This is a genomic window from Clostridium sp. Cult3, from assembly GCF_021655115.1.
GTDB lineage: Bacteria > Bacillota > Clostridia > Tissierellales > Tepidimicrobiaceae > PPXY01.
The window spans coordinates 1-48,651 of the sequence record NZ_PPXY01000029.1; the positions used below are offsets into that span (position 1 = coordinate 1).

Genomic DNA, 48,651 nt, shown 5'->3' on the forward strand with positions numbered 1-48,651 from the left:
AGAAAGATTCCTAAAGGAAGGACCAAAGGAAGAAGATATTTTGGAAAATCTAAGCATCAAAAAAGATAATAGAAAAGCCACCTTTTTATCCATGCGAAATTGTAAAGGAGACTATGCCATACTAAATGTAGCCCTATCCAATCTAGATGGAAAGTTTAGAATCGCAGTAGGAGCAAGGCCTAATAGAGCTACCCTAGCCTATGAAGCCATGAAACACTTAGATAGATTAGACAATCAAATAACAAAAGAAGACATTCACAAAGCAGCAAAGATAGCATCAGAAGAGCTAGTATTTGGCACCAACACTAGGGGAAGTAGTTTCTACAGAAAGCAAATATGCAATGTACTGGTAAAACAAGGGTTAATGGAGGTATTAGGCTATGAAGATTGAAATAAAAGTAAATGGACAAAACAAACAATTTGATATATCACCAGATGAATACCTAGTAGACACCTTGAGAAACAATGGCTATACCAGTGTAAAAAAAGGATGTGACACTGGAGTCTGTGGATGCTGTACCGTTCACATGGATGGAAAAGCCATACTATCCTGTGCAATACTATCAGCAAAAGCAGCAGGCCATGAAATAACCACCATCGAAGGAGTAAAAGAAGAAGCTAAAAAAGTAGGAGAATATTTAGTAGAAGAAGGAGTAGAACAATGTGGCTACTGTAGCACAGGACTAATAATGAATATATTACACATGGAAAAACACATAAAAGAACCAACCGACGAAGAAATACTCCATTATCTAAGCGGCAATCTATGTAGATGTACAGGATACACAGGACAGCTAAGGGCTATTAAGAAATACCTGGAGGCGAGGAAAAATGAAAATAGTAAATAAATCATACTCAAAAATAGACGGCAAAGGACTAGTAGAGGGAAAACCCGTATACACCGATGACCTAGCACCCAAAGACGCCCTAATAGTCAAAATACTAAGAAGCCCCCATGCCTTTGCAAGAATAAAAGACATAAACACAAAAGTTGCAGAAAAAATTCCTGGAGTAGAATGTATCCTAACCTACAAGGACATAAAAAGAACACCCTTTACCAGAGCAGGCCAGTGCTATCCAGAACTTTCACCCTACGACAAATTCATACTAGATGAATACGTAAGACATGTAGGAGACGAAGTAGCCATAATAGCAGCAACAGATGAAAAAGCAGCAATGAAAGCAATGAAAATCATAAAAGTAGACTATGAAATATTAGAACCAGTACTAGACTATGAAGAAGCCGATGGACATCCATCCCTAGTCCATCCAGAAGAAGACAGCTTCGCCATGGTAGATATAGGATTTGACAAGAGTAGAAACATAGCCTGTCAAGTAGAACTAGAACTAGGAGAAGTAGACAAAGCCCTAAAAGAATCTGACGTAATAATCAAAAGAACCTACAGCTCCCAAGCCCAGGCACAAGCCATGATGGAAACTCAAAGGGCCTACACCTATATAGACATGTATGGAAGACTAATAGTAGTCACATCCACCCAAATACCCTTCCACGTAAGGAGGATACTATCAACAGCCCTAGGAATACCAGAAAGCAAAATAAGAGTCATAAAACCAAGAATAGGAGGAGGATTTGGAGCCAAACAAACAGCCAACGCAGAATTTTATCCAGCCCTAGTAACACTAAAAACAGGCAAACCGGCAAAAATAGTATATACCAGAAAAGAAGTATTCAGAGGCACCAACTCCCGACATGCAATGAAATTTGACATAACCCTAGGAGCCACAAAAGATGGGAAAATAAAAGCCATAGACATGGTAGGAATATCCGACACAGGAGCCTATGGAGAACATAGTCAGACCACCATAGCTGCAGCAGGACAAAAAGTACTGCCCCTATACAACAAAGTAGAAGCCTGTAGATACCATGGAAAAGCCATGTACACCAACAAAGTACCAGGAGCAGCCCTAAGGGGATTTGGAGTAACCCAAGGAACCTTCGCCATAGAATCCGCCATAAACGAACTAGCCATAGAATTAAACATGGATCCAACAGAAATAAGAGATATAAACATGATAAAACAAGGCGAAACCACAAAACTACTAAACATGACCACCAAGGGCTGGGGCGACAGACCAATGTACATGGACAGCTGTATGCTAGAGCACTGTGTTACAAAGGGCAAAGAACTAATCAAATGGGATGAAAAATATCCAAAAGTTCAAATAAGCGAAACAAAAGTAAGAGGAGTAGGCATGGCCATAGCCCAGCAAGGCTCAGGACTACCCAAAATAGACATGGCCTCCGTCACACTAAAACTAAACACCGATGGATTCTTCAGCCTATTAATGGGAGCAACAGACCTAGGCACTGGAAGTGACACCATATTAGCCCAAATAGCAGCAGAAACCCTAGGAGTTTCATTAGACAAAATAGTAGTCTACTCATCCGACACAGACTTAACACCCTTTGACGCAGGAGCCTATGCATCCAGCACCACTTACACCACAGGCAATGCAGTAATAGACGCAGCAGAAAAAATGGTAGATTTAATAAAACATCACGGAGCCATACACTTTAACACCACCATAGACAATATACAATTTGATGGCAACACCATTAAAAACATAGAAACAGAAGAATATATAACTCTATCAGATTTTTCAAAGAGGATAACCTACAACCATCAATTCATTCAACTATCTACCACCGGATCCTTCGTACCAGAAAAAAATGTACCACCCTATATGGCAGGCTTTGCAGAAGTAGAAGTAGACTTAGAAACAGGAAAGGTAGATGTAGTAGAATTCGTAGGAGTAGTAGACTGTGGCACCCCTATCAATCCAAAACTATCAAAAGTCCAGATAGAAGGTGGAATAACAACAGGCATAGGCCTAGCCCTATACGAAGAAGTAAAATACGACGAAAATGGAAGACTAATGACCGACACCTTCATGGAATACAAAGTGCCCACTAGAAAGGATATCGGAAAAGTAGTAGTAGAACTAGCAGAAGGCTATGAAAAAACCGGTCCCTATGGAGCCAAATCCATAGGCGAAGTAGTAGTAAACCCAGTAGCACCAGCCATAACCGATGCAATCTACAATGCTACCGGTGTTAGAATTAGAGAACTACCAGCTATACCGGAGAAGGTATACATGGAATTGTTGAAAATAAATGAATAGAAGATTATCAGCAAAAAGAAGGAGTTAATCAACGCTTAAAGAATTATCAATAGGAGGAATGAAAATGTCAAAATTATTTGATTCAATCAAAAATCCTAAAAGCACTAGCAAATACGATGTTAATGGGGTGCCGCCTTTTAAGGAAGCGCTTCCGCTAGGTTTACAACACGTATTTGCAATGTTCCTTAGTAATATAGCCGTGGCAATGATAGTAGGTGGACTAATAGGTATAGAAGGACAAGATATGGTAATATTAGTTCAAAGTGCCATGGTAGTAGCGGGCGTAGGTACTTTAATGCAGACTCATCCTATTGGCAGCACAGGAGCAAAATTGCCTGTAATGATGGGAACTAGCTTCGGTTTTCTACCTACCAATATAATAATAGCTAAAAATTTTGGTATGCCTGGCTTATTAGGGGCTACTTTAGTAGGAGGACTTTTTTGTGCGGTATTAGGATGCTTCTTGAAACCATTAAGAAAGTTCTTCCCAAATATTGTTACAGGAACAGTTGTGCTTACTATTGGATTATCCTTACTTCCAACAGGAATAACTTCTTTAGCTGGTGGAAATGGTGCCCCAGACTTTGGATCTCCTAAGAATTGGCTAGTAGGTTTAGTGGTACTATTTGTTGTATTGGCATTGAATCAATTTGCTAAAGGTTTTGCAAAAACATCGTCTATATTAATAGGTATGGTAGTTGGGTATTTAATAGCATTACCTTTAGGCATGATAGATTTTACACCAATTAAAGAAGCAGGGTGGTTTGCTATACCTAAACCTTTTTATTTTGGAATGGAATTCAAAGCAGGAGCAATCATACCTATGATTATAATGTTCATTGTAACTGCTGTTGAAACTGTTGGTGATGTATCAGCTATTACCATAGGTGGAGCAGGAAGAGAAGCTACAGATAAGGAATTGTCCGGTTCTGTTATAGCTAATGGACTAGGCAGTGTATTTGCATCTATATTCAATGGGCTACCAACCACTTCCTTTAGTCAAAACGTTGGTATGGTAGCTTTTACGAAGATAATGAGCAGATATGTAGTGGCTGTAGGTGCAGTATTTCTTATATTAGCTGGATTAATTCCTAAGCTTGGGGCAGTAGTTGCTACTATTCCTCAATCTGTAATTGGAGGAGCATCTCTCATTATATTCTCCCAAATAACCCTTACGGGAATAGACATACTAACCCAAGAACCGTTAACTGATAGATCTAAAGTAATAATAGGTCTATCCCTAGTATTTGGTATAGGATTATCCTCTGTACCAGCTGCGATGGAACACTTCCCAGAAGTTATAAAATTGATATTTGGAGGTTCTGGCATAGTAATAGCATGTTTAGTTGCAATACTGTTAAACATAATAATTCCTGAAGATAAGAAACAAATAGAGGAGGATGAAAAACCCACAGGAGAAGAAGTACTTAGTTAATTGCATTAATTAATAAGAAATAGATTTTACTAGACATATAAATTCCAATTAAAACGAAGATGTCCAACTTTTATTTAAGTGAAGACATCTTTGTTTTAATTTGTCTAAGATTGTTAAATAATAACGTATTGTGATATAATGGTAATATATGAAAAAAGAAAGGGGTATTCGATGAATCTCCTAAGCATAATCCCTGGGTTTCGCAGTAGCACACTTTGGAAATCTGTCGTTGCGGTTTTATATTATTTAATATCTATATATTATTTCATACATAGCTTGGGAATGTTATTGTTTCTTATGTCAACACCTTTTGCACTTTTTTCCTTCATGGATATAGCTGGTTGGTACCAAGTAGGCTATAGCTATAGTATTAGTAAAAACACCCTTATAATATCCACCATACTTGTAATAATAAGTGCTATAGCAGTATTTCATTCTTTTTTTAATATAAGAACACTTAAGATGAAAGCTAATAGCAAAACCCATAGTATAAAACCTAAAAGGTTCAAGGATTTAAGGGTTCATTTTTTAAGCATTGGACAGGCTGACTCCATATTAGTCCAACAAGGAAATACGAATATTTTGATAGATGGCGGATATTGGATGAGTGGCAAGCCTATTTTACGATATCTAAGGGATATTGGTATAGACAAGTTGGATTATCTTATAGTAACCCACCCTCACAATGACCACATTGGGGGCCTGCCCAGAATAATAAATAACATGCCCATAGATAATATAATAATAAACAATAAAAATCCTTACGAAACGAAGAGGCATCATAAGAAACATGTTCAATTATTAGAACTGATAAAGAAAAAAGATATAAATTTGATCAATCCAGTGGCAGGCAAATCCCTTAAGGTAGGGGATTTAAATTTAAAAATTCTCGCACCTAATGGAGAGGGATATGAAAGAATAAATGACTATTCCATAGTTACAAGACTTGTGTATAAAGATACCTCCTTTTTATTTGCAGCTGATGCAGAACAGCATTCTGAAAAGGAAATGTTGAACCACAATAGAAGTGTAAGGTCCGATGTATTAAAAGTGGGTCATCATGGAAGCTGCACCTCGTCTAGTGAAGAATTTTTAAAAGCAGTCTCTCCCAAATATGCAGTAATTAGCGTAGGATATAATAGTTTTTATGGACAACCTGATAAATGTGTTCTAGATAGACTTAACAGTATAGGTGCCACCTTATATCGTACTGATAAAAGAGGGACTATCATAGCTACGTCTGATGGATATAATATTAAATTTAATAGAAAAAGTTGCTCTTATCCAAAGATTAAAATTCCATATACTTCTGTAAGGTTGAAATATAGAGCATTACATAGCAGTAAAGGTTCTGACTAGACCTAAAAGCCTCTATATTAATTTTTCTTTATGTTACAGAAAAATGCACTAATTTGTTAAAATTTATATAATTTAAAGGAGATGAGCGTTGTGAAGGTGGTTTTTATAACACCAGCAGCAGATATAAGAAGAAACTGGGTATATAGATTAGGGGGTTCTTTTTATGGACGCAGCAATTCGATAACAGGACCATTGATTCTAGGGAGCATATTGAAGAGAGAAGGCCATGAAGTAGAGGTATATGAAGAACTTTATAAGGATTTAGAACCAGAAAATATTGATGATGCAGATGTAATATGTATATATACCATGACTTCCAATGCACCTAGAGCCTATGAACTGGCAAATATATTTAAAAGAGAGTATAAAAAAAGGGTAATAATAGGGGGTATGCACGCATCAGCTTTACCTGAAGAAGCCCTAAGGTATGCAGACCAAGTAGTAGTAGGCGAAGCAGAAACTGTTATTGTTGACTTAATCGAAGGAAATATAAAAGAAAAAATAGTATATGCTCCACCAGTAGAAGATTTAGATAGTATTCCTTTTCCTGATTACAGTGTATTAAAAACCCCATGTCAAGTAGCTAATTTAATGACATCAAGAGGTTGTCCCTTTAGCTGTATATTCTGTACTACTTCTAGGATGTTTTATCCATATAGGTACCGTAGCCCAGACAATGTAATAGAGGAATTAGAAATGTACAAGGAAATGGGATTTGAATATGTAAACTTTGAAGATGACAATTTTACTGCAAACAGGGAGAGAGCAAAGAAAATACTAACCAAGATGATTCAAAACGATCTGGTGTTTAATGAGACTTTCTTCTTTGGTAGAACCGATTTAGCAAAAGATGAAGAACTTTTAGCACTACTAAGAGATGCCCATTTAAACCGGGTATTAATAGGAATCGAATCCTTAAATCAAGAATCTCTAGATTATATTGACAAAAAGCAGAAAAAAGAAGATATTGAATACTGTGGAGAAATGTTAGAAAAATATAAGATACGGTTAATTGCAAGTATAGTATTAGGTTTAGATTATGATACCAAGGAGGATATTAGAAAGGCTGTTAAGTTTTCAAAAAAGATCAATGCATACCAATTGCAACCAGCCATCTTAACGCCTTATCCAGGTACTCCTCTATATGAGCAGTTTGAAAAGGAGGATAGGCTATTAATTAAGGATTGGCAATATTACGATATGATGAATGTTGTATTTGAGCCCAAAAACATGTCACCTTGGGAATTGGAATTTGAATTTTTTAAAGCTGTAAATGAGTTCTATAACTTTTCAGGAGCCATGAAAATATTCAAGATATTTGGGTTTGAGGCAGGTATGAGGAGATTAGGACTTTGGATTGCTAGTAAATTTGGTAAGACCTTCTTTAAGAAAAAATCAGAAAAAGAAGATGGTAATATATATAATCAACTATATGAGCTAAGTACAGAATTTTCTTCTTGACTATTGATAAATGCCAGTACTTTCCTAGGAAGGTACTGGCATTTATTAATTATTAGTAATTGCTTTTTTATCTATATTAATATCATATTTTCCATCTACAAATTTAATAACACTAGTTCCTATATAACCACCTACAACCCCACATATGGCAGCTAAACCCAAAACAGCCAACACTTTTAGCGGGGGATTAAAACCGAAGGGGGCTAAAAAACCAGGTATAGGTGCAGCAGTACCAGGAGCATTGTTAATTATTCCAAAATATGCAGCTACAACACCTGCTAATCCTCCACCAATAAAGTCAGAGAAAAATATAGGTATTGGGTTTTTAGTAATTATATGAGCCTGTGTTAAGGGTTCTAACATTACACCTATAATATTGCTTTTATCGCCAAGTTCCATCCTTTTAAATACGACCCCATTGGTGAAAGCACCACCAAAGCTTGCAACGGAAGCAATGCCCATAGCCAAACCTTGAAGACCGAGCATGGCAGTCACAGACATAGAGCTTAAAGGTGATGTACAAATTATTTTCATCATACCTCCTAGTAAAAAGCCCATGACTAAAGGCGATTGATTTGCAGCAACTGTTACTGCTTCACCAACACTAATTAAGGTTGCATCAACAATAGGAGTTACTCCAATAGCTACTAATCTTGCTAATGGGGCTATGGTTAGTGCACCTACAACAATATTTAGTCCTTCTGGTAGTTTCTTCTCAAACAAGGGAGCAATCATACCAACGACATACCCCGCCATGAACCCAGGAAGTATACCTACTCCTGACAAGGCTACTCCAGCTACTAAAGCAAATACAGGATTAACCCCCATATTTATGGCTACTAATGAACAAGCAGCTGTTCCAGCTAGACTGCCAGCAGAAGATCCAACTTCACTGAGAAAAACAATGTTAAGGAAATCGCCACTAATGTATTTGTGAATTGCTTCAACTAAAAAGCTTGCAATGGCGGCTCCAGCAAGACCGGACATGGCCTTGTCCCCTTTAGGAGCTTTGAGACTAAATAGTGAGAATAATACTAAGGTTAATAGTAATAACCCCATTCCTTTGACAATTGTTAACATGAAATCCCTCCATAGTATTAAAATTACTTGTCCTTTTTTTGGATACGGATAAATTCCAAAAACAAAAAGACACGGAGGTACAATAGCATGAAAATTATTGCTACTCTACCACCCTGTCCTTGAATCTGAAAGTTTCTCCGTACATCAAAAGTACAGATTGCTTCTTCGATGTCCTTCTAAAGGACTCTCCAGGGGTGTGTCAAATTGCTGTCCATAACCTGAGAGTTTCAAGACAAGACGAGCGCATACCTTATCCCTTGCTCCTTCGGTTATCTACAATTTAGATATTTCCAACAATTATCATCCACTTATTAAATTAATGTCAACATTATAACATAAAAAATAATGAGCTACAAATAATAAAATATTTATTAGATTATGAAAATATAGAAGCTATATAATATACTTGAAATATGTTTGTATATGGTATATACTATAGCTGACTAGCAATATAAGGTCACTAAAAAATAATAATGACAGAGTAGATAGTTTGCGTAAAGTGTCAGAGGATGGGACGTTGCCTCTGAACGAAGAGCTAGTCATAAGCTTGCGTTAAACTGTCGCGTTCGCTGGCACATCGTAGAGGAAGTCTCTTTCTAGATGTGACGGTTCTGTCATATCAACTGTGAAAGGAGGCTTTTTTGTATGCAGAAAATTAGCACAAAGAACATTGCTTATTTTGGTCTTTTAATTGCACTTAATGTCGTATTAACGCGTGTAGGTAGTATTAGGATAGGTGGTGGAGGAGTCGAACTTGTTAGAATAGGCTTCGGTGGCTATCCTGTAATATTCGCAGGCATAGTATTTGGACCTTTAGCAGGGGGAGTAGTTGGTGCAGTAGGAGATGTTATTGGGCACTTTATGAGCCCTATGGGTCCATATATGCCACATTTTACTATATCTGCAGCTTTAACAGGGATAATACCAGGTGTTGTTATGATGTTATTTAAAGACCAGAAAGCTAAAAGTTCCTTTTGGAAATTGACATTGGCAATAGCATTAGGTCAGATTACCACGTCCATATTTTTAGTACCATATTTTATGCAAACACTATTCAGCGTCCCGATGGTAACTACGGTTCCAGGAAGGGTAATCGCCCAAGCAGTTCATATACCACTATATGCCTATGTAACGAAGGTTTTAGTTAGTCGATTATCTCTAGCATGGGATACCAACTAGGGTAAGAGCCACTGCCTATATATGCAGTGGCTTTTTTGATATTATCAATTTAAATCTATATAATATAAATAGGGGATAACCTGGGGGGAAGGTATGTCTCTTTTTGCCTATGGATTAAATTATTAATAAAATAAAGGAGATGTATATTTGTGAAAGTAGCTATAATCACTGACAAGCCAAGAGTCAAGTATTTACCTACAGAAGAAGGGTTATTGGAGGATAAACAAAAGAGAAATACCATAAAGGGTATAAAAAGGGTGCTTTCCGAAAGATTTGATTGTATAGATATGGTATTTGACGACAACACGGTTGGAAAACTGAAAAAGGAAAAGATAGACCTGGTTTTTAATCTATGCAATGGAATCCGTGGCGATGCAAGATTATCTCAGTTACCAGCAGTACTAGAGTATGCAGGCATACCTTACACTGGTTCATCACCTTTAGGTCATGGTCTAGCATATAACAAGATATATTCCTGCAGGATTTTCAAGGAATCAGGAGTGCCAACACCAAACTTTATCTATGTATATGATATAAAGGAAATAGAAAATGTGAATATCAATTATCCGGTTTTAGTAAAACCTAAAGATGAGGGTTCTAGCAGAGGAATCCATGAAAATAGTTTGGTGTTTAATAAGGAAGAGTTAATTCAAAGGATTCAAAAAGACTTAGAAATATATAATCCACCTATGATGATAAACGAATTCATAGAAGGCAGAGAATTCACCGTAGGGGTTCTAGGCAATAATGATAATATAGACGTACTCCCTATATTGGAAGTAGACTTTTCAAACTTACCCGATCATTTAAACAATATCTATAGTTTTGAAGTCAAGGTTCATTATGGAGATAAGACCCTATTCCATGTACCAGCTAGATTAAAAGAAGAGACAAAGAAAAAAATAGAAAATACAGCAGTAAAAGCTTATAAGGCCTTAGAAATGCGGGATTATGCAAGAGTTGACATTAGATTAAAAGATGGGATTCCCTATGTATTAGAAATAAACTCTTTGCCAGGATTAATGAAAGGTCATAGCGATATAACTAAAATGGCAGAAGCAGCTGGCATAGGTTATAAAGGCTTAATCATGAAAATAGTTAAAAATGCAATAGATAGATATGGTTTATACGACAAATTAGAGTATAAAACTGTGTAGAACCACTGCCCAAAGTAGGGCAGGGCTTCTATTCATAAGCTAAAAAAGATCTTTTCATCTGATCATAAGGTCTTATCCCTACCATTTTATGTTTATCATTAATAATAAAAGTAGGGGTACCCTCTACCTCAAATTTCATTATTAATTCTTTAGCTTCCTCAAGCTTTGAATCAAACTTACCTGTATCAATTAATTGGTTCATTTCATCGATATTAAGTCCTGCTTCTTTTGCTACTTGATCGAGGATTTCATTTTTACCAATATTTTTTAGGTCTACAAAATACGCTTTAAATACCCCTTTAGAAAATTCATCGTATTTGCCCACAGTTTTTGCATATTCTCCAACTAAAAGGGCTCTGTGGGTATTAAAGTCCATTTCTTGCTTATTATATTTGATTCCATATTCGGCTCCCATATTGTTTTGCATCTCAAACATTTTATCTGCGTAAGCCTTTGGGTGCTTGGATTCAACACTCCTGCCTTCTACAGGTATATCGGGATGCATCTCATAGGGAATCCACTCCACTGTAAATTTCACTTTATCCTTTTTAAGCCTGTCAAATATCCTTGTAGCTAGATAACAGAAAGGACAAGCAAAATCTGAAAACACCTTAATATTTAACACGATCTTCCCTCCTAAACTAATAGTTGAACTATATATACCCAAAATGTTAGTGGCAGGCACTAACTTATGTATTTATTCCAAATTTAAGGAATGGCTAAATAGGTGATATAATAAAAATAGAATTTTAATAGGAGGTAATATACATGAAAATATTGGTCACAGGTTTTGAACCCTTTGGAGGGGAGAACATAAATCCAGCATTGGAAGCCATAAACAGATTGGAAGATCAGATATTAGGGGCAAATATAATCAAATTGGAACTACCTACTGTATTTAACAAATCCATAGAAAGATTAGAAAAAGCCTTGGAAGAGGAAAGGCCAGATGTGGTCTTATCCATTGGCCAGGCAGGAGGAAGGAACAGAATAACCATCGAAAGAGTAGCTATTAATATAAACGATGCAAGAATTCCTGACAATGAAGGGAATCAACCTATAGACGAACCTATATTTGTGGATGGCGATACAGCCTATTTCTCCAACCTTCCCATTAAAAGGATGGTAAAAGCTATGAAAGAAAACCATATACCAGCAGAAATATCCAATACTGCTGGTACCTATGTATGCAATCATGTAATGTATGGTATTTTATACAATATAGAAAAGAAATATCCCCACATGAAAGGGGGGTTTATACATATACCTTATCTTCCTAGCCAAGCCATAGCCAAACCTGCTGCACCAAGTATGGCTTTAGAGGATATCGTTAAGGGGTTGACCGTTGGGATACAAGCTATTGTTGGGGAGTAGCAGATGTCTATTCCTCGCTCCGTCAACCAATATTTATTTCTAACACTACAATCTTTGAAATAGATACCTTATCATCAATATTGATAATGCCTTTCTTTGCCTATAATGAAACAAAGGCCATTATCGAGTTAAGATAATGGCCTTTGTCGTTAATATTTACCAAAATGGCAATTAGGGAATGTGCAGGTTTCACAGCCTAAACATTGGCCACCATAGCCCATTCTTGTTATATCCTTACGGTCAATTTTCTCTCCCGCAAGCACTCTAGGTAACAACAAATCAAAGGCAGTGGTACGTGCAAACATTACACATCCTGGTAATCCAAATAGGGGTATTCCATCTAGGTAAGAAAATAGCAACATGGCTCCAGGTAAAATTGGTGTTCCATAGGTTATGATATCAGCTCCTGTAGATTTAATAGCTCCAGGGGTTTTATCATCTGGATCTATGGACATTCCGCCTGTTACTATGATAAGCTCTGCTCCCATATCTTTAGATTTCAAAATCTCTTCCCTTATTATATCTATTTCATCTGGAACTATGGTTTTATGAAACACCTTAGAACCATATGTTTTAAGTTTATTTTCTATAACTGGACCAAATTTATCATCAATTCTACCCTTATAAACTTCAGATCCGGTAATGATCACAGAAGATTTAAGACTATCAAAAGGTTTTATTTTGAAAATTGGGCCTTTGTTATTTACTATTCTTTCTACTTCTAACATTTTTTCTTTTTCAATGGTGAGAGGGATTATTCTACATCCACCTATTAGATGGTCTTTTTCTATAGGTATATTTCCATGTATAGTTGCCAGACATATATTTTCGAGATCATTTATTGAATCTAATAGTTCTCTATCTATTTTTAACAATCCCCTATACTTAGGCATTATATTGATTTTACCTTCTTTAGGGGCTGTATAATAGACCCCCTCTCCGCAGATCAAATCTCCTAAGGCTATAGCTGCATCATCCTCATGTAGCTCATTTTCACTTAATTCATAAATATATACATGCTCTTTACCTATTCGCAGCAACCTTTCTATATCTTCTTCCTGAATAATGTGACCCTTTCTGAAAGCTGTTCCTTTAAATTCGCCAGGTATTATTTCCGTAATATCATGGGCTAGTACTGTGCCTATAGCATCCTCTACTCTCATGACTTTCATTAAAAATTCCCCCTTATATGTTTTAAAGAAAAGATATTTAATAATTAGAATGGACTTATAGAAATCAATAATTTTTTTATTATAGCATATCTAGTTTAAATTTGCTTTAATATTTACACAAATTTATTTGCATTTATTATTTACTTATAATATAATACTTTTAGTTAGAGTGATTAGATGCAAGGGATGAGAAGATAATATTATGACTTTTGAAACTGATAGAGAGTTAAATTATGATATAAAGACGAGGATTATTTCTGACGACGCTGCTTTTGGTCCAGGGGTTGCTAGGATTATGACTCTTGTAAAGGAGACCAATAGTTTATCAAGAGCATATGAGAGCATGGGACTTTCTTCTAGTAAGGGGTGGAGAATCATTAAAGAAGCTGAAGAATGCTTAGGCTTTCCGTTATTTCTTACTACTATTGGTGGAAAAGACGGTGGTAGTACTAAATTAACTAAGGAAGGAGAACAGCTGTTAGCGAAGTATCAATCCTTTGTAGATGAATTAAATAAGGAAGCTGAGAAGTTATTTAACAAATATTTTTAATAGGAATCGTCCATTAGATAGGACGATTTTAAAACAATACCGATAATCTCAAAAAAGATGAACGCCTTATAATTATTCTATCTACTCATTAATAAAACTGTCCGATGAAATAGGCTAAAAAAAGGAGGAAAATGAATATGAAAAAACTTTAACTTTGCTGTTTGTGTGTATTTTAGCGAGTACATATATGGTAGGGTGTAGCAAAAAACAACAAGATAGTTGGGGAACTAACGTTAATGAAATCGAAGAAGGAGAAATAGAGTTATTAGTATCTGCTGCTGCTAGTTTAACGGATGTACTAGAAGAAATAAAAGAGGTTTATAAAAACCATGAACCTAATACAAAAATAACATTTACTTTTGGCGGTTCAGGTGCATTGCAAACTCAAATAGAAGAAGGAGCTCCCGTAGATATATTCATATCAGCCGCTCAAAAACAAATGGATACACTAGAAAAAGGTGGGGAAATATTAGAAGATAGTAGAAAGACATTATTAATAAATAAAGTTGTGTTGATTACCCCTAAAGGTGATGATAAAAACATTTCCTCCTTTGATGATCTAATCAATGAAAATATTGAAAGAATTGCTATAGGAGATCCTTCCAATGTTCCAGTAGGCCAATATAGCGAGGAAATATTCTCTAATTTAAATATTAAAGATACTATTAACTCAAAACTTATACTAGCTAATGATGTTCGAACTGTACTAGCTTGGGTTGAAAGTGGGGAAGTAGATTGTGGTATTGTTTATGCGACCGATGCTTTTACATCGGACAAGGTAAAGATTATTACTGAGGCTCCAGCAGGAAGTCATAAGGAAGTGAGTTATCCAGCAGCTGTAGTTAAGTCTAGTAAACATGTAGATAGTGCGAAAGCCTTTATCGATTTTCTAGCTACAGATGAGGCCAAAAATATATTTGAAAAATACGGTTTTGCTATGAAGTAGAAATGGATGAATGATAATATGAATTATTCACCATTGTTAATATCATTAAAAGCTGCATTATTTGCGACTGTTATTACTTTCTTTTTAGGAATTTATATAGCGTTTTTAATTACAAAGCTAAAAAGATTTAAGGGGCTAGTGGATGGATTTTTAACCCTTCCACTAGTTTTACCTCCTACTGTTGTTGGATTCTTTCTATTGATCATATTTGGTAAGAATAGTTTTATAGGAAATGTATTGGGAAGGTTTAATATCTCTATTGTATTTAGTAATGCTGCAACTGTTATAGCATCTACAGTAGTGGCTTTTCCCTTGATGTATAGAACTGTAAGAGGGGCATTTGAACAATTAGATAGAAATATGATCTATGTAGCTAGAACTTTAGGTTTATCTGAACACCAAATATTTATTAAAATAATGCTTCCCAATAGTTTTTCTAGTATAATGGCCGGCACAATATTAACCTTTGCTAGAGCTTTAGGTGAATTTGGGGCAACTATTATGCTGGCAGGAAATATCCCAGGCAAGACTCAGACCATGTCTGTTGCTATATATAGTGCAGTTCAAGCTGGGAACAGAGCTCTAGCTTATAGATGGGTAGCAATAATGGCTACTATGTCTTTTATAACCATACTATTAATGGATAAGTTTGAGACTGTACAGATAAATAGGATTGGGAAAGGGGGCAATTAACTATCCTATATGTTAAGATCAAAAAGAACTTCGGGGATTTTATATTAGATATAGAATTTGAAACTTGTGATGAAACATTAGCTTTTCTGGGGGCTTCTGGCTGTGGCAAGAGTATGACTTTAAAATGTATTGCAGGAATTGAAAAACCTGATGAAGGTCAAATTGTATTAAACAATAGAGTGTTGTTTGATAGCCAAGAAAAGATAAATTTATTACCTCAAGAGAGAAAAGTAGGATTGTTGTTTCAAAACTATGCTCTTTTTCCTAATATGACTTTAGAGGAAAATATAGCTATTGGTGTTCCTAAAAACTGCAAGAACAAACAGAAAGTTATTGAAGAGAAGATAAATACCTTTTCTCTAAAAGGTCTAGAGAATAATTATCCCCATCAATTGTCAGGTGGACAGCAGCAAAGGGTGGCTTTAGCAAGAATGTTAGTAAATGAGCCAGAGATTTTGATGTTAGATGAACCTTTTTCAGCATTAGATGAACATTTGAGATGGAAAATGGAACAAGAGCTTATTGATATATTAAGAGAAAATCAGGGAAGTGCTATATATGTTTCTCATAATAAAGACGAGGTCTATAGGATATGCGATAGAATTGCAATACTACACGATGGGAAGATAGAGGAAATAAAAGATAAGGAGAGTTTGTTTAACAATCCTAAGACCTATAATTCGGCTATTTTAACAGGGTGTGAAAATATATCAAAGGTGGAACAAATATCAGAGAACAAGGTTTATGCAATAGATTGGGGAGTTGAGTTAATATGTAAGGAAATAATTGATGAGGATATAAAATATGTTGGTATACACAAACATGAAATCAATTTGTATCCTAAAATTGGATTGGAAAATTCTTTCGAGTTAAAATTGATAGATGTAATCCGTAATAGGAGCTCTTATACTTTGGTTTTAAGCAGTATAGCAAGGGATAGCAGGGATGCTAGTTCTCATATATATGCAGAACTTTCCCAGGATGAATTTAACAAACACTCTTTTGACTCTATGGGGTTAGTATATGTAAATATTAATCCAGAAAGTTTGCTACTACTGAGATGATTTTAGAGACTATTATATAATAGCTACAACAGAAAAATAAATTGAATAATAAACTGTGCAAACTTTCTTAGCTTTGCACAGTTTATTATACTAAGATTATTATCAAAAGAAGTGGACACCTATTCAGCTTCTAATATGGCCTTTTTTATCCTATTGTAATTTCTTACATTTCCCACTTTTATCTTATCCTTAATTACAAAGGTAGGTACTTCTTCTATGTTGTGTATAGTGCCTAATTGCTTAGCCCTTTTAATATTATCATCAAATTTTCCTAGATCTATTAACTTATTCATTTCATTTACGGCTAATCCTGCATTTTGGGCTATTTGATTTAAAACTTCTTCCTCGCCTACATTATTTACATCTAAAAATATAGCTTTAAATATTTCCTTTGAAAATTCATCGTATTTCCCTACGGTTTTAGCATACTCACCAGCCAATAGGGCCCTCTTGGTGTTTACAATTATATCCACATCTCCATATTGAATTTCATAGGGTTTGCCTATTCTATTTAACATTAAGAACATCTTATCTACTTGTTCTTTTGGAAAGTTCTTGTATAGAGTTTCGCCTTCTATGGGAACGTCAGGATGTATTTCGTAGGGTATCCATTCCACATCCAAGGGGATGCCTTCTTCTTTAAGCTTATCCACTATTCCTGTAGCTATATAGCAAAAAGGACAACCAAAATCTGAAAATACTTTTACATTTATCATTTTTTGCCTCCTATATAAAATCTAATTATTTTCATGCATATGTATATATACCCCAATTAATCCATTTAAACAGATCTACAAGATAGGCCAATAATCAGTATGAAATTATAGTATAATGTATTCAGTTATTTAATTAGAGGGGAGGATTTTAATGGATTTGCTTTTAGTAAATGGGGTCATAGCAACTCAGGATGAAAAGGATTCCTTTGTTGAAGCTTTAGCAATTAAAGATGATAAAATTGCTAAAGTTGGTACTACAGCTGAGATATTGGATTTAAAAAAAGAGGGGACAGAGATAATAGATTTAGGAGGGAAGCTAGTACTACCAGGATTTAACGATAGCCATATGCATCTATTGAATTATGGAAACTTCCTTAAGAATATAGATTTAACTGGTACCACATCTTTAGATGAAATAATACAAAAGGTGAAAAGCATACTAGATAAAAATAGTTTAAAAAAGGATCAATGGATAAAGGGAAGGGGTTGGAATGACGATTATTTTCAAGGAGACAATCGATTTCCAAATAGATATGATTTAGATAAAATATCTACCGAGTATCCGATTATTTTAACTAGGGCTTGTGGTCATATAGCTATTACAAATAGTAAAGCATTGGAATTAGCCTATATAACCAAGGATACAAAACAGCCAGTAGGTGGAGAATTCGACATAGATGAAAATGGTGAACCCTTAGGGATATTTAGAGAAAATGCTATCGAACTAATTAATAATGCAATACCAGAGCCCTCCGTTGAAGAGTTAAAGGATATGCTTCTTGTAGCTATAAAAAAGGCCAATGCCTATGGTATTACTTCGGTACAAACTGATGATTTTGGGGTAATATCCTATGCTAATTACGAAAAGATTATTACAGCTTATGAGGAATTAAAAGAAGAGGGAAAGCTAAGCCTAAGAGTATATGAACAATGTTTAGTTCAAGATTCAAGTAGACTAGAAGGATTTTTAGACAAAGGGTATAACACAGGATATGGAGATGAGTTTTTCAAAATTGGTCCACTTAAGCTGGTAGCAGATGGCTCTTTAGGGGCAAGAACAGCTGCTTTAACTAGTCCTTATAAGGATGCACCCCATACATATGGAATACCAGTATTCAGTCAAGAAGGAATAGATCATCTAGTAGATATAGCTCATAGTAGGGGTATGCAAATAGCCATCCATGCCATTGGGGATAAGGCTATGTATATGGCTTTTGAATCCATAGAAAAGGCATTAAACAATAGCCCTAAGAATGATCATCGTCATGGAATAGTGCATTGTCAAATAACTGATAGATATCTATTAAATAAGTTTAAAGAGCTAGATATGACAGCTTACATACAACCAATATTTTTGGACTATGACTGGCAGATAGCTGAATCTAGGGTAGGTCCTGAACTGATAAAGACCAGTTATAATTGGAAAACCTTAGTAGATGGTAAGGTTAACATAGCTTGTGGTTCTGATTGCCCTGTGGAAGATTTAAATGTTTTGAAGGGAATATATGAAGCTGTGACAAGAAAGGACCTAAAAGGGAAACCGGACGGAGGTTGGATGCCAGAGCAAAGGCTAACTGTTCAAGAAGCAGTGCATGGTTATACTGTTGGAGGTGCTTATACTTCCTTTGAAGAAGATATAAAGGGTACTATAGAAGAAGGAAAATTAGCTGATATAGTAGTATTATCTAGAAACATATATGAAATACCTGAGGATGAGATAAAAGATGCAAAGGTAAAGATGACTATTTTAGATGGACAGATAGTATATAGAGATGAATAGATAAACAAAGCCCTAAACTGTAAAGTTAGGGCTTTGTTTTATCTATATTTGGCATCCACGGCCTCTTTAGTTGGTAAAATGGTTTCATAGCAATAATCAAAGTCTACATACCTTCCATCTTTTCTCATAACAGGGTGAAAATCTTTTGATTTGATGGCTTCTATAAAATCCTTGTGATCCCTTATGGTATTATAAAACTTAGTTGCATACATGCCAATTCTGTCAATGACATGAGCATCACTAGCTCCTAAGGATGGCAATCCCAATTCTGTAGCTGTAGCATATGCATATAGGTTGTGGTAGGTATAGGTGCTGCCATTAAAGGATTCCACTCCGGACAATAAATGACCTACCTCGTGTAAATGATTCTCCAAACCTCTATTATTATTTCTAAATGGATGGGCAGCTATGGCTACACCATTGTGTTTTCTTACCAAGTCCAATAACTCTTCAGCATGGAGCATTTCTTTAGGAATATCCTTCAATCCAAATACTAGAATATCTCCTTGATAGGTTAGTACCTCTGTTCCTACTATTACAAGTACTCCATTTATCTTTGCAGAATCTCCTATATCTTTTCTTAGGTAGTTGTTGTCGTGATTGGTTATACATATAGCATCTAGTTCTGTAATCTTGGCCATGTCAATAGCTTTTTCTAGGTCAATAAAGCTATCAGGTGAATACTTATTCTCATGTATATGGGTGTCAATTATCATATTTATTCCTCCATTATCAATACTATATTAATAATAACACAATTATTTTTGTATAGGGATGATATAGATAAATACAATAGTAAACATAGTTGTTATAAAAAGTACTAATAGATAATAATTCATATATATATATTGGGGTAAGTGAAAGGGTTTATTAAGAATTTCTTTAATAGATAAATATTAATTAATTTGGGAGAACATACTGAAGAGATCCTAAAAGAATTGCTAGATTATGGAAAAGATCAGATTGAAGAATTAAAAAAAGAAAATATTTTTTAAAACTTTAGGCTTTTAAGCCTAAAGTTTTATTTGTACATAGTATAATGGATATTGTTAGTAGATAATACTTAATAGTGGAGGTGGATAGAATTGAAGAAGGTCGTAGTTGCATTAGGTGGCAATGCTTTACAAGATGGAAATAAAGGGGCTACTGCTGATGCTCAATTAAGAGTAGTAAGAAAAACTGTTGAACATTTGGTGGATATAGTGGAAGAAGAGCATATTTTAACTATAACCCATGGCAATGGTCCTCAGGTAGGTAGAATAGTTATTCAAAATGAGATAGCAAGCGAGATTACTCCAGCTATGCCATTTGATGTATGTGGAGCCATGAGCCAAGGGATGATTGGATATCATATGCAGCAGGCTTTAGGAGATGAACTTAGAAAAAGAAAAATAGATAAACCAGTGGCGACAGTAGTAACTCAAGTAGTAGTAGACAAAGAGGATATAGCTTTTAGTAAACCCACTAAACCTATAGGACCCTTTTATTCAGAGGAAGAATCAAATAAATTAATAGATGAAAAAGGGTATGACATGATAGAAGATTCAGGTAGGGGATATAGACGGGTAGTAGCGTCACCAGAACCTAAGAGAATAGTTGAAATTGAAACTATAAGGACTTTAATAGACAATGATAATATTGTGATAACCGTTGGTGGTGGCGGAGTACCTGTTATAGAAGATGAGAACAGGCTTAAAGGTATTGCAGCAGTAATTGATAAAGACTTAGCTTCCCAACGACTAGCAGAGGATATAGATGCAGATACTTTAGTAATGTTAACAGCAGTAGATAAGGTAGCTATTAACTTTGGAAAGCCTAACCAAAAGAATTTGAGTAGAGTAAAGGCTGAAGATATGAAAAAGTATGTAGCAGAAGGTCATTTTGCGCCTGGAAGTATGTTACCTAAAGTATTAGCAGGGATTAGATTTGTACAATCAAAACCTGGAAGAAAGGCTATAATTACATCCTTAGACAAAGCTAAGGATGCGTTAAAGGGTCTAGAAGGTACCATTGTTGAGTAGATAATTATTAAGCTAAAAACCATATGGTAAAGTTTTACCATATGGTTTTATTATTTCATAATAGGTGGTTTGTGATACTTAGTTGCTTGTTCAAAAGCATATGCAATTTCTAGTAGAATTGGCTCGTTCCATTTTTTGCTTATAAATTCAATTCCTATAGGCACTCCTATAGGTGCAGTGTTTGAAGGTTTAGTAAATCCTGCGGGAACTACGATCGATGGAAAACCTGTTACAGATCCTAAAACACCATTTCTATCAACCTGTGCTTCTCCGACTTTTACAACAGGGCGTTTTTGATGAGGATATACTATGGCATCTAAGTCATATTTAGCCATGATTTCCATTACCATATCTTGGGTTTCCAATCGTTTAATTAAACGTTTATTATATGTATTTGTGTTAATGTCAAGAGTTTGAGCATATTTGATGTTTTCTTCTATTCCGTCGTGGTAATTACCTGATTCTATTATATCTTGAAGAGAATGTACTTTAGATTTATCTGCTAAACTTTTCAGATATCGGTTTAAATGTGTTTTAAGGTCATAAAGGTGTACGCTAACTTCTTCAACGAGTTTATCTGAATTTATATTTTCTTCAATGTCTATTAGAGTGGCTCCATTTTCTTTTACTTTTTCAAGGCTGTTGAAAATAACGGTATTTACTTCTTTATGGATATCCTCTGTTCCGAAAAAACTATGGAGAATTCCAATTCGTTTTCCCTGTAAACCATCTTGAATTAAATAAGAAGTGTAGGATTCAGGGATATGTCCAATAGACCAGGATGTTATCGTATGGAGTTAATAGTATCTGTACCTATGCCAATAATGCCAAAGTCGGCAGCTATTTATACCACTATATTCAATGTAATTTATAACGAATAATGAGGGTAATTTTTTAATGAGTTTGTATAAACCTGATAAGTTAGTTATATTCATAATCATTATCAATTGATAATGAATTCTATTTAGGGAAAATAGTGGATATTTTGATTAAATGGGTATATAATAAAAGTCATACTTATTATCAATTAATAGAATTGTTATGATAATTGATTGGTTTTAAGCATATAATATCGTCATGGAGGGAAAGGAATGGGAGAGTATAGATTAGGGGTAAAAGCATCTTGGATTACCATATTAGCTAATATAATATTGTCTGCAATAAAAATTGTTGCTGGAATAATAGGTAAAAGTAGTGCTATGTTAGCAGATGGTATTCACACATTATCTGATGTACTGACAACCTTCGTTGTTTTAATGGGGCTAAAGATATCTTCAAAGGAAGCTGACGAAAAACATCCCTATGGCCATGAAAAATATGAGCCGGTGTTTGCGAAGTTATTAAGTATATTATTAGGAGCTACAGGATTATATATAGGCTACGAAGGTATAAAAGTATTGAGAAGTGGGGATATTCAAATTCCTGGGCGTGTTGCTTTAATAGCAGCAATAATATCTATTGCAACTAAAGAAGTTATGTATAGGTACACCATCAAGGTTGCTAGAAAGATAAAAAGCTTGTCTATGGAGGCAGATGCTTGGCATCATAGATCTGATGCTTTGTCGTCGGTAGGCACTTTTGTAGGGATTTTAGGAGCACGGTTGGGTTTAAAGATATTAGATCCTATTGCCGCTATTATAGTAAGCGTTTTTATTATTAAAGTTGGCATAGACCTATACATTGAATCTGTTAGAGGACTGGTAGATGAGGCTGCAGATGATGAAACAATTTCCAAAATAGAAGAACTAATATATTCAGTGGAGGATGTGAAGGGAATTAAAAATTTAAAGACTCGAATCTTTGGAAACAAAATATATGTAGATATAGATATACAGGTTAAGGGAGATATTACGGTAACAGAAGGTCATGATATTGCAGAAAAAGTACATGATCTAATAGAGGAAAATATTGAAGATGTAAAACATTGTATGGTTCATGTGGAGCCGGAATTGAACGATGAACAAAATAATCAAGTATAGGCAATAATTATTTTAAAATTTATTTGCTGGGTATACTTATATTAAACAAATTTAATCATAGGAGGTCGTTAGGATGAAAGCTGTGGTTGATAAGGACGCTTGTATAGGCTGTGGTCTATGTACTAGCATCTGTCCAGAAGTATTTAGTATGGATGATGATGGTCTAGCTGTAGCCATAGATGAAAAATTAGATGATAGTGTTATAGACTCAGCTAAAGAAGCTGAAGACTCTTGCCCAACAGATGCTATTACTGTAGAGTAGTAGAGAAGGCTATGCAAAATACTGCATAGCCTTTTTATATTATAATGTTATTATATGAACATTCAATTATGGTCTATCGAATAAATTCGACATTATTTTTGTAATAAAGAAGGATTTTATGCTTGGATAAAGAATACCATACAGTGGGATATTTTATAATTTGGAGGGATATTCTATGGAGTTTAAAAGGATATTTTATTTATTATTAGTAGTAATAGTTATTAGTCCTATATATGTATTATCAGTTCCAATTGAAGATAAGGATATTATCGTTATAGGCGGTGATAGAAATCTTCCTCCCTATGAGTTTATAGACGAGGATGGGGAATATAGAGGTTTTAATATAGATTTAATGAGAGCATTATCGATAGAAATAGGGAGGGAAATAAAGCTAATACCCATGGATTGGGTTGACGCTCATGTTGCTCTTCAAAATGGAGAAATTGATGCCATACAGGGTATGAATTTTAATGAAAACAGAAAGGAAATATATGATTTTTCTCAAGAGTATTTGAGAAATTCTTTGATAACCTTTGTATTAAAAGATAATACATATATTTCAAATATTAAAGATTTAAAGGGTAGAAGAGTAGGGGTATTAAGAAATGATAGTTCACCTTATGCTTTGGCAGAAGTAGGAGAAATAGAATTGGTATTTTTTTCTGACTTAGATAAAGCTTTTGATGAAGTATTATTAGGTAAAATAGACGCAGTGGTTTGTAATAAATTAACCGGTTTATATATTATACAGAAGAATAGGACTGTTGATAGGATAAAGATCGTTGGAGATGAGATCAACATTACCCCTTATGGTATGGCATTTAAAAAAGGTAACGAAGAATTGATAGAAACTTTTAATAAAGGATTGGACAAGCTTAAAAGAGATGGAACCTATAAGAAGATTATTGAAAAATGGTTTGGAAAAGAAATTCAACCAGCTTGGAGAAAACTTAAGTATTCCCTCTATATTACATTATTTGTACTTTTCATAAGCCTGATAGCAACTTTAGTGTCTTTTAAATGGAATCAAGTTTTAAAAAGAGAGGTAGAAAAACAAACAACAGAACTAATCGAAAAACAAAGCTATATAGAGTTGCAAGATAAATTTAAAGAGCAAATATTGGATAATTTAAACAATGGTATAATAACACTTGATGATAGCCTTAATATTACTTCCTTGAATAGATATAGTGAAGAAAAACTATTGTTACATAGAAATGAGGCCTTGGGAAATCATTTGGAAGATTTAAATTTAGATACATATTTTGATACAAATATTATTGAAAGTTGCTTACAAAAAGGCAAATATTATATTGACGTAGAAAAGGAAATTCTCTTTAAAGGTAGAAAGACTATTTTTTCCTATAGTTTATCCCCATTAACCAATGAACTAGGAATTCATGAAGGTGTCATTATATCTTTAAAAGATGTGACCAATGAAAAACTATTGAAGCAAAAGTTAGCTGAGAAGGATAAGATGCAATCGTTAGGGCGGTTGGTTTTAGGTATTGCCCATGAGATACGAAATCCTCTTACTTCTATAAAAACTTATGTAGAGCTATTACCAGAAAAATATGAAAGTGAAAAATTTAGAAGTAAAATATCTACTCAAGTTCCAGAGGAAATAAATAGATTAAATGCGTTATTGACAGACCTCTTATCTTATGCAAAGCCAAGTACTATGTGTAAAGAGAAAATACTATTGGGTGATTTGTTGTTACAAACTGTAGAACTTTTTAATGCAGATATTAAGGAAGAAAATATAGATTTACAATTAAGTATAGAGGATAAAACCCCAATAACAATAGATAAATACCAGATTAAGCAAGTAATAATTAATCTAATATTAAATAGCATTGAGGCTGTTAATAATAACGGAGTAATAAGAGCCCAGGTTTATGAAGAGGAAGATATGGTGATTTTAATTATTGAGGATAATGGTATTGGGATATCAGAGGAGAATTCAAAATATCTATTTGAGCCATTTTTTACTACAAAGACCACTGGAACTGGGTTGGGACTGGCTATATCCTATCAATATATAAAGGAGAATAAAGGTGATATACAGGTTAAAAGTGAAAAGGATAAGGGAACTGTATTTAAATTATCTTTTGAAAAACATGGAGGGAATCTAAATGTATAAGATATTAATATTAGATGATGAAAGGGCTATTTGTGATTCTTTAGAATTTGCGCTAGAAGATGAATATAAAATCTATACTGCTTTAAACCCAGAAGAAGCCTATAAAATATTATCGGAAATAGATATAGATATATTGTTGCTGGATTTAAAAATAGGGGATGTAGATGGACTTGATGTTTTAAGAAAGGTTAAGGAAACCTATAAGGATGTAAAAGTTATAATAATGACAGCATATGGTAGCATTAAATCATCTGTAGAAGCAATTAAATCGGGCGCTCTTCACTATATCACTAAACCATTGGATATAGAAGAGTTAAAGGTATATATTCAAAAAGCTATTAAATACAAACAGATAACTAGTTCCTTATCTAATTTACAGGAAATAGTCAACAATACATATAGTTTTTCAGGTATTATTGGAGAGTCACATGAAATAAAAGAAGTTATTAGAGATATAAAAAAGGTGAAGGATATTGACTCTACGGTTTTAGTTTTAGGCGAAAGTGGAACAGGAAAGGATTTGGTATCAAAAGCTATACATTTCCAAGGGAATAGAAAGAGCATGCCTTTTCAAGTAGTAAATTGTGCAGCAATACCTAATACTCTATTAGAAAGTGAACTTTTTGGCTATGAAAAAGGAGCTTTCACGGGTGCTGATAAAAGAAAATTGGGAAAGATACAGCTAGCCGATGGAGGAACTTTATTTCTAGATGAAATAGGGGAAATGGATATGTATCTTCAGGCGAAAATATTAAGGATAGTTGAAGATAAAAAAGTGACTCCTTTAGGAGGTGAAAAAGAAAAAGAAGTTGATGTTAGAATTATTGCAGCTACCAATAAAAATTTAGAGGAAGAAATAAGAAAAGGAAATTTTAGAGAGGATCTTTATTATAGATTAAATGTTTTAACTATAGAGATACCCCCATTAAGGGAGAGAAAAGAGGATATTTTGTTATTGGCAAATCATTTCTTGTTAAAATACAAAAAGAATTTTAATAAGGATGTAAGAGGCTTTACTAAGGAAGCTAAAATAGCCTTGGAAGCTTATCATTATCCTGGAAATGTGAGAGAACTAGAAAACATCATTGAAAGAGCAGTTGTTCTCACAGAAAGTGAGCTGATATCTTTAGATGATTTACCTAAACATATTAGCGGTGGCAAAAGAGAGCCTTTAAAGAAAAATGGTATATTTATTGAATATGGTACTAGTATGCAAGAGGTAGAAAAAGCTCTAATTATTAAAACGCTAAAATATTTTGATGGAGACAAAAAGAAAACAGCTGAGGTTTTAGGCATTAGCGAAAGAAACTTATATTATAAATTAAAAGAGTATAATAAGTAAAGACGACTGCAATTTTTGCATCTGTTTTGCAAAAAATGCAGTCGTTTAATTAAAGAAGCTGTATAAATAGGTATCTTTGGTTGGCATCAAAAATGCATCTACTATAATAGCGTAGGCAATATAATAATAAAAAATATTATGGGAGGGAATGTAAAATGAAAAAATCACTATCATTATTACTTATCGTTGTAATGGCAATGACTTTATTAGTTGGTTGTAACAAAGATGCAAATGAAGGTTCAAAAGAAGGTGTGGCATCAGATGATGTCATCGAAATAAGCTTTGGGCATGGATTTATGCCTGATACTCCGCATCATAAGGCTGCACTGAAATTCAAGGAAGAAGTTGAAGGAAAAACAGATGGTAGAGTTGTAGTCGAGGTATTCCCATCTGGGCAGTTAGGTAGTGCTAGAGAGATGTTTGAAGGGTTACAAATGGGTACACAAGAGATAGCTTTAGTACCAACTGCTAGGATTAGTGGTTTTGTACCAGAATTGCAGATATTTGATCTACCATTCTTATTTCCAGAAAGAGAAATTGCCTATGAAATTATGGATGGTGAAATAGGACAGGAATTATTAGATTTATTTGAAGAGCAGAGTATAAAAGGTGTTGCTTTTTATGAAGATGGTTTTAAACACTTTACTGCTAATAAGGAGTTAAGAACTGCAGATGATTTTAAGGGTTTAAAGTTCAGGACTATGGAAAGCCCAATAATAATGAGTCAATTTAAATCCCTTGGTGCTAATCCAGTGCCTATTGATTTTTCAGAGCTATATAATTCATTACAATTAGGAGTTGTTGAAGGACAGGAGAATCCACTAGTTACCATTCATTCTATGAAGTTTTATGAGGTTCAAGACTATTTAATTTTGAGTGAGCATGCATATTTAGGACATGTTTTATTGTTTGCCGATAATTGGTTTAATGGTCTACCAGAAGATATACAGCAAATATTGATTTCTACGTCTAGGGATGTAGCTAAATGGCAAAGAGAAGAAGTACAAAAAGAAGAACAAAAATATTTGAAGGAAATTGAGGAATCTGGGACAAACATTATTAGACTAACGGATGAAGAAAAGGAAGCTTTAAGAGAGACTACATTACCTGTGCACGAGGAATACAAAAATATGTTTGGTGATGAAATATTAAATAAAATATATGATGAAATAGGTAGATAGAATAATAGATAGGTATAGAAGGCGGTGAAGGAAATTGAAAAGTGGTTCTAATAAAGAATCTGTTGTGAGTAAAATTGAAAAGTATTTTACTGGTATATTGTTATTAGTAATTACATTTTTACTTTTTATAAATGTAATTTTGAGAAGGATGGGTATGTCTATTGAATGGGCTGAGGAGTTTGCGAGGTATGGAATAGTTTGGGTAACGTTTATTGGTTCTAGTATATGTATTTATAAAGGATCCCATATAGCAGTAGATGCTATATTGATGCTATTAAATGATAAAAACAAAAAGATACTAAATATTATAACATTGGTAATATCTATAATATTTATTGCATTTTTTACTATATATGCAACAAAATTAACCCATAAAGTTTATGTCACGAAGCAGGTCAGTGCAACTTTAGAGGTATCTATGGCATACATATATGGTGCAATGCCTGTGGGAGGAGTTTTGATGCTTATAAGGTATCTACAACAATTGTGCCAGTTAATTAACGAAATGAGAGGTGAAAGCCAATGATTGCAGCACTATTTATCATATTAGCAGTATTACTTGTTTTTGGAGTTCCTATATATGTATCTCTTGCTTTTTCATCCTTATTAACTATGGTAATATTTACCCCGTTATCATTGGAAATAATACCTCAAAGGATGTTTGCAGGAATTGATAAGTTTTCATTAATGGCAGTGCCTTTCTTTATATTGGCAGCAAATGTAATGAAAACTGGTGGATTATCATCAAAAATACTAAAATTTGCCAATGCCTTAGTGGGAAAACTAACCGGCGGTTTAGCTATGACAGTGGTTTTATCATGTATGTTTTTTGGAGCAGTATCGGGTTCTAGTCCAGCAACGGTTGTCGCAATAGGTGCTCTTATGCTTCCTGCTTTAGTTGAAATGGGCTATGACGAAAAATTCAGTTTAGGACTTATTACCTCAAGTTCTGCTGTAGCAGTTATTATACCTCCTAGTATAGGTATGATAGTATACGGTTCTGTTACGGGGGTATCAGTGGGAGAGCTATTCATGGCAGGAATAGGGCCTGGGATTTTATATGGTCTTACTTTTATGCTTTACTGTTACTACTATGCTAAGAAGAACAATATAAAACAAATAGAAGATCCAAGTGAAAGAACAGGTCTGTGGGAAGCTTTTAAAGATGCAGGCTGGGCTTTAGGAATTCCTGTGGTGATAATAGTCGGGATATATGGTGGATTCTTTACTCCGACAGAAGCTGCAGCAGTGGCAGCTGTTTATGCCATAATTGTATCCATGTTTATTTACAAAGAGCTGACTTGGAAGGATTTAATAGATGAATCAATAGAGTCTGCAATTGGTACAGCACAGGTGATGATATTACTAGCTGCTGCTTCAGTTTTTTCATGGATATTGACTAGACAACAAGCACCTCAGGCTTTAGCTCAAGCTTTGGTGGGTGCTGGTAGATCAAAAGTCACTATATTGTTACTGATAAATTTAATATTATTGATCGTTGGGATGTTCATAGATCCAGCTTCGGCTAGTATGATTTTATCGCCATTATTTATGCCTCTAGCTGTACAATATGGAATAGATCCAATTCATTTAGGTATTATTATTGTAGTTAATGGTGCTATAGGCATGTATACACCACCTTTTGGTTTGAATCTATTCGTGGCTAAAGGTATAACTGATCGTACCCTTTATGACATAATGAAAGGTGCTATGCCTTTTATTATTATAAGTTTAATAACCTTAATGTTGATAACCTTTATACCACAAATATCCCTTTGGCTACCAGGGTTAATGAAGTAATCATTAATTTAGGCTATGCAAAATACTGCATAGCCTTTTTATATTTTGTCATAATTTTGTAACTTTTAATTGATACTGAAATAAATATGTACTATAATAATAACAAGTAGATTCAAAAACAAAAAAGGGAGTGTTTATCTTGTTTAAAAAAAGAAAGTCCTCTCTAAAAACTCTAGTAATTATTACAGCAATTGCCTTCTTAACCTTTAGGGATACTGGAATACTTGTAGCAAATTTTACAGCTAAGGGAGATGACGGATCTCAGGTTAGTTTCAAAGAAGGAGAAACGGTGACTATTCTAAGGGAGAAAGATAGAGACTTCTTTGTGGAAAAGGACCTTAAAAAGTATCAAGTTCCTAAAGATATAGTCCTTTTAAAGGAAAAAAATACAAGCCAATATCTAGTAAAGGTACAAAACACACCACTTATGGACGAACCCGATGGAAAGTCTATTAAATTATTGAATACTGGCGAAGAAGTTAGGTTAAATAGCATTCATGGGGAATATGGGTTATTTACTACATCAGATAATATGAAAGGATATATTTTACTAACAAATTTAAACGAAGGTAAAAAAGAAAAGGTTATGACAATAGGAACTGTAAATACTAATAGGATTTTAAAAGGACCGAAAGGTACATATTACGTATTGGTTAAAGGAGAACCCGTATTAGTTAAAGATTTTAAAAATGGTCAATTTATTATTGTAGATGAAAATGGACAAGAATTTACTGCAGCTAAAAAAGATATTAATCTAAGAGACGGTAGACATACCACATCTAGATCTAATATATCAAGACGAGCATCAAAACTTAGTTCGGTTATAGATCATGCTCATAAAGCTATTGGCAAACCGTATGTATCAGGAGATACGGGGAAAAGGGGTTATGATTGCTCTGGGTTGACTTATTCAACCTATTTAAAGGGAGCAGATATAAAGTTAGGCAGGAGTTCAAGAGATCAAGCTAAAAATGGTGTAGAGGTAAAAAAATCTGAATTGATACCGGGAGATTTGATATTCTTTCGGACATGGGGAAGACATATTGGTCATGTAGGTATATATATAGGTGATGGGAATATGATACATGCTTCTTCAGGATCAAAAAAGGTAATAGTTACTCCTATAGATCAAAAATGGTATAAACAAAGATATGTAACAGCTAGAAGGATTATTAGATAGATAATGTTTAGGCATAAGGGGATGGTAGTAATATGAAATATAAGGTTGCTAAAATCATTAGTCTTGTGACGGTAGTACCAGTAATAGCTTTTTTTACTATACTACTGTCATTTCTTTGTAGGACCAGATGTTTTGGTGGAATTGGTTGGTTCATATATTCTATTGTGTTTTTAACGATAATGCCAATACTTGCTTATCCTGTCCATAGGATAATACCAGCCTCTAGAGAACAAGGGAGAAAAGGCGAGAGAAGATTGGCCTTTATATTTGCTGTTATTAGTTATGTACTAGGTACACTTTTTACCTTTTTGTTCGGGGCACCTATAATAGTCAAGAAGATATTTATGGCGTATCTACTATCAGGGGTATTTCTGTCTTTTGTAAATAAGGTGTTAAAAATCAAAGCTAGTGGACATGCTTGTGGTATATCAGGTCCTATTACTATATTGGTTAATATAATTGGAGGAAATATGCTATGGCTTTTCCTATTGATGCCTGTTGTATATTGGTCAAGAATCAATTTAGGTAGGCACAATATAGTAGAGTTGATTTTAGGCACGATTGTAGGAATTGTATCTACATTGGTTGCGGTAAGCATCTTATAAGAAACATATTAATTATTATTAAATTATAGTCTAAAGATTTATTGTTATAGTGACAGTCTATGATACAATTATATTGTGAATCAAATAGCAATCCTGTTAATAGTCTGAAGATATGAAATACTAATAAATAGTTTATGCTTTTTATATAATTGAGTAAAACTCCCTATATTCTACAAAAGGGAGGTAGTTGATAAATATAAAAACTTAGAGGAGGAGTATGGATGACAGACATATTAAAAGGTAAGGCTGTAGCCCAAAAGATTAAGGACCAGATGAAAAAAGATATTGATGAGCTAAGAAAAGCAAACAAAAGGCCTAGATTAGGTATTGTTAGATTAGGAAATAACCCAGGGGATATTTCCTACGAAAAGAGTATTATCAAAAATTGTGATAATGTTGGTATTGAATCCAAGGTATATGAAAGAGATACTGATATTAAAACAGAGGATTTAGTAGAGCTAATAGAAGAACTTAATCAGGATGCTGAAATTTCAGGTATTCTAGTGTTCAGACCATTGCCAGAGCATATTGATGAGGAGATAATCAGGAATACTATAAGTCCATTAAAAGATGTAGATTGTATGCACCCACTAAATCTTGAAAAGATATTTGAAGGTAACATGGATGGATTTGCTCCTTGTACTCCTAAGGCTGCTATGGAAATACTTAAACATTATGATATACCCCTAGAAGGGAAGAACGTAGTCGTTGTAAACAGATCTATGGTTGTAGGGAAGCCTTTAGCTATGATGTTATTAAATGAAAATGCTACTGTTACTATTTGCCACTCAAGAACACAAGACTTAAATCAAGTTACACAAAACGCCGATGTTGTAGTAGTGGCTTTAGGAAAAGCGAAATTTTTTGATGAAAGCTATTTCACTGAAGAATCTGTTGTAATAGATGTGGGAGTGAGTTTAGATGAGGATGGAAAATTAAGTGGAGATGCAGATTACGATAAGGTTTCATCACAGGTGAATAAAATCACTCCTGTACCAGGGGGAGTAGGCAGTGTTACTACCTCCATATTATTAAGTCAAGTGGTGTTAGCATGTAAGAATATGTAAAAAGAGTCTGTTTAGACTCTTTTTTTCTTTTTACAACAAAAGTAGTTATATTTCTATGAAGGATTATCCCTCTCCTAAATAGAAATATATATGGAATATATTTAGGGAGGGGATATTTTGAAACTTTCAACGGATATAGTGGAGGATTATTTAATAGTTACGTTAAAAGGCGAATTGGATCATCATACTTCTGAAGATGTAAGAAAAAAGATCGATAGCCTTTATTATGACAATAATTTATCCAATATGGTACTGGATTTAAGAGGATTAAATTTCATGGATAGTTCAGGTATTGGTCTTATAATGGGCAGATATAAAAATTGCAGAGAACGACATGGGAAAATATCTATTGTTAGCACCAATCCCTATATAGAGAGAATACTGAAGATGTCAGGATTATTTAAGATAATCAATGTATATCCTAGTGTCGATGAAGCAATGGATGCTTAAGGGAGGAGGAATTGATTTGGTTGAGAAAAATTGTATGAGGTTGGAATTTTTAAGCAAGTCTACTAATGAGTCCTTTGCACGCGTTGTAGTGGCAGCCTTTGCTTCACAGTTAGATCCCACTATAGAAGAGTTGTCAGATATTAAAACTGCTGTTTCAGAAGCCGTTACCAATGCAATTATTCATGGCTATGAATATAGTGAAGGTATTGTAATAGTAGAATCTACGATTCAAGGAAATAGAATTGAAATAATTGTTGAAGATAAGGGGAAAGGTATTGATGATGTACAAAAAGCCATGGAGCCTTTTTATACCTCTAAGCCAGATTTAGAAAGATCGGGTATGGGTTTTACAGTTATGGAGACTTTCATGGATGAATTAATGGTTGAAAGTCAGCTAGGTAATGGCACTAAGGTGAAGATGGCGAAAATATTTGAATCCTTAGTCGATGAGGAGTAGATATTATGGGCATAGGGAATAGGGACAATACTTTACTATCTCATGAGGAAACCATCCACTTAATTTTAAGAGCACAACAGGGAGATAGAGATGCAAAGGAAAAACTAGTAAAACATAATATTGGGCTTATAAAATCTGTATTAAGGGGATTTACAAACAGGGGATATGACATGGATGATTTGTTTCAGATAGGAAGTATAGGGCTCATTAAAGCTATAGATAAATTCGACACATCTTTTGATGTAAAATTTTCTACTTATGCTGTACCTATGATTGCAGGTGAGATCAAACGGTTTCTAAGGGATGATGGTATTATTAAGGTGAGCAGATCTTTGAAACAGACTGCTAATAGGGTTAGGTATACTCAAGAGAATCTCACTAAGGTACTGGGGAGAGAGCCAACTATACAAGAGATTTCAGAAGAATTGAATATAGATAAGGAAGAAATAGCAATGGCGTTAGAATCAACTTACCAACCAGATTATCTTTATGATGTAATACATCATGACGAAGGGAGCCCACTACATGTAATTGATAAGATAAGTTTGGAAGAGGATAGTGATGAGGACATTATAGATAGTATATTGCTCAAAGAAATGTTATCCCAATTAAAGGAAAGGGACAGACAGGTAATCATATTACGATATTTTAAGGATAAAACTCAGGTTGAAGTGGCAAAGTTATTGGGTATATCTCAGGTTCAAGTATCTCGGATAGAAAAAAGGATAATAGAAGATATGAAAGAAATGTTAGCTAAGGCATGAATTCATGCCTTATTTTTTTTGAATGAAAAAAGATTATAGGAGAATAATAAATATAGATTGGGGTGATTATATGAAAACAAATAGAAATATCATAATCATTTTGATTATTATTTTAGCCATAGTTGGTTCTATCCTCTGGTATGGAGAATTAGGAACTAATAGGGAAGTACCAAAGAAAGCTAAATATGTTGAGCATTTATTATTAAGGGGTGACGAAGATGGATAATGAGCAGGTATACATAAGTCTTGAAACCAAATATTCCGTAGATTTAAATACTCATGTATATGTGAAGGATGTAGGAGAAGTATATTGTGGTGATGGAGCTATTAAGCAAAAGGTTGAAAATATAAGAATATACAATGGGACGGATAAAGAACAATATGATTATGTCTCTGGTACAGAGATTACTACAAAAATTTTAGATAAGGTTGAAGACATCAATATCAATATAATAGGAGGGCCTGATGTTTTATTAGAAATCAAAGGTCAGGAGGAACCTAAGATAATCTTTAATGTGCTTAAAATAGCTTTTGTAGTAATAATTTTATTTTTGGGGGCAGCAATGGCTATCATAAATTTTCATGAGGATGTAAATATGAAGAGCTCTCTTGAAAAAATATACTATATAGTTACTGGACAAAAAAAAGAAAATCCACTGATATTAACAATCCCATTTTCCATAGGTATAGGATTAGGCATGTTTTCATTTTTTAGTAGGATATTTAGTTTTAGCAAAAGGAGAAGACAGGAACCAGGGCCTATGGAAGTTGAACTATATCTATATGACAAGGATTTAGAAGATCACATACTTAATGAATTAAAGCAGAAGGATAAATTATGATGCTTGGCGGTGAATATAGTGATAAAGAGTATTTTTATGGTATTGATTGGAGTTTCTGCAGGCATTACTGTTGGTAGTGCGGCAGCAGCTTTTGTCACTTTGCTTCAGTTTATCCCTAGATTGGCCCAAGTTACTGAAACCAACGATTATATAAAATTATATGAATATGTATTAATAACTGGTGGCACAATTTTTAGCTTTATCTACTTCTCTACTTTTAGTTTTAAATTGAACAGTTTTTTTAATATATTTGTAGGATTAGTTATAGGCATGTTTTTAGGCTTATTTGCATCAGCATTAGCAGAGGTTTTGAATGTAATTCCTGTATTTGCAAAGAAATTTAAAGTTAAACATGAGCTTAAATATATAATAGGAGCATTAATATTCGGCAAAGTAGCGGGTTCCTTATTATATTGGCTAGTATTTATAAAACATTAGGAGTGTGAGAACATTGGATAAGATGAACAATAAAGAATATCAAAAATACGCAGAGAGAAAAATACCAAAGCCAACATATTTTAAAAACATAGTATATGCTTTTATAGTGGGAGGACTTATATGTGTATTTGGGCAAATAGTAAGAAATATGCTATTTAAAATTGGCTTAGACGAACAAGCGGTAGCTACGGGCACTTCCATCATATTAGTGTTTACAGGTGCTTTTTTAACTGGAATCGGGGTATATGACAAAATTGGGAAAATAGGCGGAGCCGGAGCAGCTGTTCCCATTACTGGTTTTGCAAACTCCATAGTATCGCCAGCAATGGAGTTCAAACGGGAAGGATTTATATTTGGAGTAGCAGCTAGAATGTTTAGTATTGCTGGGCCTGTTCTAGTATATGGAGTTGGAAGTTCTGTTATTGTAGGAATTTTATATTTAATATTCACTAAAGGAAGGTGATTAGCATGTCTCAGAAAAGAGTGGGTTTGCAGACGGTAAAACTATCAAATCCTCCTTCTATATTGGGTACTGCTACAATAGTTGGACCAAAGGAAGGAGAGGGACCTTTGAAGGATTATTTTGATACTATATTAGAAGACGATATGTGGGGGCAGGAATCCTTTGAAAAGTCTGAGGCAAAAATACAGGAAGAAGCAATAAAACAAGCTATTGCCAATGCAAATCTATCTCCTAATGATATAGAATATTTATTTTCAGGAGATCTTCTCAACCAAATTACAACATCTTCATATACAGCAAGGCAGTTGAGTATACCTTATTTTGGATTATATGGTGCATGCTCTACTATGACGGAGTCTTTGAGTTTAGGAGCTATGATCATCGATGGAGGGTTTGCTGACAAGGTGGTTTGTGCTACTTCTAGCCATTTTAGTTCAGCAGAGCGACAATTTAGATTTCCTTTAGAATATGGTAGCCAAAGACCCTTTTCTTCTCAATGGACTGTCACAGGAGCTGGGGCTACTGTATTGGCTTCTTCGGGCAATGGACCCTATATTACTTATATAACTACTGGAAAGATAATGGATTTTGGAATAAAGGATGCCAATAATATGGGGGGAGCTATGGCACCAGCAGCTATAGATACTATTTCTCAGCATTTTAAAGATACAGGCTATGGGCCGGATGACTATGATCTAATAATTACTGGAGATTTAGGTTTGGTTGGTAAGAAGATAGTATTGGATTTATTAAGAAAAGAGGGGTACGATTTATCTGAGAATTATTCAGACTGTGGAATAAAGATATTTGATGGTGTTGAGCAGGATACCCATGCTGGTGGCAGTGGATGTGGTTGCGCTGCTGTTGTATTTAATGGTTATATATATAAAGAGATGTTGAACAACAATTTAAACAGGGTTTTGTTAATTGCAACTGGAGCTTTACACTCTCCTATTACAACACTACAGGGAGAATCTATTCCAGGGATTGCTCATGCAGTAACTATAGATAATTTAGTAAGTTAGGGAGGGATGGTATGGAATATTTAAAAGTATTTATAGTAGGAGGCCTGATTTGTGTTGTTGGTCAAATTCTGTTAGATACAACCAAGCTTACCCCTGCTCACATATTGGTAGTATTTTTAACATCGGGGGTATTGTTAGGTGCTGTAGGTTTGTATGAACCATTAGCTAAATTTGGTGAAGCAGGAGCCACCGTACCCATATCGGGTTTTGGATATGCTCTAAGTAAAGGAGCCATTGAAGGGGCAAAATCTAAAGGCGTAATAGGTGCTTTTGTTGGGGGGCTGGAAGCTACTGCAGGAGGGATCGCTGCTGCTATATTATTTGGATATATTATAGCTATAGTTTCCGATCCTAAAACAAAAAGCTAAGGGGAGATCTCCCCTTAGCTATCATTACCATTGTTGATATCGTCATCCACATCTTCGTTATTATCATTATCGTTGGCATCATTTTGTTCATCATCTGTGTTATCTGTATCTTCATCCTCAGGTTCTTCATCCTCATCTTCATCTAAGAAATCTTCTATAGCATTTTGTTGATTATGAACATCACATATTCCTGTTGGTGCAGTATATTGATAGTCAATAGGCACGACTCCGTTATGTTCACTTGGATTGTAGGGTGGATTTCTTTTAATAAATACTCTAGTTTCAACATTTTCTTCTGGACAGTATTCGTTAGCAATTTTTCCTGTTGTAGTATCAATCCTTAGTTCTACGTGAGTGTCACAGAATTCCGTAGGTTGAGTCCCCTGTGCGAATATTTCAGTTATTATAGTATTGCCTCTGGGATCGTGGCTACATAGTTCTGTTGGCAATTTTCCTGATTGTGAACAGACACTTAAGGAAACAATATTGGCAGGCCGTTCAAAATTTTTAGCCTCCAGTCCATCATGGACTCTAGTCATTATAATCTTCCATAGCTGTGCTGCCATTGAGCTCCCTTGATTTAATTTTATTTGTGGTGAATCATTACCTATCCATACTCCAGTTACATAGTAGGGAGTATATCCTACAAACCATGCATCTGCTTTGTCTTGGGTAGTACCAGTTTTACCTGCTGTGGGCATATTAGGAATTTGCGCCCTTCCAGCTATACCATTGGTTACAGTTGTTCTCAATATATCAGACATTACAAAGGCTACTTCTGGCGATACGACGGCATTTTTCTTTGGAGAATTATCTATCAGAATATTTCCGTCATTATCTAATATTTTTGTAAAGGTAATAGGTTTAATATAGGTTCCCGAATTAGCAATAGAACCGTAAGCTCCAGTAACTTCCAAGGGTGTTAAACCTCTTGTCATGCCACCTAATCCTAAAGCAGATAAGTTTTCATCATTATTTACGTTGTTTTCTGCGGCAGTTACAAAATTATCCTTTGTTGGGTTGTCTTTATCGATGATTCCCATTCTACTTAAATATTCCATAGAGGTTTTTACTCCTATGGCCTCTACTACCTTTACAGAGTTTACGTTTACCGACTGCTCTACAGACTTTCTAAGGGTATGGATTCCTTTATAACCGGTATACCAGTTGTTTGGCCACAATTGGCCTTCATTATTATAAAAAGGTACGTCATCTATGGTAGATGCTGCAGTAAAACCATTGTCTAAAGCTGGTAAATATGCAGATATAGGCTTAATAGTAGAACCTGGTTGTCTAGGAGAGGAAGTAGCACGATTTAGTATTCGTGATCCTTCTACATCCCTACCTCCAACTAATGCTTTTATTTCTCCCGTTTTATAATCTATTATTACAGTTGCTGATTGAGGTTGCACTACGCCTTCTTTATGTCTATAGAAATATTTTTCATTAATAGTTAAATTACCATTTTCGTTTATGGAATAGAAATCGGGATTGTTTTTTAGAAAACTACTTGAAATCACAACAGCTTTATCTTCGGTAACTGAAAACTCCTTTTCAGGTAAGGACAACGTCCCTACTCTATGGGTTACTAAGTTTTTACGATCATCCAAGCTATAATAATCAGATATTTCTATATTGCTTTTATAAGGAGTTAACTTTTTATTTCTTAAGACCAACTGTCCATCGATTAGTTCAAAGGTATCTTTTTCGATTATTAAATTGAAGTTTTCATCTAATAGATGTTCTTGCTTATAAAATATGACATTATTCCTTTCGTCAATTATATTTTGTGCATTGTTTAATCGCCATGAAACAAAGGCTGGCCCTTTGATATTCTCTGGATTACCTAGCAATACTTCGGTAAAATTATTATATACATCTTCTAGGTCCCGTTGTAGTTCTATGTCCATAGTAGAGTATATTTTTAGTCCGCCAGTATATAATTCTTTCTCAGCTTCTTCCCTTGAATAGCCTAATTGTTCCATTAATGCATCAATTACTTGTACTTTAGTGTAATCGTTAAAGTAGGAAGAAATTCCTTTAAGTTTTTTTTGTCCTGGTTTTAAGCTAGCTTGGATATCTTGAGCCAGGGCAGCATTATATTCTTCTTCGGTAATCTTGCCTAGCTCTAACATTTTAGCTAATACTATTTTTTGTCTGCTTACAGCCTCAGGATTATATATGGCGATATATTTTTCACCTAGAGTATCTATTTGACTAATCTCAATATGCTTTTCTGCATTAAAGTCTTCAGGTTTTATGGTTTTATATAATGCATATTTACTGGGCCCTTTTACAATACCTGCTAGAGCTGCCGATTCTGCAATAGTTAATTCATCTACATTTTTAGAAAAATAGGTCTGTGCTGCTTCTTGCACCCCATAGGCCCCTTGCCCTAAATGTATTCTATTTAGATATGCTTCTAGAATTTGATCCTTAGTCAAAGCCTTTTCAATCTGCAGTGCTAAATAAGCTTCTTTTATTTTTCTATCTAGTTTTTTCTCATTACTTAGATAAAGATTTCTAGCTAATTGTTGTGTAATAGTACTGGCACCTCTGACGGTATGTCCAGCTTTTATATTGTCCCAAAGAGAACTGGCAATTCCTCTTGGATCCACACCTATATGGGTGTAAAATCTTTCATCTTCTACCGCTATGAAAGCGTCTTGTAGATGCTTTGGTATTTTACTCAAACTGACAATAGTTCTATACTCATATTCCTCTGTTTGAATTTTTTCTATAACCTTTCCATTTTGGTCGAGTATAAAAGAAGTTTGATTCAATAAAGAGCTAATATTTGTTGGATCTATTTCAGGAGCGTCCTTAGCAATGGCAATAACCATACCTGTAACTGCACCTGCTGCAACGATTATTGCCATAATTAGCACTAATAAAAAAATCTTTAATCCTTTTCTCTTCTTTTTATTGTGTTTCCTTTTATCCTGCTTATTTTTGTTATCCTCTGACATACAAATACCTCCTTAATTAAGAAAAGGTAGTAAACAAATTAATTATACCATACAAAGATAATAATGTTAACAATTACATATTTAAAGTATTATTCAAAAATAAAAATCTAATATACATATCCAACATATTATATATAGGGAGGTAATATTTGTGAGATATTATATTTATTTAGTTAGGAAAAAGCGTACTATTATATGGATTATTGCCCTATTGGCCCTAGGTATATACATATTTAGGTATACAGACAAAAATATTAAACCTACTGTTATTGCTATATCTGAGATAAGGGCTAGGGCTGTTACTACTCAAGCTATCAATGATACCATAAAGAACAAGATAAAAAGGGATATTAATTATAATGACCTCATATTTGTTAAATATGATAATGAAGGAAAAGTAACATTAATGCAGGCCAATACCATATTAATGAATAGCATTGCTTCAGAAGTAGCTATTGAAGTTCAAGAACAACTAATGGAAATGTCCAAATCCAATATAAAGGTACCTTTAAGTAATGCTTTTGATACTCAGATAATAACTCTACCGAGTGTAAATGTACGTATTGTTCCCCAGGGCTCTGTAGCAGTAGATTTTGCAACGGAATTTGAGTCATCTGGAATAAATCAAACTAGACATAGAATATATATTATAGTGGTTACCGATATTAAGATGATAGTACCTTTGGTATCGGAGAACTTAAGGATTACTACCAATATTCCAATTGCAGAGACTATTATAGTTGGGGATGTACCAGAACAATATGTAAATGTGCCTAAGGAGAATTTATTGAACATAATTAGATAAAATACAGAGAAGATGGTATAATATACTAAAGGATAAAATCGCTTTGATAATGAAAGGGTGATAGATTGATAGAAAAAACTATTAATAGGGAAAAGGCTTTAATCGTAGGAGTTGAATTAGTAACGGACACTATCGATATAGATAATTCCATGGACGAATTACAGGAATTAGTAAATGCTGCTGGAGGTGTGGTTATATCACGAATCACTCAGAGAAGAGATGCAATAGATCCAGCTTATTTCATAGGGAAGGGTAAGGCTGAGGAGATAAAAAACTATTGTGATGAATTGGATATTAACCTAGTAGTATTTAATGACGAACTATCTGGTGCCCAAATTAGAAACTTAGAGAATATCATTGATAGAAAAATAGTTGATAGAACTAATTTGATATTAGATATATTTGCCAATAGGGCTAGCTCTAGAGAAGGAAAATTACAGGTAAAACTGGCTCAGTTAAATTACAGATTACCTAGACTAGTAGGCTTTAGGGATTATCTATCTAGAGAAGGTGGAGGTATTGGCACAAGGGGTCCTGGTGAGCAAAAGTTGGAAACCGATAGGCGACATATATTGAGGGAGATTGACAATATTGAAAGAGCGCTAAAGGATGCAGAAAAGGCAAGAAATATTAAACGAAAGAGAAGGGAAAATTCAAATCTTCCTATAGTTGCGCTAGTAGGGTATACTAATGCGGGAAAATCCACATTACTCAATAGGATAATTGAGATGGCTGGTGAGAAAAAAGAAATCAAAAAAGTATTTGTATATGATATGCTATTTGCAACTCTAGATACTTCACTAAGGCGTGCAAAGTTGCCTAATGGACAGCCTTTTTTGATTACCGATACTGTAGGTTTTGTAAGCAAACTTCCAACTCATCTAGTGGAAGCTTTTAAGGGAACTTTAGAAGAAGTGAAATATGCAGATTTACTTCTACATGTTGTAGATGCATCTAACTCAGATTTGGATATACAAATTAAGACTACCTATAATATTTTAAAAGAATTGGAAGTATTGGAGAAACCTATTATTACCGTATTTAATAAGATAGATAAAGCTAATGTTAGTGATTTAGTATACGATTCTAGATATGTGGATAAGAAGGTGTTTATATCTAGCAAGGATCGCACTAATTTGGGAAAATTATTGGAGCTAGTTGAAGAAAATTTACCTCAAGAATACAAAAAAGTTAAATTGATGATCCCCTATGATAGACAGAATTTAGTTAACTATTTTTTAGATAATTATGAAGTAGATCATATAGAATACTTAGTCGAAGGCACTAGATTGAATTTAAGTATCAATCAGATAGACTATGAAAGGTATTCCGAGTATATTCTATGTTAATATATATTTAATTATTAAAATTCATTGAATAATTAGGTAAATTTGGGTATGATAATAATAAGAATAAAAAGGAGGCTGGTTCCAATGATTGTAAGAAATTGTGCAGGTGGTGTGGTTTTCAATGGGAATAAGGTATTTATCCTAAAAAATGATAAAGATCAATGGGTATTGCCCAAAGGGAAAATTCGTAATGGTTCTCTTCCAACAGAAACGGCTATAAGTCGTGTAAAGTATGAAACGGGTGTTAGTGCCAATATCGTTTCTACTGCTGGAGAAACTAGTTACGAATTTTTTTCTTTGTCAAGAAAACAAGAGGTGTACAATAAGATTATTTGGTATGTAATGGAAGCTTCTGGACCCAATTATAAGATAAATAAGGAAGAAGGGTTTAAAGATGGTGGCTTCTACTCGATAGATAAAGCCATAGATATGATTACTCATAATCAAGATAAATCCCTAGTAAGTCTATCTTATAAAAGATATTTGGAGATAAAGGATATTGAAATAGATGAGATATATGCCTAAATAAATTGAAATGCAAAAGGGAAAGGGTATATCCCCCAGGATATTATCCTTTCTTTTTTGTGTCTAATCTTTATGTTATAATCTATTTAGTAGATTTATGAAAGGGGATATATATGGATAATGTATATAGAACTATACATAAATATGGTCAGGAGGAAATTATAATAAACAAATCTAGATTTATAGGGTATGCAAAGCCTATTGAATCAGAACAGGAAGCCTTGGACTTCATTGAATGTATAAAATCGAAACACAGAGATGCTACTCATAATGTATATGCTTATGTTTATGGAGAAAATAGCAATATTCAAAGATTTAGTGATGATGGGGAGCCATCTGGAACTGCAGGAATTCCTACTTTGGAGGTAATTAAGAAAGAGGATCTTCGTAATGTGGTAGTAGTAGTTACCAGGTATTTTGGAGGCATAAAATTAGGTACTGGTGGACTAATTAGGGCCTATACTAAAGGTGCAAAGATTGGATTGGAGTCAGGAATCATAATAGAAAAGGTTCTTCACCATAAATTAAAGATAAGAATAGAATACACCTTATATGGAATGATTGAAAACCATCTGATGACTAAGGGATATATAATAGACGACATAGTATATGATGACGGGGTAAATATATATGTATATATTAATTATTCTGAGGTTGAATCCTTTAAGAAGAATATAACCGATTTAACCAGTGGTAGTGCAATTATTGAATATATAGATGATGAGCATATTTCTATGAAGAATGGAAAGAGAATTAAATAGTTAGAGATAATATACATAATAGGGGTATAATAATATAGAGGTGATACTATGATAAAGCAGGAGATGTTAGATAAAAAAATTTGGGCTGTAGTAGGGGTGACAGCTAACGAGAGAAAGTATGGGTATAAGATATGGCGAAAATTAATGGAACATGGTTATGAAACCTATGGCGTAAATCCAAACTATGATGAAATTCAAGGGCATAGGATATATGATTCTTTAAGAGAATTACCTAAGAAAATAGACGTAATAGATATAGTGGTTCCTCCTAAAATCAGTTTAAATACTTTAGATGATGCTAAAGAATTAGGCATAGAGTATATTTGGTTTCAACCAGGTACCTTCAACGATGAAGTAATTGAAAAAGCTAAGGCTTTGGATTTTAGATTTTTATACGATGACTGTATTTTGGCTACTTTAATAAAAATGGAGAAAGAGGCATAACTTAATAGACCTATAGGTCTATTCTTTTTTTATCAATTCATATGCTCCGATAAATAGGAGAAAAAAACCAAAGTACTTTTTTAAAGAAGAGGAATCAATATTAAGAGCAATTAATGAACCAATAATAGACCCAATAGTCCCCCCCAATATTATCCACTTAATATAATTGAATTCAATATTATTTTCTTTATAATGGATTATTAACGCTACTAAGGCCACTGGTATAAATACAATAAGGTTTATTCCTTGAGCTTGTTGCTGAGTTAATGTTGTAAAAAAAATTAAGGAAGGTATGAGTATAGTACCGCCACCTATCCCCATTCCACCGATAATACCCGATAGAAATCCAATCATAAATAGTTTCATTTGAATATCATCCTTATAGCAGTGATAATTATTACAGTGCCAAATATTTTTCTAAGTACGGGAGTAGGAATTTTTTTCAATAGCTTGGCGCCTAAAAAGCTACCTAAAATTCCGCCTAAAGCTACTACCATTGCTACTTCATATTCAATTACATTTTTTTTAATATATATAAAGGTACTGATGATGGATAAAGGCAATATAATAGAAATAGCAGTAGCATGAGCCTTATAATTTTCAAATCCTAAAAAAAAGACCAGAGCAGGTACTACTAGGGTTCCACCACCAGAACCAAACAATCCGTTTGTTATCCCGGTTATCAACCCAATTCCGATTAGTTTAAATACCTTTGTATCCATAGACTCCTCCTTTATGGTATAATGATTAGGGAAAAGTTTATTAGCACTGATTATTAATTTTACCAAAAGGGCATAAGATATACCTAATATATATTATTGTGGAGGTCTGAATATGGATAATATAGAAAAAGTCTGTAATGATATTGTTCAATGGCTAAAATTAAAAGTTGATGAAGCCAGTGGAGAGGGATTGGTGTTTGGCTTAAGTGGCGGAGTAGATTCGGCAGTAGTAGCAGGATTAGCTAAAAGGGCTTTTCCTGAAACTTCCTTAGGAATAATTATGCCTTGTCATAGTGATCCCATAGATGAAGAACATGCATTGTTGGTTGCAGATAGCATAGGCTTAAAGACAGAAAAGGCAGATTTAACGCATATTTATGATGAACTTATTAAAATGATCTATATTGAAGATGGAAATGATTTAGCTAAAGCTAATATTAAACCAAGGCTTAGGATGACAACACTCTATTATTATGCTGGATCCTACAACTATTTGGTTTTAGGTTCTAGCAATAGGTCTGAGTTTACCGTAGGCTATTTTACCAAACATGGAGATAGTGGGGTAGATTTACTTCCAATTGCTTCCTTTGTTAAAAGGGATATTTGGGAAATGGCAAGATTTTTAAATATTCCTGAGGTAGTAATTGAAAAACCACCAACGGCAGGATTGTGGCAAGATCAAACAGATGAAGAGGAAATGGGATTTGGTTATGGTGTTTTAGATGACTATATATTGAATAAAACAGGGCCTAAGGACGTAGTGAAAAAAATCCAAAGAATGCATAGTATAAGTGAACATAAGAGGAATTTTCCACCGATTTTTGTTCCACAAAATGAATAATTATGATGTTTCACATTAGATATTGTGATAAAATATATGAGAATAAATTAAGGAGGTTGAATTTCGTGGCAGGTCATTCGAAATGGAATAATATTAAAAATAAAAAAGGTAAGGAAGATGCTAGAAGAGGTAAGGAATTTACTAAACTGGCAAGATATATTATGGTGGCAGCAAAAGAGGGAGGCAAAGATCCAGAGTATAATCCTCAATTAAAGGCTGCTATTGAAAAAGCTAAAGCAGCAAATATGCCTAATGATAATATAGAAAGAGCAATCAAAAAAGGAGCAGGAGAATTAGGGGCTGAGACCTATGAAGAGATAACTTATGAAGGATATGGTCCAAATGGAGTGGCTGTATATGTATCATGTCTAACGGATAATCGAAACAGAACTGCTTCTGATGTAAGACATGCCTTTGATAAATTTGGCGGAAATTTAGGTCAGACTGGTTGTGTTTCATTTATGTTTGATAGAAAAGGTGTACTAGCTATTGAAAAGAAAGATAATATCGATGAAGATGAGTTAATGCTACGAGCCATTGACTTAGGTGCTTTGGATTTTGAAAGCGATGAATTTGGATATGAGATAATAACTAGCACAGAGGATTTTAACAACATTAGGGATTCATTAAGCCAACAAGGGTACGAGTTTACCATGGCCGAACTAGCCTTTTTACCTCAAAACACAACAGAATTAACTTCTGACGAAGATATAAAAAATATGGTAAAATTAATAGAAGCTTTAGAAGATAATGATGATATTCAAGAAATATATCATTCTTGGGAGATACCGGATGATTTAGAGATATAATAGATTTTTGACACCTTTATTTTTAATAAGGGTGTTTTTTATCGTATAAAAGATTATTTTTTTTAACATAATAAAAACATGGTGTATAAAAGATGATGAAGGAGTGAGGAAATGGAAAACAATCAAAATTTTGAAGAAATAAAAGAGCGATTCAATTCAGCTAATGTAGATGAGAAAATTGAAATATATACTACTGTACGAGGATTAACTGTAGAACAGTATAAGGAATTGTTGAGGATGTTTCCAATTAAATATCTAGACAGATTGGAGAAGGCTATGGGATAAAGCTGAAGGATATTTCTTTCAGCTTTTGTTTAAGTCGGACAAGTTCTGGTAAACTATAGATAGGAGGAAATGAGGTGATAAAATGAGAAGATTATTTATCCTGCTGTTGGTAGTATTTTTGCCCTTGTATGTTTTCCTTAAGGGGGTTGAAACTAATGCTTTTAATACAAATTTTTATCTAGATTCCTTTGGAAAACATGGAGTCATGGATACTACAGGTAAGGAACTAGAGGAGCTAGAGATTATAACAGAAGGCATAATCTCGTACTTAAAGGATAAAACACAGGAAGAAGGGTTAAGACCATATTTTAATGATGAGGAAATTCAGCATATGGAAGATGTAAAGTTTCTATTTAGGTATGGATTTATTATAAAATACATATCCTTGGCACTGTTTTTAGTCGCAATAATTGGGCTCTTGTTGCTAGGTGAAAGTAATAAAATAGCATATACCATATTTTATGGCAATCTAATATGGTGGATCTTTATGTTGATTTTATTTTTCCTCACAACTATGGATTTTAATAAATACTTTACTTATTTTCACATGATATTTTTTGATAATGATCTATGGCTATTAGATCCGGAAAAAGATTTGTTGATTCAAATGCTACCAGAGGAATTCTTCATAGGCATATTTAATAGAATACTATTATTTTTTGTATCTATATTGGCAATAATACAGGTAGTAAGCTATATATTGATGAAGAAGGAGAAGGATTCTAATGAATGTTTTGACAATATTAAAAGATTGTTTTAATGAAATAAAAAAAAGTTTGATATTAAACGGATACTATACTCGACAGATAAAAGATGGAAAGGGTATAGGGGCTTCCTTCTTAGATTGGATTTTTATTAGTTTAGCCATAGCCTTATTTTTTCTTATAACTATTTATAACTCAACTCAGAGCATCAGCATATCCTTAATTTTGACAGGGATATTGATAGCTTTGTATTTGTCAGTATTGATATATGGCAAGCGAAAGATTAGAAATAAAAACATATTAAATATCAATGAAGATATAGGAGATAGGCAAATTCGGAAAAAAATTGAAAAATATAAAGATAGTGATTTTGCATTGTATATGAAAGAAATACTGGAAAAGTATTATGACACCTTATTTTTTGAATGTGATAATAATATAGATTTTATAGGTGAAATAAATGAGGAGATATATGGTATAAAATGCATTAAGAGTTCCTGGGATAATAAAATCAATCTAAAGGATGTAAAAAACTATATGGAAGAAATGGAAAAAAAGAATATTTTGGAGGGAATAATAGTTACCAACTCCTATTTTGATGAGGAAGTAAAGGAACAGACAGAATATCTGTTAATAGATTTTGAGCATATTAAACATATGCTTAAGGAAATTGAAGGATTTCCTACAGAAGAAGAAATTGAAGAGTTGATAATATCAAAACATAAGGATAGAAGGGAAAACTTTAAGGAAGGTTTCAGCATCAACAGAAAGGACAAGATATATAAATTTTTCTTGTTAGGCTTAGCCCTCTATATTGTATCCTCCTATGTGGCATATCCCTCCTACTATAAGCTAATGGCATTTATATCCTTTTTTTCGGGGGCGTTCATCGGAATATATAATTTACTTAAATATATAAGAAGAATTAAAGAAAATAGGT

The 48,651-nt window shown here is 33.9% G+C and carries 51 protein-coding genes, 2 pseudogenes and 2 riboswitches; of the genes and pseudogenes, 44 read left to right on the forward strand and 9 right to left on the reverse strand.

Translation table 11 applies throughout. The features are described 5' to 3' along the window. The 6 genes and pseudogenes from C3E88_RS06585 to C3E88_RS06610 form a co-directional block, all read left to right on the forward strand. Positions 1-391, forward strand: a pseudogene (locus C3E88_RS06585) (FAD binding domain-containing protein); the annotation flags it as partial. Then, entirely contained in the window at positions 381-848 is a 468-nt protein-coding gene (locus C3E88_RS06590; RefSeq protein ID WP_236909374.1) for a (2Fe-2S)-binding protein, read from the forward strand. The pseudogene C3E88_RS06585 and the gene C3E88_RS06590, both read left to right, overlap by 11 nt. Next, a complete protein-coding gene (locus C3E88_RS06595; protein WP_236909375.1) occupies positions 832-3,144 on the forward strand; it encodes a xanthine dehydrogenase family protein molybdopterin-binding subunit in 2,313 nt (770 codons plus the stop codon). Before C3E88_RS06590 ends, C3E88_RS06595 begins: the two co-directional genes overlap by 17 nt. A 64-nt stretch (positions 3,145-3,208) precedes the next feature. Next, positions 3,209-4,579: a uracil-xanthine permease family protein gene (locus C3E88_RS06600; RefSeq protein ID WP_236909376.1), complete on the forward strand. Its 1,371-nt coding sequence runs from the start codon at positions 3,209-3,211 to the stop codon at positions 4,577-4,579. A 282-nt stretch (positions 4,580-4,861) separates the two neighbouring features. Further along, complete coding sequence (locus C3E88_RS06605; protein WP_236909377.1) at positions 4,862-5,938, forward strand: ComEC/Rec2 family competence protein; 1,077 nt, start codon at positions 4,862-4,864, stop codon at positions 5,936-5,938. A gap of 90 nt (positions 5,939-6,028) precedes the next feature. After that, on the forward strand, positions 6,029-7,399 hold the full coding sequence (locus C3E88_RS06610) for a B12-binding domain-containing radical SAM protein (protein WP_236909378.1): 1,371 nt from the start codon (positions 6,029-6,031) through the stop codon (positions 7,397-7,399). Between the two features lie 45 nt (positions 7,400-7,444). Here C3E88_RS06610 and C3E88_RS06615 read toward each other — a convergent pair whose 3' ends face one another. Next, positions 7,445-8,479, reverse strand: a complete 1,035-nt coding sequence (locus tag C3E88_RS06615; RefSeq protein WP_236909379.1) for a PTS sugar transporter subunit IIC — start codon at positions 8,477-8,479, stop codon at positions 7,445-7,447. A 103-nt stretch (positions 8,480-8,582) separates the two neighbouring features. After that, positions 8,583-8,681: riboswitch (glycine riboswitch) on the reverse strand. Between the two features lie 273 nt (positions 8,682-8,954). Further along, positions 8,955-9,053: riboswitch (THF riboswitch) on the forward strand. Between the two features lie 71 nt (positions 9,054-9,124). Between C3E88_RS06615 and C3E88_RS06620 the strand changes: the two genes are divergently transcribed. After that, positions 9,125-9,658, forward strand: coding sequence for a folate family ECF transporter S component (locus C3E88_RS06620; protein ID WP_236909380.1), 534 nt, complete (start codon positions 9,125-9,127; stop codon positions 9,656-9,658). Positions 9,659-9,807: 149 nt separating this feature from the next. Then, positions 9,808-10,815: a D-alanine--D-alanine ligase family protein gene (locus C3E88_RS06625; RefSeq protein WP_236909381.1), complete on the forward strand. Its 1,008-nt coding sequence runs from the start codon at positions 9,808-9,810 to the stop codon at positions 10,813-10,815. A 28-nt stretch (positions 10,816-10,843) separates the two neighbouring features. Here C3E88_RS06625 and C3E88_RS06630 read toward each other — a convergent pair whose 3' ends face one another. Then, positions 10,844-11,440 (reverse strand): DsbA family oxidoreductase, encoded by a 597-nt coding sequence (locus C3E88_RS06630; protein ID WP_236909382.1) that lies wholly within the window; start codon positions 11,438-11,440, stop codon positions 10,844-10,846. A 143-nt stretch (positions 11,441-11,583) separates the two neighbouring features. Here C3E88_RS06630 and pcp point away from each other — a divergent pair, with 143 nt between their 5' ends. Further along, positions 11,584-12,189, forward strand: coding sequence for a pyroglutamyl-peptidase I (gene pcp, locus C3E88_RS06635; protein WP_236909383.1), 606 nt, complete (start codon positions 11,584-11,586; stop codon positions 12,187-12,189). A gap of 149 nt (positions 12,190-12,338) precedes the next feature. On the opposite strand, the gene C3E88_RS06640 is transcribed toward pcp, so the two are convergent. Next, entirely contained in the window at positions 12,339-13,361 is a 1,023-nt protein-coding gene (locus C3E88_RS06640; RefSeq protein ID WP_236909384.1) for a molybdopterin-binding protein, read from the reverse strand. A gap of 202 nt (positions 13,362-13,563) precedes the next feature. On the opposite strand from C3E88_RS06640, the gene C3E88_RS06645 reads away from it, so the two are divergent. The 4 genes from C3E88_RS06645 (at position 13,564) to C3E88_RS06660 (ending at position 16,614) form a co-directional block, all read left to right on the forward strand. Next, on the forward strand, positions 13,564-13,911 hold the full coding sequence (locus tag C3E88_RS06645; protein ID WP_236909385.1) for a helix-turn-helix domain-containing protein: 348 nt from the start codon (positions 13,564-13,566) through the stop codon (positions 13,909-13,911). Positions 13,912-14,098: 187 nt separating this feature from the next. After that, positions 14,099-14,857 carry a molybdate ABC transporter substrate-binding protein gene (gene modA, locus C3E88_RS06650; protein ID WP_236909386.1) on the forward strand — a complete coding sequence of 253 codons (759 nt, stop codon included), beginning with the start codon at positions 14,099-14,101 and terminating at the stop codon, positions 14,855-14,857. An 18-nt stretch (positions 14,858-14,875) separates the two neighbouring features. After that, on the forward strand, positions 14,876-15,550 hold the full coding sequence (gene modB / locus C3E88_RS06655) for a molybdate ABC transporter permease subunit (RefSeq protein WP_236909387.1): 675 nt from the start codon (positions 14,876-14,878) through the stop codon (positions 15,548-15,550). A gap of 50 nt (positions 15,551-15,600) precedes the next feature. Continuing rightward, on the forward strand, positions 15,601-16,614 hold the full coding sequence (locus C3E88_RS06660; protein WP_336513072.1) for a sulfate/molybdate ABC transporter ATP-binding protein: 1,014 nt from the start codon (positions 15,601-15,603) through the stop codon (positions 16,612-16,614). A gap of 119 nt (positions 16,615-16,733) precedes the next feature. Here C3E88_RS06660 and C3E88_RS06665 read toward each other — a convergent pair whose 3' ends face one another. Beyond that, a complete protein-coding gene (locus C3E88_RS06665) occupies positions 16,734-17,330 on the reverse strand; it encodes a DsbA family oxidoreductase (RefSeq protein WP_236909389.1) in 597 nt (198 codons plus the stop codon). Positions 17,331-17,481: 151 nt separating this feature from the next. On the opposite strand from C3E88_RS06665, the gene C3E88_RS06670 reads away from it, so the two are divergent. Further along, positions 17,482-19,110 (forward strand): amidohydrolase, encoded by a 1,629-nt coding sequence (locus C3E88_RS06670; RefSeq protein WP_236909390.1) that lies wholly within the window; start codon positions 17,482-17,484, stop codon positions 19,108-19,110. Between the two features lie 38 nt (positions 19,111-19,148). On the opposite strand, the gene C3E88_RS06675 is transcribed toward C3E88_RS06670, so the two are convergent. Then, a complete protein-coding gene (locus C3E88_RS06675; RefSeq protein WP_236909391.1) occupies positions 19,149-19,826 on the reverse strand; it encodes a PHP-associated domain-containing protein in 678 nt (225 codons plus the stop codon). A 369-nt stretch (positions 19,827-20,195) separates the two neighbouring features. On the opposite strand from C3E88_RS06675, the gene arcC reads away from it, so the two are divergent. Beyond that, a complete protein-coding gene (arcC, locus tag C3E88_RS06680; protein ID WP_236909392.1) occupies positions 20,196-21,131 on the forward strand; it encodes a carbamate kinase in 936 nt (311 codons plus the stop codon). 50 nt (positions 21,132-21,181) lie between these two features. On the opposite strand, the gene C3E88_RS06685 is transcribed toward arcC, so the two are convergent. Then, positions 21,182-21,919, reverse strand: a complete 738-nt coding sequence (locus tag C3E88_RS06685) for an amidase family protein (RefSeq protein WP_336513073.1) — start codon at positions 21,917-21,919, stop codon at positions 21,182-21,184. Positions 21,920-22,222: 303 nt separating this feature from the next. Between C3E88_RS06685 and C3E88_RS06690 the strand changes: the two genes are divergently transcribed. The 19 genes from C3E88_RS06690 (at position 22,223) to spoVAE (ending at position 37,497) form a co-directional block, all read left to right on the forward strand. Beyond that, positions 22,223-23,110, forward strand: a complete 888-nt coding sequence (locus tag C3E88_RS06690; protein ID WP_236909393.1) for a cation diffusion facilitator family transporter — start codon at positions 22,223-22,225, stop codon at positions 23,108-23,110. Between the two features lie 73 nt (positions 23,111-23,183). Then, positions 23,184-23,372, forward strand: coding sequence for a ferredoxin (locus C3E88_RS06695; RefSeq protein ID WP_236909394.1), 189 nt, complete (start codon positions 23,184-23,186; stop codon positions 23,370-23,372). A 175-nt stretch (positions 23,373-23,547) separates the two neighbouring features. Next, positions 23,548-25,515, forward strand: coding sequence for a transporter substrate-binding domain-containing protein (locus C3E88_RS06700; RefSeq protein WP_236909395.1), 1,968 nt, complete (start codon positions 23,548-23,550; stop codon positions 25,513-25,515). After that, the gene (locus tag C3E88_RS06705) at positions 25,508-26,857 is read left to right on the forward strand and encodes a sigma-54-dependent transcriptional regulator (protein WP_236909396.1); all 1,350 of its coding nucleotides are present in this window, start codon (positions 25,508-25,510) and stop codon (positions 26,855-26,857) included. The genes C3E88_RS06700 and C3E88_RS06705 overlap by 8 nt, the downstream gene beginning before the upstream one ends. Positions 26,858-27,012: 155 nt before the next feature. Further along, the gene (locus C3E88_RS06710) at positions 27,013-28,038 is read left to right on the forward strand and encodes a TRAP transporter substrate-binding protein (protein WP_236909397.1); all 1,026 of its coding nucleotides are present in this window, start codon (positions 27,013-27,015) and stop codon (positions 28,036-28,038) included. Between the two features lie 34 nt (positions 28,039-28,072). Further along, positions 28,073-28,564 (forward strand): TRAP transporter small permease, encoded by a 492-nt coding sequence (locus C3E88_RS06715; RefSeq protein ID WP_236909398.1) that lies wholly within the window; start codon positions 28,073-28,075, stop codon positions 28,562-28,564. Continuing rightward, positions 28,561-29,838, forward strand: coding sequence for a TRAP transporter large permease (locus C3E88_RS06720; RefSeq protein WP_236909399.1), 1,278 nt, complete (start codon positions 28,561-28,563; stop codon positions 29,836-29,838). The genes C3E88_RS06715 and C3E88_RS06720 overlap by 4 nt, the downstream gene beginning before the upstream one ends. Before the next feature lie 139 nt (positions 29,839-29,977). Then, positions 29,978-31,018 carry a C40 family peptidase gene (locus tag C3E88_RS06725; protein ID WP_236909400.1) on the forward strand — a complete coding sequence of 347 codons (1,041 nt, stop codon included), beginning with the start codon at positions 29,978-29,980 and terminating at the stop codon, positions 31,016-31,018. A 32-nt stretch (positions 31,019-31,050) separates the two neighbouring features. Then, the gene (locus C3E88_RS06730) at positions 31,051-31,623 is read left to right on the forward strand and encodes a hypothetical protein (protein ID WP_236909401.1); all 573 of its coding nucleotides are present in this window, start codon (positions 31,051-31,053) and stop codon (positions 31,621-31,623) included. Positions 31,624-31,844: 221 nt separating this feature from the next. Beyond that, entirely contained in the window at positions 31,845-32,690 is an 846-nt protein-coding gene (locus tag C3E88_RS06735) for a bifunctional 5,10-methylenetetrahydrofolate dehydrogenase/5,10-methenyltetrahydrofolate cyclohydrolase (RefSeq protein ID WP_236909402.1), read from the forward strand. A gap of 117 nt (positions 32,691-32,807) precedes the next feature. After that, positions 32,808-33,140, forward strand: coding sequence for an anti-sigma F factor antagonist (spoIIAA, locus tag C3E88_RS06740; RefSeq protein ID WP_236909403.1), 333 nt, complete (start codon positions 32,808-32,810; stop codon positions 33,138-33,140). A 34-nt stretch (positions 33,141-33,174) separates the two neighbouring features. Next, positions 33,175-33,597, forward strand: a complete 423-nt coding sequence (spoIIAB, locus tag C3E88_RS06745) for an anti-sigma F factor (RefSeq protein ID WP_442870637.1) — start codon at positions 33,175-33,177, stop codon at positions 33,595-33,597. 5 nt (positions 33,598-33,602) lie between these two features. Continuing rightward, entirely contained in the window at positions 33,603-34,361 is a 759-nt protein-coding gene (gene sigF, locus C3E88_RS06750; protein WP_236909404.1) for an RNA polymerase sporulation sigma factor SigF, read from the forward strand. Between the two features lie 70 nt (positions 34,362-34,431). Then, entirely contained in the window at positions 34,432-34,587 is a 156-nt protein-coding gene (locus tag C3E88_RS06755; RefSeq protein WP_236909405.1) for a hypothetical protein, read from the forward strand. Further along, positions 34,580-35,203: a stage V sporulation protein AA gene (locus C3E88_RS06760; RefSeq protein WP_236909406.1), complete on the forward strand. Its 624-nt coding sequence runs from the start codon at positions 34,580-34,582 to the stop codon at positions 35,201-35,203. The genes C3E88_RS06755 and C3E88_RS06760 overlap by 8 nt, the downstream gene beginning before the upstream one ends. An 18-nt stretch (positions 35,204-35,221) precedes the next feature. After that, complete coding sequence (locus C3E88_RS06765; protein ID WP_236909407.1) at positions 35,222-35,641, forward strand: stage V sporulation protein AB; 420 nt, start codon at positions 35,222-35,224, stop codon at positions 35,639-35,641. 22 nt (positions 35,642-35,663) lie between these two features. Further along, the gene (gene spoVAC / locus C3E88_RS06770; protein ID WP_236909424.1) at positions 35,664-36,104 is read left to right on the forward strand and encodes a stage V sporulation protein AC; all 441 of its coding nucleotides are present in this window, start codon (positions 35,664-35,666) and stop codon (positions 36,102-36,104) included. A gap of 5 nt (positions 36,105-36,109) precedes the next feature. Further along, positions 36,110-37,129: a stage V sporulation protein AD gene (gene spoVAD / locus C3E88_RS06775; RefSeq protein ID WP_236909408.1), complete on the forward strand. Its 1,020-nt coding sequence runs from the start codon at positions 36,110-36,112 to the stop codon at positions 37,127-37,129. An 11-nt stretch (positions 37,130-37,140) separates the two neighbouring features. Next, positions 37,141-37,497, forward strand: coding sequence for a stage V sporulation protein AE (spoVAE, locus tag C3E88_RS06780; RefSeq protein ID WP_236909409.1), 357 nt, complete (start codon positions 37,141-37,143; stop codon positions 37,495-37,497). Between the two features lie 536 nt (positions 37,498-38,033). Here the strand turns inward: spoVAE and C3E88_RS06785 are convergent. Continuing rightward, positions 38,034-40,466, reverse strand: a pseudogene (locus C3E88_RS06785) (transglycosylase domain-containing protein); the annotation flags it as partial. Between the two features lie 151 nt (positions 40,467-40,617). Here C3E88_RS06785 and yunB point away from each other — a divergent pair. From yunB to C3E88_RS06810, 5 genes are all read left to right on the forward strand, one after another. After that, entirely contained in the window at positions 40,618-41,271 is a 654-nt protein-coding gene (gene yunB, locus C3E88_RS06790; RefSeq protein ID WP_236909411.1) for a sporulation protein YunB, read from the forward strand. A 65-nt stretch (positions 41,272-41,336) separates the two neighbouring features. Then, positions 41,337-42,620: a GTPase HflX gene (gene hflX, locus C3E88_RS06795; RefSeq protein WP_272878477.1), complete on the forward strand. Its 1,284-nt coding sequence runs from the start codon at positions 41,337-41,339 to the stop codon at positions 42,618-42,620. Between the two features lie 84 nt (positions 42,621-42,704). After that, a complete protein-coding gene (locus C3E88_RS06800) occupies positions 42,705-43,145 on the forward strand; it encodes an NUDIX domain-containing protein (RefSeq protein WP_236909412.1) in 441 nt (146 codons plus the stop codon). A 113-nt stretch (positions 43,146-43,258) separates the two neighbouring features. Then, entirely contained in the window at positions 43,259-43,906 is a 648-nt protein-coding gene (locus tag C3E88_RS06805) for a YigZ family protein (RefSeq protein ID WP_236909413.1), read from the forward strand. 48 nt (positions 43,907-43,954) lie between these two features. Continuing rightward, positions 43,955-44,350, forward strand: coding sequence for a CoA-binding protein (locus C3E88_RS06810; protein ID WP_236909414.1), 396 nt, complete (start codon positions 43,955-43,957; stop codon positions 44,348-44,350). An 18-nt stretch (positions 44,351-44,368) separates the two neighbouring features. Here C3E88_RS06810 and C3E88_RS06815 read toward each other — a convergent pair whose 3' ends face one another. Continuing rightward, complete coding sequence (locus C3E88_RS06815; RefSeq protein WP_236909415.1) at positions 44,369-44,716, reverse strand: sulfite exporter TauE/SafE family protein; 348 nt, start codon at positions 44,714-44,716, stop codon at positions 44,369-44,371. Further along, positions 44,713-45,138 (reverse strand): sulfite exporter TauE/SafE family protein, encoded by a 426-nt coding sequence (locus C3E88_RS06820; RefSeq protein WP_272878478.1) that lies wholly within the window; start codon positions 45,136-45,138, stop codon positions 44,713-44,715. The genes C3E88_RS06815 and C3E88_RS06820 overlap by 4 nt, the downstream gene beginning before the upstream one ends. Before the next feature lie 46 nt (positions 45,139-45,184). On the opposite strand from C3E88_RS06820, the gene nadE reads away from it, so the two are divergent. From nadE to C3E88_RS06845, 5 genes are all read left to right on the forward strand, one after another. Further along, the gene (gene nadE / locus C3E88_RS06825; protein ID WP_236909417.1) at positions 45,185-45,913 is read left to right on the forward strand and encodes an NAD(+) synthase; all 729 of its coding nucleotides are present in this window, start codon (positions 45,185-45,187) and stop codon (positions 45,911-45,913) included. Positions 45,914-45,978: 65 nt separating this feature from the next. Further along, positions 45,979-46,722: a YebC/PmpR family DNA-binding transcriptional regulator gene (locus C3E88_RS06830; protein ID WP_236909418.1), complete on the forward strand. Its 744-nt coding sequence runs from the start codon at positions 45,979-45,981 to the stop codon at positions 46,720-46,722. Positions 46,723-46,833: 111 nt separating this feature from the next. Then, positions 46,834-47,007, forward strand: a complete 174-nt coding sequence (locus tag C3E88_RS06835) for a hypothetical protein (protein WP_236909419.1) — start codon at positions 46,834-46,836, stop codon at positions 47,005-47,007. Between the two features lie 82 nt (positions 47,008-47,089). Beyond that, positions 47,090-47,767 carry a TIGR01906 family membrane protein gene (locus C3E88_RS06840; RefSeq protein WP_236909420.1) on the forward strand — a complete coding sequence of 226 codons (678 nt, stop codon included), beginning with the start codon at positions 47,090-47,092 and terminating at the stop codon, positions 47,765-47,767. After that, positions 47,733-48,651 (forward strand): restriction endonuclease (locus tag C3E88_RS06845; protein WP_236909421.1); only part of this gene is annotated, 919 nt, incomplete at its 3' end. The genes C3E88_RS06840 and C3E88_RS06845, both read left to right, overlap by 35 nt.

Bases quoted from the DNA above. Each gene is read 5' to 3' on its own strand.
- C3E88_RS06590 (WP_236909374.1), top strand. From the start codon at position 381: ATGAAGATTGAAATAAAAGTAAATGGACAAAACAAACAATTTGATATA.
- C3E88_RS06595 (WP_236909375.1), top strand. From the start codon at position 832: ATGAAAATAGTAAATAAATCATACTCAAAAATAGACGGCAAAGGACTA.
- C3E88_RS06600 (WP_236909376.1), top strand. From the start codon at position 3,209: ATGTCAAAATTATTTGATTCAATCAAAAATCCTAAAAGCACTAGCAAA.
- C3E88_RS06605 (WP_236909377.1), top strand. From the start codon at position 4,862: ATGTTATTGTTTCTTATGTCAACACCTTTTGCACTTTTTTCCTTCATG.
- C3E88_RS06615 (WP_236909379.1), bottom strand. From the start codon at position 8,479: ATGTTAACAATTGTCAAAGGAATGGGGTTATTACTATTAACCTTAGTA.
- C3E88_RS06620 (WP_236909380.1), top strand. From the start codon at position 9,125: ATGCAGAAAATTAGCACAAAGAACATTGCTTATTTTGGTCTTTTAATT.
- pcp (WP_236909383.1), top strand. From the start codon at position 11,584: ATGAAAATATTGGTCACAGGTTTTGAACCCTTTGGAGGGGAGAACATA.
- C3E88_RS06640 (WP_236909384.1), bottom strand. From the start codon at position 13,361: ATGAAAGTCATGAGAGTAGAGGATGCTATAGGCACAGTACTAGCCCAT.
- C3E88_RS06645 (WP_236909385.1), top strand. From the start codon at position 13,564: ATGACTTTTGAAACTGATAGAGAGTTAAATTATGATATAAAGACGAGG.
- modA (WP_236909386.1), top strand. From the start codon at position 14,099: ATGGTAGGGTGTAGCAAAAAACAACAAGATAGTTGGGGAACTAACGTT.
- modB (WP_236909387.1), top strand. From the start codon at position 14,876: ATGAATTATTCACCATTGTTAATATCATTAAAAGCTGCATTATTTGCG.
- C3E88_RS06665 (WP_236909389.1), bottom strand. From the start codon at position 17,330: ATGATAAATGTAAAAGTATTTTCAGATTTTGGTTGTCCTTTTTGCTAT.
- C3E88_RS06670 (WP_236909390.1), top strand. From the start codon at position 17,482: ATGGATTTGCTTTTAGTAAATGGGGTCATAGCAACTCAGGATGAAAAG.
- C3E88_RS06675 (WP_236909391.1), bottom strand. From the start codon at position 19,826: ATGATAATTGACACCCATATACATGAGAATAAGTATTCACCTGATAGC.
- C3E88_RS06690 (WP_236909393.1), top strand. From the start codon at position 22,223: ATGGGAGAGTATAGATTAGGGGTAAAAGCATCTTGGATTACCATATTA.
- C3E88_RS06695 (WP_236909394.1), top strand. From the start codon at position 23,184: ATGAAAGCTGTGGTTGATAAGGACGCTTGTATAGGCTGTGGTCTATGT.
- C3E88_RS06700 (WP_236909395.1), top strand. From the start codon at position 23,548: ATGGAGTTTAAAAGGATATTTTATTTATTATTAGTAGTAATAGTTATT.
- C3E88_RS06705 (WP_236909396.1), top strand. From the start codon at position 25,508: ATGTATAAGATATTAATATTAGATGATGAAAGGGCTATTTGTGATTCT.
- C3E88_RS06710 (WP_236909397.1), top strand. From the start codon at position 27,013: ATGAAAAAATCACTATCATTATTACTTATCGTTGTAATGGCAATGACT.
- C3E88_RS06720 (WP_236909399.1), top strand. From the start codon at position 28,561: ATGATTGCAGCACTATTTATCATATTAGCAGTATTACTTGTTTTTGGA.
- C3E88_RS06730 (WP_236909401.1), top strand. From the start codon at position 31,051: ATGAAATATAAGGTTGCTAAAATCATTAGTCTTGTGACGGTAGTACCA.
- C3E88_RS06735 (WP_236909402.1), top strand. From the start codon at position 31,845: ATGACAGACATATTAAAAGGTAAGGCTGTAGCCCAAAAGATTAAGGAC.
- spoIIAB (WP_442870637.1), top strand. From the start codon at position 33,175: ATGAGGTTGGAATTTTTAAGCAAGTCTACTAATGAGTCCTTTGCACGC.
- sigF (WP_236909404.1), top strand. From the start codon at position 33,603: ATGGGCATAGGGAATAGGGACAATACTTTACTATCTCATGAGGAAACC.
- C3E88_RS06755 (WP_236909405.1), top strand. From the start codon at position 34,432: ATGAAAACAAATAGAAATATCATAATCATTTTGATTATTATTTTAGCC.
- C3E88_RS06760 (WP_236909406.1), top strand. From the start codon at position 34,580: ATGGATAATGAGCAGGTATACATAAGTCTTGAAACCAAATATTCCGTA.
- spoVAC (WP_236909424.1), top strand. From the start codon at position 35,664: ATGAACAATAAAGAATATCAAAAATACGCAGAGAGAAAAATACCAAAG.
- spoVAD (WP_236909408.1), top strand. From the start codon at position 36,110: ATGTCTCAGAAAAGAGTGGGTTTGCAGACGGTAAAACTATCAAATCCT.
- spoVAE (WP_236909409.1), top strand. From the start codon at position 37,141: ATGGAATATTTAAAAGTATTTATAGTAGGAGGCCTGATTTGTGTTGTT.
- C3E88_RS06800 (WP_236909412.1), top strand. From the start codon at position 42,705: ATGATTGTAAGAAATTGTGCAGGTGGTGTGGTTTTCAATGGGAATAAG.
- C3E88_RS06805 (WP_236909413.1), top strand. From the start codon at position 43,259: ATGGATAATGTATATAGAACTATACATAAATATGGTCAGGAGGAAATT.
- C3E88_RS06810 (WP_236909414.1), top strand. From the start codon at position 43,955: ATGATAAAGCAGGAGATGTTAGATAAAAAAATTTGGGCTGTAGTAGGG.
- C3E88_RS06815 (WP_236909415.1), bottom strand. From the start codon at position 44,716: ATGAAACTATTTATGATTGGATTTCTATCGGGTATTATCGGTGGAATG.
- nadE (WP_236909417.1), top strand. From the start codon at position 45,185: ATGGATAATATAGAAAAAGTCTGTAATGATATTGTTCAATGGCTAAAA.
- C3E88_RS06835 (WP_236909419.1), top strand. From the start codon at position 46,834: ATGGAAAACAATCAAAATTTTGAAGAAATAAAAGAGCGATTCAATTCA.
- C3E88_RS06840 (WP_236909420.1), top strand. From the start codon at position 47,090: ATGAGAAGATTATTTATCCTGCTGTTGGTAGTATTTTTGCCCTTGTAT.